This is a genomic window from Leptolyngbya sp. FACHB-321, from assembly GCF_014695975.1.
Taxonomy (GTDB): Bacteria; Cyanobacteriota; Cyanobacteriia; order Leptolyngbyales; family Leptolyngbyaceae; genus Stenomitos.
This window is the reverse complement of record NZ_JACJPI010000078.1, coordinates 1-57671: the sequence shown is the minus strand read 5'-3', so window position 1 is coordinate 57671 and position 57671 is coordinate 1. Positions and strand designations below refer to the sequence as shown.

Sequence of the window (57671 nt, the reverse complement as noted above, 5' to 3'; positions counted from 1 at the left end):
CGAGCTTCACGAACTGCGGCAAGATGTGTTGGCACGCACTCGTCGTGGTGAAGACATCCGTGCCAAAACCCTCCAGCAACGCCAGTATATTCAAGCCGTTCGCACCCATGACCTGACCTTCTGCATTGGTCCAGCAGGCACGGGTAAAACTTTTCTAGCAGCCGTGCTAGCGGTACAGGCAGTGCTAGCTAACCAGTATGAACGGCTGATCTTGACTCGTCCTGCTGTTGAAGCAGGAGAGAAGCTTGGCTTTTTGCCAGGAGACTTGCAGCAAAAGATTGATCCGTATTTGCGTCCGCTCTACGACGCGCTGTATGAGTTTATTGATCCAGAGAAAATTCCCAGCTTGATGGAGCGTGGTGTGATTGAAGTGGCACCGATCGCTTATATGCGAGGTCGTACACTCAACAATGCGTTTGTGATTCTTGACGAAGCGCAGAACACCACGCCTGCTCAAATGAAAATGATTCTGACACGCCTCGGCTTTCGCTCTCGCATGGTGGTAACGGGCGATTTAACTCAGACAGACTTGCCACAGTACCAGTCGTCGGGCTTGGCGATCGCGCAGAAAATCTTACAACCGGTAGAAGGGGTTGCGTTTTGTCACCTTTCCAAAGCCGATGTGGTGCGTCATCCTCTGGTGCAGCGCATTGTTGCTGCCTATGAGCAGCATGAGCAGCCTTAAGCATCGATGCCTGATCCGTCGCTCCGTATTGCGCTACTGACATACTCAACCAGGCTCAGGGGTAGCGTGGTGCATACCCTGGAGTTAGCAGAGGCGCTCCATGCCATGGGTCACACCGTTTGCGTCTACGCACTGGCGAAGGATGGGGTTGGGTTCGATCGCCCGCTCTCCTGCGCTTACAAACTCATTACGGCTCAGCCTGCACCGGATGGCATTGATGCCCTGATTCAGCAACGTATTCAAGAATTTGTGGCGTACTTCAGCCAGTCCAGCGATACTTACGACTGTTATCATGCTCAAGACTGCATTGGCGCAAATGCGTTGTCTCGCTTGCGTCAACTCCAGCTCATTCCCCATTTTGTCCGCACTGTTCATCATATCGAGGCGTACAACAGCATTTATCTCCAGCAGTGCCAGGAGCGATCGATTCGTGATCCCGACCTGTGTCTTTGCGTCAGCACTCGCTGGCAACGCGAATTGCAACAGCAGTATCAGATTGATGCGCCCAGAGTGAGTAATGGCGTAAATACACAACGGTTTACTGCCAGGTTGGATGGCTCGGAACAATCACTCGGTGAGCAATTAGGGCTAAACGGCTCACCCATTTACTTAACCGTTGGCGGCATTGAACCACGCAAGAATTCGCTTGTTCTTTTGCAAGCCTTTAGCCAACTCCGCGTCAGCCATCCTCACGCCCAACTGATCATTGCTGGTGGCGCAACTCTCTTCGATTATCAGGCGTACCGTGACGAGTTTTTTGCCCTGGCAGACACACTGGGCATTACCACTGGCGAAGCCTTGCTTCTACCAGGCGTGATTCCTGATGCGGTGCTGCCCGCACTCTATCGCCTAGCTGATACGTTTGTTTTTCCGTCTGTAAAAGAAGGGTGGGGTTTGGTTGTAATGGAAGCGATCGCCAGCGGCATTCCTGTTATTACTGCGAATCAACCGCCATTTACCGAGTTTCTGACCGAGAAACAGGCGCTGCTAGTTGATCCTACGTCTCCAAATGTGATCGCCCAGGCAATGCGATCAGTTTTAACTCCAGAACTTGCTCAATCTCTACGCGAAAACAGCCAGGCAATTCTGCCCTGCTACTCCTGGGAAGCCTCTGCGAAGATGCATTTGGTTCATTATGGTGATCTACTAAGACAGTGAAAGGGTCAGAAAGTGAAGGGATGGAGCGATAAAAAAGTAAAGGGGTGAGACGGTGAAGAGCAATGAGGCTAAAAATCAGGGTCGGTCATCTTATCCAAATTGTATTGACGCAGGGCTATAGCTGTTTCCAATTGGACCTTCCACACTTACACCTATCGACCCATTCATATACCTGACTCTACTTCTGTGGCGCATACTTCATCTGAATTTTGAGCGTCCTGCTGGCACCCGCTAGCAGAAACACGCAGTCACCATAGCGAGTAAGGTCTTGACGAGTCGCAGGATTGTTAGAAAAACCGTAGCCTTCAGTGGGAATACCTGTAGTGTTGCGGTTGAGCTTGCGATCGCCGTTCACATCTTGAAAGAGAGCAAGGGCATAGCTACCCGATGAAATATCCTTAAGCGTAATTTGGGGTGAGTCTTCAGTCACCTTGACGCAACGATTCATGACAGCATTCTTAGCGTTATCAGGAAACCCAAAGCTTCTGGAAAAGAGCTTGAAGCAGATGGCACCCTTTTGAGCTTTTAAGCCATCAATTTCAATAGTTAAAGTGCTTTTAAGCTCTGCTTTTACATCTGATGCTATAGCGATACTGGATAGTGCTGCAAGGGCGATCTCGCCGATTCTAACTTTTGTAAACTTAAACATTCCAATTCTCTTTATTTCAATTCGGTTGCTTCCCAACAAAGCAGGCTGAATCAATCAGCCTGCTAAAGGCTATATTTTCTATCGATAAATATTACGACGATGCCCTACTTTAATGACTACAACAATTAGCTTGTCGTCAAAAATTTCATAAACAATGCGGTAGTCGCGGAATCGAATGCGGTACGCGTTGTCGTCTCCCTCTAGTTTGACTACACCTGAAGGACGAGGATTTATTGCCAGAGTTTCAGCCAATGCGATCAGGTTGATGCGTAAGTCAGGTGAAAGTTTCTTGATTTGCCGACTAGCAGCAGCCGAAAACGTTACCTCATACTTCATGGCAACCCTAGCTCTGCTTTGAGCTGAGCAAGAGGAATGGTGCCTTCACGCTGAATCTCTTCTCTAATGCTTCGAAGATCGTCCAGGTCTTCCTGCAACTCCATCGCTTCAATATGGCGCTCTGTTAAGTATTCCAAATAATGTAGAGCTTCTTCTAGCACTGGATCTGGTGCTTGCTCGATCGCCCGCAACAGTTTTTCCTTAAGGTTAATAGTCATCATTCCGCTTGTTAGTTTGTTCGTTGTCTATTGCCGCCGTATCAATCCTGAATGGCGGCTCTTAATTCAGCAATAGCTTGAGCATTAGAGGCAATTTGTTGAGCGTTTACCTGCTGAATCTGAATGGTCTCCTGTTGAATGCGATCGGATTCTTGCTGTCGTCGTGCAATTAATAACAGGATTTCGTTGATCTGGGTGATGGCATTGCTGTGCTGAGCAACTGTTTATTCCAGTGGAGATGATTGATTACCTGCTCGATGTAGATCCATTTTGTGAGGTCTTGTCATCACTCAGTTTCATCAAGAGGCTCATCAGTGGACTTCTTGCCTGCCAGGGCGATCGCAATGGCATCTACCACTCTCGCAACAGGAAAAATCTCCATACCCAAGTCAGGCAAGACTTGCCCTTTGGGGACGATCGCCTGCTTAAAGCCGAGTTTTGCTGCTTCTTTCAGCCGTAGCTCCATCTGCGACACGGGGCGCACCTGACCGCCCAAGCCGACTTCGCCAATTAAAACCATGCGCGGATCAACCACTCGATCGCGGAAACTTGCCACCACTGCGATCGCAACGCCCAAATCAGCAGCCGGTTCTCCCACACTCAAGCCACCTGATGACGCAACGTAAGCATCTAGCTTCGAGAGAGGAATACCGACGCGCTTTTCCAGCACTGCCAGAATTTGCAGCAGTCGATTGTATTCAATGCCTGTGGTTGATCGTCGGGGTGAACTGTAGCTCGTCGGGCTAACCAACGCTTGCAGTTCAACGACAATTGGGCGCGTGCCTTCGCAGGCAACGATTGTCGCGCTCCCTGATGAAAACTCATCCCGATTGCCCAGAAACAGCTCTGAGGGATTCAGCACTTCCTGTAACCCCTCATCCACCATCTCAAACACACCAATTTCGTGCGTCGCCCCAAAGCGGTTTTTCACTGATCGCAACAAACGATGGCTGGCAAACCGATCGCCCTCAAAGTACAGCACTGTATCCACCAGATGCTCCAGCACTTTAGGACCGGCGATCGCCCCTTCCTTCGTCACATGCCCCACAATAAACAGCGTAATATTCTGCCGCTTTGCCATCTGCATTAGCACTGACGTACACTCCCGCACCTGCGCTACTGAACCGGGAGCCGATGACAACGCACTAAAGTACAGTGCCTGAATACTGTCAATTACTGCCACATGAGGCTTCAGTGACTCTAGCTCTGCCAGAACGGTGTCGAGATCGGTTTCGGGCAAGAGATAGAGGTTGGAGGGTTCGGAGAGCTGAGGACTCGAGTCTGAGGACTGCGTTTTGCCTTCTAACTTTTGCCGTTTGCCTTGCTGCTCCTCTACTACCCTCTCGTCCCCTACTCCCAACCGCTGTGCTCTTAACTTCACCTGTTGGGCTGACTCTTCGGCACAGACGTAAAGAGTACGATAGCTTTGAGACATACGGTTAGCAGTTTGTAGCAGCAGGGTCGATTTGCCGATACCAGGGTCACCGCCAATGAGTACTAGGGAGCCAGGGACAATGCCGCCGCCTAAGACGCGATCGAGTTCAACATAGCCAGACGAGAGGCGAGCTTGGGGATGGTCAGAAATTTGTGCCAGTGTAAGGGCAGCTTTGGGCTGTGCCGGTAGCTGGCGGGTTGCTGAGGCACGGCTACCGATGCGGGCGGCACCCGGACGCGCGGCAACGGTCGTAGTGGAAAGAGGCTGTTCTTCTAGTGCATTCCAGCTATTGCAGGCGGGGCATTTGCCAAAGTATTGAGAAGACTCTGCGCCACATTGGTTGCAAACGTAGTGCGATCGAAGTTTCGGCATTCTTTATGAGGAAAGGTAGAAGTACTTATAGCAGTGAGAATGCTCCCAAATAGAATATTAAGAAAGTCCGAAGTGCTTTAAGGGAGACAATTTTAGCGTTCCGAACCAAATTAAATCGGGTATTATCTTTAATGATAAAGTACAGAAATTAATGTTTCTAAAACAAGCTTAAGGAGTCTATTAACTTGGAAAATCACAAAGAAAAAATACTAGTAGTTGATGACGAAGCAAGCATTCGTCGCATTTTAGAAACACGCCTCTCAATGATTGGCTACGACGTGGTAACAGCGGCTGATGGTGAAGAGGCGCTTGACACCTTTCGTAATGCTGACCCCGATCTGGTGGTGCTGGATGTCATGATGCCAAAGCTGGATGGCTACGGTGTTTGTCAAGAATTGCGGAAAGAATCTGATGTGCCCATCATCATGCTAACGGCATTGGGCGACGTTGCCGATCGCATCACCGGATTGGAACTGGGTGCGGATGATTATGTTGTTAAACCCTTTTCGCCTAAAGAGCTAGAAGCGCGGATTCGATCGGTGCTACGGCGGGTTGAAAAAACGGGCACTACGGGCATTCCTAGCTCTGGTGTGATCCACATCAACAGCATTCGCATCGACACTAATAAGCGTCAGGTCTACAAAGGCGACGAGCGTATTCGGCTGACTGGCATGGAGTTTAGCCTGCTGGAACTGTTGGTAAGCCGCTCTGGGGAAGCGTTCTCGCGATCGGAAATCTTACAAGAGGTTTGGGGCTATACACCTGAACGCCACGTTGATACCCGCGTTGTCGATGTGCATATTTCGCGTCTCCGCGCCAAACTTGAGGACGACCCCAGCAATCCAGAGTTAATTCTGACCGCTCGTGGCACAGGGTATCTCTTTCAGCGCATTCTTGAACCTGGCGAAACGGAGTAAACCAAACTCCTGTTGCAGGCTTGTATGCTTAAAGGGAGAAGGTCTACCGCTTAGATGCTCATGCAAATTTATTTGGACTACAGCGCTACGACACCCACTCGTCCCGAGGCGATCGCGGCAATGCAAGCTGCCTTGAGTGAGCAGTGGGGCAATCCGTCCAGCCTCCACGTTTGGGGGCAACGTGCTGCCATTGTGGTCGAGCGCGCCAGGGTGCAAGTGGCACGGCTAATCAATGCGCCTGCTGAGTCGATCGTCTTTACCGCTGGTGGCACCGAAGCAGATAATCTTGCGATTATGGGTGTTGTGCGTCAGTATGCCACACCGCAGCATATGATTATTTCCAGCGTGGAACATTCAGCGATCGCCGAGCCTGTGCGCTGGTTAGAACAGCTAGGCTGGCAGGTTACACGCTTACCTGTCGATGCTCAAGGACGAGTGAATTCCCTGGATCTGCGGGCAGCACTGCAAGAAAATACGGTGCTGGTGTCAATCATTTACGGTCAGAGTGAAGTTGGCACCCTACAGCCCATTCAAGCGTTGGGGACTATCGCTCGTGCTCATGGTGCTGTGTTTCATACCGATGCCGTTCAGGTCGCCGGACGCTTGCCACTGGATATGCAGCAGTTACCCGTTGATTTACTGTCATTGTCCAGCCATAAGCTGTATGGTCCTCAAGGCGCAGGTGCGCTGTATGTACGTCCTGGTGTAACGCTGCTGCCGCTAGTCAGCGGTGGTGGTCAAGAAGCAAAGCTACGATCGGGTACTCAGGCTGTACCCGCGATCGCAGGCTTTGGCGTTGCGGCTGAGTTGGCGGTGCAGGAAATGGCGATCGAAACACCACGATTAATGCACTTGCGCGATTACCTCTTTGAGCAATTAGCTGATGTACCGGGATTGTTACCCACAGGCGTAAGCGGAGCAGCGCTCAAAACAGCCTCTGCAAGCCGCCTGCCTCATCATGCCAGTTTCTACCTGCCATCTGCCGACGGCGAAACGCTCAACGGCAAAACGCTGGTGCGTCAGATGAATCTTGCTGGCATTGGCATTAGTGCTGGCTCTGCCTGTCACAGCGGCAAATTGTCCCCTAGCCCAATTCTGCAAGCGATGGGCTACAGCGATCGTGCCGCCAAAGCGGGGATCCGCCTCACGGTAGGACGCGAAACGACCGCTGCTGACATTGATTGGACAGCAATGGTACTTAAACAAGTTTTAGCTCGGCTCACGCCAGAACCGTCTCTAGCAAGAATTTAGTCTGTGCTGTATGAGTAAGGACACTCTTCCTGAAAGTCAGTGTGTGAAAGCTTTCTCTCCTCAATTCCGTTCGCCTCGGCAGAAGGCTAATTAGTGTTAAAGAGAGCATAAAGAGAAAGCAGTGCCAGGAAGGAAAGCTCACCTTCTGACACTGCTTCTAGCCGAATGCAATTGAAAAACTACTAATGCTTGACTATATAGTAAAGTGCTGCTGAACAACAAACCATCAACAACACAAGTAACACTTAAGACTAATGCTTCAGCGTTAGAACATCTGTCAAAGCGGTTTGTAGAAGTGGTGCCTTGTCAAGCTGCTCCCAAGGCAAATCTAGATCGGTGCGTCCCATATGACCATACGCCGCGACATCTTGATAAAACCGACCATTACGATCGCCTGGTAAATGGCATAAGTTAAAGGTCTGGATAATGCCAGCCGGTCGGAGTTCAAAGTGTTCTTTGACCAATTCAAGCAGGCGATCGTCGCTGATCTTACCGGTATCAAAGGTGTCGATCATAATGCTGACCGGACGTGCTACACCGATCGCATAACTGAGCTGCACTTCGCATCGATCTGCCAGACCTGCCGCCACAATGTTCTTAGCAACATGGCGACATGCATAGGCAGCACTGCGATCAACTTTGGTAGGGTCTTTGCCTGAAAAAGCACCGCCACCGTGTCGGGAGTAACCACCGTAGGTATCAACGATAATCTTGCGTCCCGTTAGCCCAGAATCCCCTTGAGGACCACCAATCACAAACTTGCCTGTTGGATTGACCAAAAAGCGGGTATCGCGATCGGGCTTCACGTCAATGTCCATGAAGACAGGCAGCACCACCAATGTCCACAGATCTTCCTTAATCTTTGCCTGAACTGCCGCTTCGTCTGTAATCTCCCCAATGGTCGCCGTATGCTGAGTTGAGACGAGAATGGTATCAATGCCGATCGGTCGATTGTCTTCATACAGAACCGTTACCTGAGTCTTGCCATCAGGACGCAGGTAGGGTAGCTGACCCGTCTTGCGAACGGTTGCAAGACGCCGCGAAACCCGGTGTGCCAAAGAGATGGGCAGCGGCATTAACTCTGGCGTTTCGTTGCAGGCAAACCCAAACATAATGCCCTGATCACCAGCACCAATCAGATCAAGCTCTTCGTCGCTTGCCTGTTCGCGAGTTTCCTGGGCAGTATCTACACCCTGAGCAATATCAGGCGACTGAGCATCCAGAGCTACCAGCACGGCACAGCTATTTGCTGAGAAACCACAATCGGCACCGGAGTAGCCAATTTCAGCAATTTTTTGCCGAGCTAGATCAATATAGTTCACCTTAGCTTTAGAGCTAATTTCGCCTGTGATCAGAACAAGACCTGTATTGACCACCACCTCAGCAGCCACCCGACTTGCAGGATCTTGAGCCAGCAGGGCGTCTAAAATTGTGTCTGAGATTTGGTCACAGATTTTATCTGGATGACCTTCGGTCACTGATTCAGAAGTAAAGAGATAGCGGCGGGACAAGCGTCAATCCTCTCTGGCAAACGACTAAAAACAATCAATTAAGCATAATTGCTACAAGTTCAGCAGATTATAGCATTGGAGCTTGACCGGAATGATCGCCTTCTTCGATCGGAATCCCGTAAAATTCATGCTTGTACTACCCTTAATGACTAAAGCTGTAGAAGGTATGATGGGTCAGCTCAATCACAACGACTGTCCTTTACCCGCCAGTACAAGACTTGCAGGCTTTCCATGTCCACCTAACTGACAACGAGCATTAGCGTTAAGGAAGCTAACTTGATTGAATCGATTTAGAAAAGAATATAGAAGTTCTATCTGGAGAAGGCAAGTAGCTGGAGAGGACAAGTAGGCAACATTCCCTACCAAGTTTTTATCATGCATCCTGCTTCAGCGGGGCTACTCAAGAATCTGGATATCTGAAAACCGTGCGATCAAAGCATCTGCCTGCTGCAACGATGTTGATCGTGTCCAACCCCATGTCACACCAACGCAACCTGCCGCCTTTGCCGTCTTTGCCATTTGCATATCAGCAGTGGCATCGCCAATCACCAGCACTGTTTCCGGTGCAACCCCTAGTAAGGTACAAGCTTGATAAAAAACGGTTGGATCAGGCTTGCCAGGGGCATTGTCAATCCCCAAGCCAACTTGCACCCAAGCCCCCAGTTCATAACGCTCCACAAAATCTTTGACATTTGCAGTCGTGTCAGCTGACACAATGCCGACCCGTAACCCAACCGTTGTCAGGGCTTGCAAAACCTCACGTGCGCCTTCAAACAAGGGCGTATTATCTGCCTTGCGCTGAAAGACTCGCTCGGCTTCTGTAAACGCTGATCGCACTAATGTAAGTGACTCAACCCAATCGCGCCCTGTCTCTGCTACATACGCCGCTGCCGCAATTTCGTTTTCCTGACGCGTCCCTACTGCTAGCAATCCTGCTGGATTCAATTGATCTCCGTTCAGCCCAAAAGCCATTAGCAACGGCTCTTGCACGCCAGGAATTTGAGCATCAATCAAGCGCGATCGCTTTTGTCCCAAACTTCGCAAGAATGTTTGTGAATCTGCCAGGGTACCATCCTTATCAAACAGCACCGCTTGAATTGACGAAAATTGAACATGACCGCACTGAATAGTAGCCAAGGCAGAGACTCCAAATCAAAAAATTCGCGCTGGTTTGCAGAGCTTTAGCAAGTAAGTCTAGGACTAGGAACATAAGCTGAGGCAACCTACCCTTTGCTCCCATAAGCTTTTATGTGTTGCCTGGTACTCTAAAGGCAGCAGCTAGTGTTCTACTAACGATCGCTACTCCAAAAAAAAGAGGGGATACCCCCCTCTTTGGGCGACAGATGCTTATATCTGTCTGCCCTTGTCTCGGTTGAAGCCTTACAAAGCCGGCGGTTACTCCGCAGCAGAAGGAAGTTCTTCTAGCTCGACCTCTGGAATCGTTACAGCGATCGACTGCTGTTGTTGAGCAGCAAGTACCTGTTCACGGTACTTAGCCGCCATTTCCTCTGCCTTGTCGTAGACAACCTGTGGGTTCTTCACCATGTCACCGGGCTCTGGTTCCAATTGCTTGGTAGAGAGCGAAATTCGACCCCGCTCTGCATCCAGATCAATGATCATTACCTTCACCTCATCATTAACGTTAAACACGCTATGAGGGGTATCAATATGATCATGAGAAATCTCGGAGATGTGCAGTAGACCGCTGACACCTCCAATATCTATAAAAGCACCGTATGGCTTGATGCCACGAACGGTACCAATCACAACCTCGCCAACCTCCAAGCGGTTCATCTTACGCTCAACTAACGCCCGACGATGGCTCAGTACCAGACGATTCCGTTCTTCATCAACTTCAAGAAACTTCAGTGGCAGTTCTTCACCCACCAAATCTTCCTTCGGCTTCCGAGTGCTAATGTGAGAGCCAGGAATAAAGCCGCGCAGACCCTCGATCCGCACTAACGCACCACCGCGATTGGTAGCGAAAACGCTAGAGCGTACAGTCGCGTCTTCGGCTTGAAGCTGCCGTACTCTTTCCCACGCACGCATATACTCAATGCGTCGAATTGAAAGAGTGAGCTGTCCGTCTTCGTTTTCGTCAGCAAGAATGAAAAACTCGCGAGTTTCATTAGACTGCAACACCTCTTCAGGACCGTCAATCCGATTAATTGACATTTCCTGGATGGGGATATATGCAGCCGTTTTCGCGCCAATGTCAATCAGTGCGCCTCTTGGCTCAAGACTAAACACTGTTCCAGCGACCACATCACCTGGACTGAAGTGGTAGTCATACTTATCAAGTAAGGCAGCGAAATCCTCGTGGGTAAAGCCAACATCTATTTCTGTCGTTTCCTGATTGACCATGCGAATCGTTTCCTGGTAGTTATCTCCGTAAAATTTTGCCTCCTGTCGATGTATACGCACATTGCAGTTGTGCTAACTACACCTACATTTCTCTCAACTGTCGATGAGAGAGCTAAATTTGGATAAATTAGTGGCTCAGAAGAACCATGATAACCGATGTCAGGTAACTCAACACACCCTTTTACGATCAGCTTAAGATGTTTCATCACAAATTTAGCAGGGAGGCAACGCATGAAAAGCGCTTGCTCTTCGCCTAGCATAGCGAATGCTTGAACTGATGGTAGGGGCGATCGTGTGATACGAGCAGTGCCAGTATTTTAGTAGTGCTCTGCCTAATGACGAGCAGTCGGGGGCTGTGATGAAGCAAGCACTGATGTATCAGCGGCATTCTCAAGCGGGTTAAGCGGTAAATCATCTGTCGCTTGTGCCGAGTCTGAATTGCTGCGAAGGTGGTTAAGCGTATCCACAAAGTCGCGAATGCCCTGAAACTTGCGATAGACCGACGCAAAGCGAATATAAGCAACTTCACTCAGGCTTGGCAAACTTTGGAGCACCAACTCACCAATTTCGGAGCTGTTAACTTCACGGACAGCACGCTGCTGTAATTCGGCTTCAATCTCATCCACCAGGTTTTCAAGCTGCACCGAGGAAATACCTGTTTTTTCACAGGCACGCACAATGCCACGCAAAAGCTTGAAGCGATCAAAAGATTCGCGATCGCCATCTCGCTTAATTACAGTAATGGGCACAAACTCAATGCGTTCATAGGTTGTAAAGCGACGCTCACACCGCAGGCATTCCCGTCGTCGTCGCACACTTTGACCCGCTTCTGCTGAACGCGACTCAAGAACACGATTTTCAGTGTATTGGCAAAAGGGACACCGCATGACTAGGGAAAACTCCGGGCGGAAGGAACAAAGCTGAGGAAGGCGTATGCGATACCGTTATAAACGCCAATGGTTGAAATGACACAAATCAAGCGAACTAAAATTTTCCTGTTATCATCCGCTGATTGCTGTTGTCAATTATTAAGGACAGGAGTGCTGAAGCAGTAGAGATGATATCGCTCTAACCATAAGCCTCTCTTTTGCCCTTACCTTATAGGACGACTGCGGTAAAACTTAAACACTACGCTGTTCAGTAGCTGGGCGTAGTTATTTATAAGTGGCATTTCGACTTCGCTTAATGCTCTCAGTCCTATGTGTCAGCGGGTTAAGCGCAGCCGAAACCCGGTCTCTCAGTGGTGCTTAATTTAGCCCTCCTACCTACGTTAGCCCGATCATACAATTTTCATTAATTATGCCTGATTTGGCTTGTTAGTTTGTGAAGCAGTCAGTGTTAAGGGCAGGATTTAAAGCTGCAAGCTAACTGTGACAACCTGTTTCCATTCGCGCCCCTCCCTACCTCTACCCCTCTACCCCTTCCACAGGCACTATGACTCACCCCTTTGAAACTTGCTGTAAAACCGGGTCGCAGCCACCTCAACCGGAAGCAAAATTGCGATCGAGGCGTGTGAAAATCCCTCTAGAGAAACTAGGATGTGTAGAAGGGCATCTAACGTTGGATGGTGCAAGCTTGCTATGACGTTGTTATAAGAGGGTTGATGAGGGGCAATCTGGAGCAAACTTACAGAACTAAGCATAGGAAGTGCTAAAAGATCGACTGAACAACGTCGGCTTTTGGTGCGCGTTTGTTCTCTAGGGTGGCGTCCAAATATGCAGGGGCTTTGAGGTTGCTGCTGCCTTGCTTAAAGTTTGAGAGCTGCGATCGACGTGGCTTAGGATACTGCCTCTAGTAAGCGATCGTCCGGCAGAGCAAAAAACTGAGCGATCGCGGGTGAGATCCCTTTGCTTAAAACGCTTGGAGCCATTGTGATGAAGGTTGGCAAATTAGGGCGTTAGAGAAGGTGTCACCAAGGGCAACCTTAGTGAGGACTCGTTAATGGATTGTGCTGAATTGGAGTTCGAGTATCACACCGCTGATCAATTGCTTTCACATTGCCGCTGGACTCAGAACACGCTTCCGAGTGCTCAAGATCTCAATTTGTGCCGCTTTCTGCGTCTTCTTTCAACGTTGAAACTCTTACTAACTAAGATCGGCACTTCAGTTTTGGCTCCTAAAAACCAACGTGTGCGTAGCCGTAGTGGCGTGCAGCCCGCTGAACGTTGTGGAGCGATACAGGCAACAAAGAAACAACAGTCGGTGCTACAGGACGATCGGTTTACGCAGGGGTGCCCAACGCTAACGTTGAAACAAGGCTGCATATGTCAATACTGGTTCATCCGGCTACCCTCCCGGTTGGAGGGCACGGCATGAAAACGCCCCCACCCAAAAAGCCAACCTTACTGGTCGTCGACGACGAACCAGATAACTTGGATTTGCTGTACCGCACATTTCATCGTGAGTTCAAGGTTTTAAGAGCTGAGAACGGACCAACTGCCCTTGAGCTTCTGGCAAAGGAGGGCGATGTTGCCGTAATTATTTCTGATCAACGAATGCCGTTGATGAGCGGGACAGAGTTTTTGAGCTTAACCGCAACTCAGTATCCCGACATTATGCGGATTATTCTAACGGGGTATACCGATGTTGAAGATCTGGTCGATGCAATCAACTCGGGCAAGGTGTTCAAATATGTCACAAAGCCGTGGGATGACGAGGAACTGAAGGGCGTGGTACGTCAGGCGGCAGATACCCACAACGTACTAAAGACACGAACGCGAGAATTGCGGCGATCGCTGCGTCAAGAATCATTACTCAACGCCGTTACCAGTACGATTCGGAGTGATCTTAGCTATCGCCAAATTTTGCATACGATCGGTGAAACGGTTGGTCACATCCTGGAAGTAAGCAGTTGCGTTGTGCGTCCATTTCAGGATGGGTATATGGATGATGACTGGTTTGTGTATGTGAGTGCACAAGCTGCTGTCGCTGATGCGGATGGGCTAGCGAAACAGAAAGCAGCACTAGCGCAGACAGTTTGGGAAACTCACACCGTTGAAGTGATTCAGGCTATTGAGACGGACGATCGCCTCAATAGCGATCATCCAGACATTCAGGCGCGTCGGCAGGTTTACACAGAGGCAGGGATACGGTCTAGCTTGCTGGTGCCGCTAGTTTGTCAGCAAGAATTGATGGCAGTGTTGGCGTTGCATCAGTGTGGTGAACCACGTACCTGGCAGGACGACGAAGTACAATTGCTGACGATGGTGGCGGACCAGGCAGCACTGGCGCTCTTTCAGGCACGTACCTACGAGCAGGTGCGGGCGCTGGCAAAACGAGAAGCGCTGATCAACACAATTACAACTGCCATTCGGTCTAGCCTTGATCCCCAAGAAATTTTTGCGGCAATTACCCAACAGCTTGGGCAGGCACTCCATGCCGATGGATGCGCGCTGTCACTATGGACGCGGGAAGATGAGTTTGTCCAGCTCGTGGGGCTGCATGATGCGGCTCAGGCTGGTTGGTCAGCGTCGTCGGTAGCAGACGCGCCTGCTGCAATCGGTGCTAGCAGCAAAACCCACTCGGTTTTTCCTTCGTCGGCAGAAGACGCAACACCACGTCCGTTGCCTCAATCTACAGTGCCGATCGAGGGCAATCCCGTCCTCCGGCAACTCTTGCTTACCCAACAACCTGTGGTACTAAGCGATCTAGAACAAAGTATAGGCATGACGGTGACCGAACAGCCGTTTCGCAACCCAGCACGGGCGTTGCTGGTGGTACCGCTCATTCTAGATGGTCAAATTATTGGCAGCATTTCACTGCGGCAAAATCGCCAGCCCCGTCGCTGGTTGTCTTCAGAAATTGAATTGGCGCAGGCAGTCGCAGTGCAGGCAGCGATCGCGGTACATCAATCTCGCCTCTATCAAAAAACACGTCAACAGGCAGAACAGCTACTGGAACTAGACCAGCAAAAAACAGAGTTCTTCCAAAATATTTCGCACGAATTTCGCACGCCCCTGACGCTGATGATTGGTCCGCTAGAGTCGGCGATCGCCCAGCAGCAAGGCTTATCTCACGACCAGGCAACGGTTGCACTGCGAAACTCACGCCGCCTACTGCGATTGGTCAACCAACTGCTAGACCTACAACGGTTAGATGCAGGGCGAATGCAGCCCAGTTTCCGCCCCTGCGATATGGCAGATTTTGTCAGTCAAACGGTTGATTCCTTCCGCCCCTACTGCGACAAAAAGGGCATAACCCTTGCAACCAACCTCACCCCTTGCCCCCAGGTTTACTTAGACCTGGAAAAGTTTGACAAGGTGCTGTACAACCTGTTGTCCAACGCGATGAAATTTACTCCAGAGGGCGGCAAGATTACGGTTATGCTTCAGCCTGCCGGGGATCACTGCCTGCTCAAAGTAACCGATACAGGCATTGGCATTCGTACCGACCAAATTCCGCATTTGTTTGAGCGGTTTCGACAGGCAGAAGGTTCAGCAAACCGTAGCTATGAAGGCAGCGGCTTAGGACTGGCACTGGTGAAAGAACTGGTTGATTTGCACGGTGGGCAAATTTCGGTCGAGTCTGTCTATGGTGAAGGCACAACGTTTACTGTTTGGCTTCAAACAGGCATGTCGCACTTGCCGCCGCAACAGTTGATTGAGGTGCAGGCAGAAGCTCAGCCAAATCGTGCCTCGGTGGAGCTAGCAGACGTTGAGATGGAGCTACAGGAGGATAGCGTTGAGGATGTATCCACTCTACCGACCACGCTTCCTATAGCGTCTGATGCCTCACGCATTTTGATCGTGGATGACAACCCCGACTTGCGAACGTATGTTTCAACCATTTTGCGTGAAAAAGGCTATCGGGTGTGGACGGCTCGTAACGGCGCTGAGGGCTTTCAGACCGCGCAAACTCATCGTCCGCAACTGATTGTCAGCGACCTAATGATGCCGCTGGTATCAGGTCTTGATATGATTCGGATGATTCGGGAAGAGGATGAGCTGAAAGGTATTCCCATCATTCTTTTGACTGCTAAAGCAGATGAGGATACCCGGATTGAAGGTGTCGAGCGTGGAGCCGATGCGTACTTGTCAAAACCGTTCAGCGATCGCGAACTCCTGGCAGAAGTCCGTAACCTTTTGGCGCTAAAAGCTAATGAGCAGCGTGTAGCGGAACTCAACACTTACCTTACAGAATCTGTCTTAAAACGATTCTTGCCGCCATCCCTGGTACAACGTGCTGCCCGGGGCGAATTGTCGCTCGATCTGAGACCGGAGCCACGCCTAGTAACCGTGTTGTTTAGCGACATTATTGGCTTTACGCAACTGTCTAATACACTACGCTCGCGACGCGTTGCCGAGCTTTTGAACGAATATCTGGCAGAAATGACCCGCGCTGTTTTTGACAATGGTGGCACAGTGGATAAATTTATGGGCGATGCGATTCTGGCATTGTTTGGCTCTCCTGAGGAGATGACACCTAATGAGCAGGTGCGTCGCGCGATCGCCGCTGCCCGTCAGATGCAGCGATCGCTACATCTGCTGAATGAACGTTGGCTGGCACAAGGTATTAGTCAAGTGCAGTTTCGCTGTGGCATCCATCAGGGTACGGCTGTTGTGGGGATGTTTGGTGGGGCGGAGCGATCGGACTACACTGCGATCGGTCCTAGCGTCAACATCGCCTCCCGCATTCAAGAAGCCGCTGAACCTGACTGCATTCTGGTCTCTGCCGCTGTCGCTGACTATTTGGAGCAGGACGAAATCACTAAGTTCAGCCCACTACGACTAAAAGGTGTGGATGAAACCGTTCTTACCTTTGCCGTTACATCAGAACCAAGTTTGCATAGTCGCCTGCGGAATGGGGAGTAGTCGGGAGCCGGGGGCAGCAAGGGTTAGGTCAGGAAGGGAAGACGCTCAAAACCTGGAACTCAAAACCTAAGACTTTAGCCTTTGACCCCAGGCAAACTTTGCTTCTGTAGTCGCGTAAAGTCCCTTCTGCAAGCCGTTACACAAACAGCATCTAAGAAATGCGAAGCGTCTCCAACGGAGTCGTTTGATTGATCGCTGCTTAACCAGGAAGTGTAGCCTCAAAATTCCCCTCCCTCGCTTCCTCTGCTCCGCCTTTGCCCCCCTGCTCCTCTCTCCTTCCCTACCTACCGCTGCCCAGTTTTGGCTTTCTGCAACTGCTGTTCTGCTTTGGTTGCCCACGGATTGTTACCTTGTTTGGCGTAGAGATCTTTGGCATAGGTCAGCACTTTTTGCGCGTCGGTGAACTTGCTCTGGCGCATGAAGACAAGTCCAGCCGCATAGTAGGCGTTAGCGTAGTTAGAGTTGGCTTCTGCCGATCGCCGGAAAGCATTTAGCGCTCCGTCTAGATCGCCTTGGGCAAAGAGCAGTGAGCCAAGATTATAGTGAGCTTCGGCATAGTTTGGCTCAATTTTGATGGCTTGCTCAAAGGCAGCGCGGGCTTCTTTTGTTTTGCGCTGCTGCGTGTAAACCATACCCAAATGGTAGGCAGGTTCAGGAGCCGTGGGGCTGAGTTCGATCGCCTTGCGGTAGGCGTTAATTGCTGGGTCTAAGTTGCCCTGCCGCTCTAGCACCAGCCCTAAATTGTAGTGAGCCAGACCCAGTTTCGGGTTGAGTTCGACAGAGCGTTGCAAGTAATCTTTTGCTTGGGGCAGGTTGTTGCCTTCTAGGAGGGCAGCTCCCAGGTTGGCGTAGGCAAGTGCAAAGGTGGGATCTGCTTGCGTGGCTTGATAAAAGGCTGTAGCGGCGGGTTGAAGCTGCCCTTGTTGACGCAATGCGAGACCCAGATTGTAGTGAGCTGCCGACAGTTGGGGGTTAAGCTGGGCCGCACGACGAAAAGCAGCGATCGCGTCATTCAGCTTTCCCTGTTGGATGTACTGGATGCCTTCATTAACAGCACTTTCGGCAGTTTGGGTAGCCTGAGCAACCTGAACGTTTGGCAGTGTTATGCCTGGCTGCGGTAGTGCCAGCATACTACCCAAGATTACTAACCCAATCAATTCACTGAGGTGCCGTTGCCGCTGTGCTTGCATAGATTCATGCCTAATGTCTGATAGTCAAATGCCTGTTAGCCGAATGCCTGTTAGCCGAGTATTGATTCAACTGATCCTCCGGTAGCTGCTATCGCCATTCACCAGGCAAATATCACTAGGCAAACAGATGTGGAGCCAGCGAATGGTGACGCTATTTTACAGGAAGGAGCGTAAACCTAACTCTCAAGCCTGCTGAACTTTCATACGGTCAGGCGAGCGTGTTTGGAGTATACCGCTACATCTAGTGAAGGCATTACCTATAATCTTGTTACGAACGACGACAACATCCTTACAACACTTCCTTGCAACACTACTAAAACTAGATATCTAAGCCAGTGACGGTGAGCGCTGGCGAGTGTTCCACAGTGAACTGATAGGAAAGTTCCTGCTTCGCGTTCGGCTCTAATTGTAATGACCATTCTAAAAGCCCCATTTCGCCAAGCTGGGTTTGCGGGCTTGTGCGATTCAAACGGACTTTAATTTGTTCGCTGCGGCTGACTGGCAGTTGCTCAGAAACTTTCAGCATTGCTTCCTGTTCACGTAAGTTCGTTACTACTAGACGATAGGCGTAGGTGAGTCGTCGCTGTCCGCCAATCAGTTGCTTCTCGACTTTGCGTTCGATCAAAGTGCGGGTGAGTTTCAGCCCTTCGTCAATGCCCAGGTTTAATTTGAACTCTTGACCAGGGGCGACGTTCTCTAAGGGCGTAGTGCCAACAAAACGATTGTCACGAAAGATATTTGCTTGACCGGCTAGCAGCGTTACGCCATCAGCGGGATTGGTGACGATCGCCTGTAAGTAGGCAAAGCTCACCAGCTTGGGCACAGCGATGTGTTCTAGATGCGATGGGTAAGCATCATTGAAGATCGTAATTTTGTGCGATGCACCGTCACCAGGGATATTGTTACCGCCATCGATCGCAAAGGTGACAACACCACCTTCGTTTGTGATTTGTGCCGATGGGGCTTCTGCGACGATCGCTTGCTGGGTTAACTCAAAAGCATAGCTGCTTGCCATTGCTACCATCTCGTCCTCCTCATCCTTACCTCCGGGAGCGGCTGAAGCAACGGCACGGTTGCGAAACATCATAGGAGCGGAAGCGGGCGGCGGTAGGGGCTGGTATACGTCTACGTACCAGGGCGTCAGGTTGGGAGGAAGGGTTCCCAGCCCCGGCTTGGCGGTTGAAAGGGTAAGGGCAACGGCACTCCAGTTCTCGCCAGTGTTTTGAACCACTTCTGAAAGGTAAGTGAGATGAACCCGGCTATCTGTGCTGTCAACGCGTAAGTCGTAGAGGGGTTTCCAACTGGCACGATCGCACACATAGGAAACCTCCAACTCAAATTCTCCGGCTCCTGCGGGCGAAATGCCAACGGTCAAACTGTAGCTTTCTTTCGGACGCGGCGTTTGAATCTGCTGCAACTGCTGGTAGAGCACTTGTATTTGTTTTGTCAGTTGGGTCTGTTCTCGCTTGTGTTGGGCGATCGCGGCTGACAGATCACCATAGCGTTGTCCCACAAAGTTTAGTAGATTGCGAGTTTCGGCAAGACTGACCTGCTGTTGCGCCAGACTACGCGAAAAGCGATCGACTGCTTTTTCACTCAATCCCTCAATAAATTTGCGTTGGATCGCATCGGCAGCAATCCTGTCCTCAATCGTTTGCTTTTCATCAGTCAGTGCCTCAATCTGTGCCGTTAGTTGAGCGATGCGATCAACAACTGGTTCCGTTGCATAAATCCGCTCTGTCTGTACATCCCGTAGCTGCACGGCGACGTTGCCAACCCCGCTTGCTCGTACCGATTCAGGTTTGAGCGTCAGCGGTAAATGGGTCAGCGTTAAGGCTTGCTCTTGCCCAGCCAGTATTACCTTGCCTCGCCGTGTAATGAGCGCCTGATCGGTGTACACAGTTACGGCAACAATGTGGGTTTCTAAGGAAATAACGGTTGAAGGCGTTGCCGAAGTATCCACTGCCAGTTCTCTCAAAGTGCGACGCGATTGGCCATGCCAACGCTAGCACATGGTATCAGGCAGCTTTGACCGCTCGATCGTTAGGCAGTACGTAACGCAGGCGATCGCCGTTAAGTACCTTTGGTTAAACGGCTTAAAGCACTTTCAAGGCTGGGCTAAGACTTGCCGTGATCGCTGCACCAGGCACTTTTGAAGCTGGTTTTGCGTCTGCTTCGTAACACGATGACCTTTACCAAAGATTTACACAACGGTAGCTCTATGCAAACCTATAAGGGGCAACACGCATCAATGGTTTAGTTTCAGCACGATCGCTGGCTGAGTGATTGCTAGATAGTAGTCATAGGCGATCGCTGCTTAATCCATTTGTGGTGTACCGCAAGGATGCATGGCAATGTTGCGACTTAATCACGGGCACGCAGTCATCGATTCAGACTCTTTATGTTAACGACGAACGATTATCAGCTTCTACCAGAAGTTACAGGGGCATTGCAGGTGCCGACCGCAGCAAAGCCACCGTTAGGTCGTGCTGAGAAAACGGCAGGCGTGATCGCTCCGGTACACTTCTCGCTGGTAGTGCCGACGTACAACGAGAGTCGTAACATTGAGCGTATTGTGGCGCTGTTGAGCCAGCGTTTGGATGCAGTGTTGCCCGATCGCTATGAAATTGTTGTGGTGGATGACAACAGCCCGGATGGCACCTGGCAGCTAGCACAAGCGTTGCTCGTTCACTACCCCTGCTTGCGCGTGATGCGTCGTCAGGAAGAACGAGGGCTTTCAACCGCAGTGATCCGTGGCTGGCAAGCGGCTAGAGGCGACGTTCTAGGAGTCATTGATGGCGATTTACAGCACCCGCCAGAGGTTTTAGAGCAGCTTTTGTCTGCGATCGAGCAAGGTGCAGATTTGGCGCTCGCTAGCCGCAACGCTGATGGCGGTGGCGTGAGTACGTGGAGCGCAGCACGGCGGTTTCTCTCACGAGGCGCGCAACTGTTGGGTTTAGTTTTGCTGCCAGGTGTGCTGAGTCGCGTGTCTGACCCTATGAGCGGTTATTTTTTAGTGCGTCGTAGTGCCATTGCAGGACGATCGCTGCATCCACTCGGCTACAAGATTTTGTTAGAAGTGCTGGGACGGGGTGCGATCGATCGCATTACAGAAGTTGGCTATGTCTTTCAGGAGCGCGAGGCTGGCGAAAGCAAGGTGACATGGAAGCAGTACCGCGACTATATCCGTCATCTCGTGCGCTTGCGGGTGTCTTTAGGACGGCTCAGTCGGTTTCGTCAAGCGCTAGATTTTCCCATCGGACGCTTTATACGGTTTGGCTTTGTCGGTCTGAGCGGGCTAGTGGTTGATATGGGGCTGCTCTATCTGCTGCATGGGACGTTAGGTTTTGGGCTGACTCGCAGCGCGATCGTGGCGGCAGAACTGGCAATCATCAATAATTTCGTCTGGAACGATCGCTGGACTTTTAGCGATCTGACGCAGCAGCAGCAAAAACGACATCAAGTCATCAAACGCTTTATCAAATTCAACCTGATTTGCTTAATGGGTCTGATTCTCAAAGTTTTGCTCTTAAATGTGCTGTTTAATGGGCTGCATCTCAATCCTTACGTAGCAAACTTTTTGGCGATTGCGGCAGTTACACTCTGGAACTTCTGGATTAACTTGAAGCTAAGTTGGCGTGTTACCCAAGTTAAGTGAAGCCGTACCCCGACTCGACCGTACTCAGGCTTGGGAAGAAACTGCCAAAAAACACTGTCAAAAAGTACGATGCCTATAGAACGCTTGTTCTAAAAATGCTATGAATAGAAAGAACAGCGATCGTTTCGTTCATAGCATCGCTTAGAGGCTACACTGAACACTGATTTCGCCCTCTTAAGCGGCTTAGGCAAGCTGTGTACATCAAGCGTCTAGAACTCTCCAACTTTAAATCCTTTGGTGGCACAACGCCAATTCCGTTGCTGCCCGGTTTTACAGTGGTGTCTGGACCCAACGGTTCTGGAAAGTCGAATTTACTGGATGCGCTGCTGTTTTGCCTCGGCCTAGCAGGGTCAAAAGGGATGCGGGCAGAGCGTCTCCCCGATCTGGTTAACCATACGCAAAGTACACGCGGTCGATCGACGGTAGAGGCAAGCGTGACCGTTACATTTGATCTTTCGGATGAGCCAGAATTGCTGGAGGATGCGATCGAACGGCAGGTCAACAGCGACGGCTCCATGCGTCAAGACGGCTCGTCCAATATTCAGAACGGCGTCCAGAACGGTGATAAGCATTCAGAAAACGGGCATTCAAACAATGGTCATTTAGAAAGTGGGCATTCAGAAAACGGTAAGGGAGCGCGCCCCCTCCGCACCGAATGGAGTGTCACTCGCAAACTGCGCGTCACGCAGCAAGGCACCTACACCTCCAACTATTACATCAACAGCGAACCCTGCACCCTGACAGAACTCCACGAAGAGTTGAACCGTTTGCGCGTTTATCCTGAAGGCTACAACGTCGTGTTACAAGGGGACGTGACTCGTATTATTTCGATGAATGCGCGTGAACGCCGCGAGATTATTGATGAGTTAGCAGGCGTTGCCACGTTCGATCGCAAAATCAACCAGGCAAAAGAAAAGCTAGATGCCGTCAGAGATCACGAAGACCGCTACCACATTGTCGAAAAAGAGCTGATTGACCAGCGCGATCGCCTTGCCCAAGACCGCATCAAAGCCGAAAAGTACAAAAAACTGCGGCACGAACTGCAAACCAAAGAGCAGTGGGAAATTGTGATCTGCTATCAGCAGTCGTTCCAGAGTGCCCAGCGGTTACGGGAACAGCTTGCCAGCGGCGATCGCGAACACACCGACCTCAACACCCAACTGGCTGCTTTGGTGACGACTATCCAGCAAGCCACCGCTGAGTTAGACCAACTCAATGCCCGCGTCCGTGCGCTAGGCGAAGACGAACAGCTTGCGCTTCAGTCCACGTTGGCAACGCGTGAGGCAGAGCTACGCCAACTTCAGCGGCAAGAGCAAGATTTGCAGGCTGCTAGTCGAGACACAGCTGCAAAGCTGGCGCAAACGCAACGAGACCTCCAAGAACACGTGCAGGCGATCGACACCTACACTCAACAGCACGCGGCAGAGGCTCAACTCATTGCCGCTCGACAGCACGAACGAGATCAGGCGCAGCAAACCTTAGAGCAAAGCCGCGCCGCTGCCAATGCCTCAGCCGCCAGTGCTGAAGCCTGGGTGCAAGAGCAAACTGCCCTGCATCACAACATTGAGACACTGGTTGATGCCCTCGAACCCCAGCGCACCGAGCAAGCCCAGCTACAGGAGCGCACCCGCCAGCTAGAACGGCAGATCCAGGAGCAAACTCAATCTCTAGAAACCTTACAGCAACGGCTGACCGATCGCCAAACTCAAAAAGCCGACCTTGAGCTACGGCTGCTGGCGACTCAAGAACAGATCCAGGCGATTGCCCAAAGTCTTGCCGCTGCCGAACAAGAACTCCAGATCCAGCAAGAAACCCAGACGCGATTGCTGCACGAACAGCGCGAAAAGCAACGCCGACTGGACAAGCTCGAAGCCCAAACTCAGGCGATACAGGAAGCGCAAGGTACTCATGCGACTCAAGTTATTTTGCAAATGGGGCTGACAGGTGTGTGCGGGCTGGTTGCTCAATTGGGACGAGTTGATCCCCGCTATCAACTGGCGTTAGAAACGGCAGCAGGGGCACGTTTGGGAAATTTAGTTGTGGAAGATGACGCGATCGCCGCCGCTGGCATCGAAATCCTTAAACAAAAGCGGGCTGGACGTGCCACCTTTCTACCGCTGAATAAGCTCCAGTCTGGACGGACACCCTCTGGTAACGGCGTGCGATCGCTCTCTGGCTGCGTTGATTACGCCATCAATCTGGTGGAGTTTGACGATCGTTACCGCAACGTCTTCGCCTACGTCTTCGGCACCACCGTTGTCTTTGAGACCCTCAGCGCTGCTCGTCGCCACATGGGTCAGCACCGCATTGTGACGCTAGATGGGGAATTGCTGGAAGCCAGTGGTGCGATGACTGGCGGTAGCAACAGCAATCGTCAATCGATCCACTTTGGCACTGTCGAAGCTACCGAGTCCGCCGAGGTCATTGCCCTGCGCGATCGCCTGCATGAAATCGATCGCATTCTCGAACGCTGCAACCACGCCATGCAACGAGCGACCCAACTTACTAAAGAGCGCACTCAAGCATTAACAGAAGCTCGCCAGCAGCACCGCGAGGCACAACTTCAGACACAACAACTGGATGCCGAACACCAAAATCTCGCTGTGACAGTGACGCAGGTGCAAACGCAGTTGACTCAAAACATCCAAGAGTTAGCGATCGCTCAAACGCGCCTGCACACACTCGAAACCGAGCTTCCCGCTCAAGATCTCCAGCTACAGACATTGCGGCAAACCTTAGCTGACCTGGAACAATCGCAAACCCATAGCGAATGGCAGCAGATTCAAACCGCCCTCCGCGCTCAGGAAGCCGAACTCACGCAGCGAGAACTGGCTGTGCGATCGCTCGAACAACGGCTGCAAAATCTGGAGAACCAGCGCCAGCGATCGCAGGAAAAAATCCAGCAAGGGCAGGAGCGCTTACAGGAATACCGTACGCAGCAAACGACGCAGATACAGGAGCAGTCAGCAGTCAGCGATCAGCAGTCAGCTTTGAAGGCGCAAATTGGTGAAACGCAGGCAGCACTGGCAGAGTTAGAAACCCGGTTGGGTCTGGAGAAACAAACTCGTGATCGCGCCGAGCGTCAATTGCGAGAGCAGCAAACCCAGCAGCAGCAGCTAACCTGGCAACAGCAGAAACTTGAGGAAACCCAACAGGCACGCCGAGCAGAATTGAGCGAACTCACCGCGCAACTGGAAGCACAACAGCCCGATCTGCCCGATCCATTGCCAGAAATTCCCGACACAGCCACCCGCGATTTGGTAGAGCTACAGCATGAGCTGCGATCGCTCCAGAAACGCCTCCAGGCAATGGAACCCGTCAATATGCTGGCGCTGGAAGAATACGATCGCACTCAGGCACGGCTTGAAGAACTGACGGATAAACTCCATACCCTGCAAGAAGAGCGCACCGAACTCCTTCTTCGCATCGAAAACTTCACCACTCTACGGCAACGTGCGTTCAAAGAAGCCTTTGATGCGGTTAACATCAACTTCCAATCTATCTTTGCCACCCTCTCAGATGGTGACGGACACTTGCAGCTAGAAGACTCGCAAGACCCATTCAACGGCGGACTTAACCTTGTAGCTCATCCTAAGGGCAAGCCTGTCCAGCGTCTCGCTTCTATGTCCGGCGGCGAAAAATCGCTTACTGCACTCAGCTTTATCTTTGCCTTACAGCGCTACCGTCCCTCGCCCTTTTACGCCTTTGATGAAGTGGATATGTTTTTGGATGGGGCAAACGTAGAGCGATTAGCTAGAATGATCAAACAGCAGGCACAGGAAGCACAGTTTCTTGTTGTAAGTCTACGGCGACCGATGATTGAGTCAGCTGATCGCACGATCGGGGTCACTCAAGCGCGAGGAGCGTATACGCAGGTTTTAGGTATTAACCTACTGCCTCAAAGCGCCTCCGTCTAAGTTAGCTGCTGTATGATTTCACCGCTATATGATTTGATAGTGATCAGGATTTGCGAATCAGGATTCGACCCATAATGGCATTTGAAGAGATCCGCCAACGCTCAGACCTCCTTGGCACGCAGGTGATTACCCGTGATACGGGCAAAAAACTTGGTGTTGTCAGTCAACTCTGGGTAGATATCGACCAGCAAGAGGTGGTTGCCCTCAGCCTGCGTCCAAACATACTTTACGGCACCCCTCAGCCTATGCTCTTGAGCAGTATTCGGCAGATTGGGGATGTCATTCTGGTGGATAACGACGATGTCATTGAAGATATTGATGTCGAGTCTTACAGCAGCCTGATTAATTGTGAGGTCGTTACCGAAACAGGCGAGCTGCTAGGCAAAGTACGCGGCTTTAAGTTTGATATTGATAACGGTAAGGTTACGTCTTTGATCCTGGCATCGATCGGTTTACCGCTGATTCCCGACCAGGTTGTCAGTACCTACGAGTTGTCTGTCGATGAAGTGGTCAGCAGCGGACCTGATCGCCTGATTGTATTTGAAGGTTCAGAAGAACGCTTGATGCAGTTGTCTGTGGGCGTATTAGAGCGTCTTGGCATCGGCAACCCCCCTTGGGAGCGCGAAGAAGAAGACAGCTACGTGGCACCTGTGCGTGCAGACAATCAGCTTGGCACTGGGTTACGTACGCCGATCGCTACCCCTGTTCGCCAGAAAGAACCCGTTATCCAAGAAACTTGGGATGACGATAACTGGAGCGATTCGCAGCCTCGGCAGTTGCGGCAACAGCGCCGTGCTGAACCGCTTTACTACGATGATGAAGAGGAAGACAACTGGAGTGAGGCAACGCCTGCCCGCGATCGCTATGTCCCTCGCCCCGAACCACAGCAGCCCTATCCTGACGTTGATTACGAAGACGAAGACCTCGAAAGCGATGCGTGGGAAGACGAAGACCAAAAGCCTTTGCCCTACCAGCCTCCTCGCATCAACATCCCCGAAAAAACAAAAGCTCCAGAGTACGAAGAAGAGGGCTATTAGGGCTTCGTTAAAGCTTAGACTGCCTCAAGAAAACTGACCTCTAAGCTTGAGCGATCGTGCTTTTTAGAACTTTTAGAAACTGTGTTCCGTAGAATTACCTTTGAACTGCTAGAGCCAGTTGGGATAGACTTGCAATCTTTCTAGCCGTTAAACTGTTTGCGCTTCAAGCTACGGCTAAAGTCTGTTTTGAGCAAGCCTGGTTTTCAAGTTTGAGGGTTGTTTACTGCAATGATGCATCCGGATACAGAGCTTCGGTTTATTAATGACTCGATTGGCTACGGTGTTTTTGCAACCAAGCTGATCCCCAAAGGAAGCATTACCTGGATTTTGGACGACCTCGATCAGATGTTTGATGAGTCTCATCTTGCGTCGCTTGATACTGTGCAGCGTGAGCACCTTATCAAGTACAGCTATCGGGATGAGCAGGGACGCTACATTTTGTGTTGGGACATTGCACGGTATGTCAACCACAGCTTCAACTCAAGCTGCATTGCTACACCGTATAAATTTGAACTGGCAGCGCGGGATATTCATCCAGGTGACGAGTTGACTGATGATTACGGCTACTTTAATTTAGACAAACCGTTTTACTGCGTTCCCGAACCTGGTAGCACCCGCACTAAAGTCATGCCCGACGACATCTTGTACCATTATCCAGAATGGGACTGTAAAGCCGATGAGGCAATGCGCTGTTTCAATCATGTAGAGCAACCGCTCAAACACCTGATCGACCATAAATTTATGGCAAAGGTGGCAGCGATTGCGCGAGGAGACGCGAAAATGGACTCAATTCTTGCCTGCTACTACGATCGCACTACCACCTTTAAAGCGGCTAGCTAACCTCATAACAAGTCTGCTCCCCTGCACGTGATTAATCTGCACGTTACTATGCACGCTATCAAGCTGTTTTAAGCTCACGCTACCACGAGTCCCAGGAGAAACCTTATGCAGTCCAGCGCTTCGGACTCGGTGTCACCGCGCCCCAAGCGGCAAATCTCTCTCATGCGCTCTGTGGGATCACGGCTGTTTCTCTCGGTAGTGGGCGGCTCCCTCGTTGGGTTGGTTGGCACTGCCTTCTTAACCTATTGGGAACTGGCAAGACAGTCTGAAGCTGAACTACGATCGAGCCTCCAGGTCAAAGCCGAAAACCTGGATGGCGACTTCACCACATTTGAATATTCGACAAAGCTGGTTGCTGATGCCATCAAAACTTTTTACGAAGCCGGTGAACGGCGAGAGCAAGTGTATGTCAATTTGCTCGATCGCTCGTTAACAACGTCTCCCTTAGGCACTGGCTTGGGCTTTGGGCAGCCACCTGACAATCGCCTCATTCTGCCATCGCGAAAATTTGCCTACCCCTATGCTGTACGCAATCCTAAGACTGGCAAAATTGAGGCGCAAGGAGGAGAAGCGGCTCAAACCAATTTTCAAGAGAACTACTTTACGCAGCCGATCGTAGCGGGCAAACCTATCTGGTTAGAGCCAGTACCCTATCTAGAAGACACGCTCAAACCACCCCAAATTTTGGTCAGCACTGCCTACTCCATGCCGTTTTACAGCAGTAAAGGGCAACTTTTGGGTGTACTGAGTCAAGATCTTGAGCTGAGTTTCCTTAGCAAAAAACTGTCAGTTCAAGTCATGCGCGATGCAGGCTACTTCATTCTGGTCAGCGCGAAAGGGGGCTTGATTGCCTATCCGCCCGATCCGCAGGTGGTTTATTCTGGCGATGCCCAAAAAAGCACGAATCTTAAGCAGTTTCCTGGCATGAATAACTATGCTGGGCTGTGGCAACGCCTTCAAACTGCGCTTCAATCAGGCACAAACAGCGGCATCACACAGTGGCAAGATGCAACAGGAAAGCGCGAGTACTGGGCATACCAGCGCATTCCAAGTAACGACTGGGTGTTGATGGCGGCTGTCCCCGAAGCAGTCGTATTGGGTCCCGTGATTCGTTTTACAGCGATTAGTGCGCTTGGCTCAATTATTGGTGTATCGATCGTCCTGGGTCTGGTTGTGGCGATGTTTGTAAAACGCCTTAACCAACGTTTACAGCCCATTATGGACGAATGCAACCGTTTAGCAGAAACCAGCGCCAAAAGCGAAGAGCTAATGAGTCGGGAAGATGAACTGGGGCGCTTGACCATTTCGTTCTATGCCCTCTTAGGGCAAGTAACAGTGAATGAACGCAGGCTGCGAAAAGAGACTGCGAAATCAGCGCAGGCGTTTCAGGCACTGCAGCAAACTCAGGCACAGTTGATTCAAACTGAAAAAATGTCAAGTCTGGGGCAACTAGTCGCAGGTGTTGCCCACGAAATCAACAACCCCATCAACTTTATTTATGGCAATTTGCCTCATGCAACAAACTACACCAGAGATTTGCTGACGCTGATTCAAATGTACGAGCAGCGGTATGCTGACCTCGACCCAGAGATTCGTGCTTATCGAGAAGAAATTGATCTCGACTTTCTGGTCAGTGATTTGCAAAAGATGCTTGCTTCAATGAGCATTGGAGCCGATCGCATTCGTGAAATTGTACTTTCGCTGCGGAACTTTTCGCGCTTGGATGAATCCGACATGAAGCGCGTGCAGATTCATGAAGGCATTGATAGCACGCTGCTCATTCTGCAAAATCGGCTGAGACCCAACCTCGCGCAGCCTGCGATCGAAATTGTTAAGCAATACGGCGATCTTCCCCTAGTAGAATGCTACGCCGGACAGTTGAATCAGGTCTTCATGAATATTTTGAGCAACGCGATCGACGCGCTGGAAAAATATAACGAGGGGCGATCGACTGCCGAGTTGATGGCAAACCCAGCGACAATCACAATTCAGACAGAGACAATCAAGAGTGAAGGGGTAGGGGCAAGCGGTAAGGCGTTAGCCAGTCAATCCTCACCGTCTTCCGTTGTCATTCGCATTCGCGATAACGGTCCTGGCATTTCGCCTGAGCATTATGCCAAACTGTTTGACCCGTTTTTCACCACCAAGCCGATCGGCAAAGGCACCGGGCTAGGGCTATCTATCAGCTACCAAATCATTGTCGAGAAGCATCACGGCAGTTTGAAATGCGTTTCCGCACCAGGGCAGGGAGCAGAATTTTGGCTGGAGATTCCAGTACGACAGCAGACACCTGTGAAGTAAACGCTGATAGCCAGTCGCTTATAGCTACGAACTGGCAGACCGCTTCCTCGCGCTGCCAATAAAATTGTGATGAAAGCACTACCTGAGGTCAGTCCATGAAACGCTCAACCAATAACCTCATCAATTCGATCGTGCTTTCTAGTGGTCTCGTTTTGTTTGCTATGCCTGTGTTCAGCGCTCTGCCACCTACCCAAGTTGGCAAATGCGCGGATACGTTTATTCAGAACGTTGGCGCTCGGCTGAGTGATGGTTCCACTGGTGCACCGATCGAGGGCAGCGGTACGAGTGTTACTCTCACTAACGGCATTTATCTAGTCTCGTATGACGAGGTTGCACCACTCAAAAATTCTAAAGTTGGAGAAAAGGTCAAACTTTGTTTACTCTCTTCCACGTAATTGTCCGCCTGGTGATAATCGTGGTCGCTTCTATAGCCTCTTCAATTACCGCACGCGCCAAACAGTGAAGCTACCAGATTCTCAGCATATGTGCGGTGGAGCCTAGACATTTATCGGTTCTCCTCACTCAGCTATTCTGGATTAGAGACTACAATGAGAGAATCATAAATATAACGTTTTGTAACGTGAATCCAATAAACTTACAGGAAATTTCACTCCAGCTAGAGAGCCTAAGCATGAAAGACCGAATGCTGGGGCTGGTCTCTCTGCGCCACGTTTCTGCTGAAGAGGCTGTACCACTGATCAAGAAAGTGCTGAACGATGAAAGCCTTCAGGTGCGATCGATGGCAGTGTTCGCATTAGGCTTGAAGCCGACGGCTGAGTGCTATCCGCTTTTAGTAGAGCTACTGACGAGCGAGGCTGATTACGGTATTCGAGCTGATGCCGCTGGAGCTTTAGGCTATTTGGAAGACCCACGGGCACTAGAGCCTTTAGTACACGCCTTTTATGAGGATACAGATTGGCTGGTGCGGTTTAGCGCAGCAGTATCACTAGGCAACCTGAAAGATCCGCGTGCGTACAATGCGCTCATTGAGGCGCTTGACAGTGACGAGGTGGTGCTGCATCAGGCTGCGATCGCAGCGTTAGGTGAAATCAAGGCAATCGATGCAGTTGACCATATCTTACGGTTTGCTCAATCGGATGATTGGTTAGTACGGCAACGTTTAGCTGAAGCGCTGGGTAATTTGCCCTCTCCTAAGAGTGTTTCTGCGTTGAAATATTTAGAAAAAGATAGTCATCGACATGTGTCTGAAGCTGCCCGACTTGGGCTACAAAGGCTAGAAGCGTAGCCGAGCCAAACTAAATTTCCGATTTCTTTAATAAGGGATCGAAAGCGCTAAGGCTCTTGAGTTAGCCAGGCGACGATCGCCTCTCTACTTACATCTAACCCTTTATAAACTAGTGAGTTTGATGGCATAGATTGCAACGCAGAAACGAGACTAGCGTTTAGTCTGGGATCTTGCTTGATAGCGTGGCAATCTCTAAAGTAGGTGCGAATGGTAAACAAGGCGGCGTCACAGTCTGGGAAGCCCCAAACAACCTGGCGCTCAATTCTGAGATAGAGTTGCGGTTGCTGTGGATTAAAGGCTCTGCCTTGCCAGGTATCGATCGCCACCCCAGCCGGTGGGACAGGATGATGGTTTAAGCGGGTGTCAGTGCTGAGTCCCCAGGCAAAGCGAACCGAGGGCTTGCGGGTAATCATCGTTTGCACGATCGCCTTTCCCCTCTGATTCATTGCCGTCATACCTGCAACAGGCGCATGAACGGTCGCAAACTCTCTGCCGATTTTTGCCTCGGCTGACCAATGATTGGGATAGCAGAGATGAATGGCGCTTATCCAGTGGTCGTCGTTCGATCGACTGACAACGGTTATATCGTCCTGCAACTGAGACGCGAGTGCGTCTAACGTAGAAACATAGGGTGGCTCAATCGGTTCTACTGCTTGCACCTGCTGTAGCCGGTATGCGGCATTCAGGTAAAATATCTCTCCGGTAAGCTGACTATAAACGCTCAAAGTGCCGCCGGTCTGAGATGTCAGTTGAAAGTGCTGAGGATGTTCCTGCACAAGGCGATGGACAATAAAGCGGGCGATCGCGCTTGCTACTGCATCGGTATAGTTGTGAGTCTGGTAATACTTGCTTAACTGCTCTGCCCGCGCCTGACGCTTCATCTGTCGATAATGAGCAAAGCTGCTATCAAACTGAAACACTTGTCGATCGACTGCCTCATTGCCAAAATCAGTGCCAAACTTCACCAGCCCTGGTTTTACCTCGTAGCGTCCATGCACCAGAGGAAAGTAGTACGCTGAATCGTTACAGACCTCAACGGGTGGCGCTCCTTGCAGTAGTCGATCAGTAGAAAAAGCCATACCAGCTATCATGTTTTATGGATCTCTTCCAGCAGCATCGCTTAGATATCACTGAAGCTGAAGCACCGCTGGCAGCACGGTTGCGCCCCCGCATACTGGATGAGTTTGTGGGGCAGGATGCGATCGTCGGTCCTGGACGACTGCTGCGACGAGCGATTCAAGCAGACCAGCTTTCTTCACTCATCTTCTATGGACCACCAGGCACGGGAAAAACAACGCTAGCGCGGATTATTGCCAACACTACACAGGCACATTTTATTGCGATTAATGCGGTGCTGTCAGGGGTGAAGGAGATTCGAGAGGCAATCGCTGCTGCCCAGGACAAACGCGGGATGTATGGTCAGCGAACCATTTTGTTCGTAGATGAAGTGCATCGGTTTAACAAAGCACAGCAAGATGCGCTCTTACCTTGGGTAGAAAATGGCACGGTGATTCTGATTGGAGCGACAACCGAGAATCCGTATTTTGAGGTGAATAAGGCACTGGTAAGTCGATCGCGGCTCTTCCAACTCAAGCCACTGGACGAACAAGACTTGCGAAATGTGGTGCAGCAGGCATTACAGGATGACGATCGCGGTTATGGCAAGCTCGACGTGCAGTTAGAGGACGCGGCGCTCGATCATCTGGTGAATGTCGCCAATGGCGATGCCCGCGCGCTGCTGAATGCGTTGGAACTGGCAGTTGAAACCACACCACCGGATGCAGCAGGCAGCATCCATGTCACCCTAGCGGTTGCGGAAGAATCAATTCAGCGCCGTGCTGTGCTGTATGACAAAGAAGGCGATGCTCACTTTGATACCATTAGCGCGTTCATTAAAAGTGTACGTGGGTCAGACCCCGATGCAGCGCTTTACTGGTTGGCACGGATGGTTTATGCCGGGGAAGATCCGCGCTTCATTTTTCGTCGGCTGCTGATTCTAGCAGGTGAAGATGTGGGGATGGCAGACCCTAACGCGATCACGATTGTCCATGCCTGTGCCGAGACCTTCGATCGCATTGGTTTACCCGAAGGTCGCTATCCACTGGCTCATGCCACGCTCTATTTAGCAACGGCTCCCAAATCCAACAGCGTTATGGGTTTTTTCGATGCGCTCTCAGCCGTCGAGCAAGAGCGGGAAGGCGATGTCCCTAATCCGCTTAAAGATGCCAATCGAGACAAAAAAGGCTTTGGGCATGGCGCAGGCTATCTCTATCCTCATGCCTACCGCGACCACTGGGTGGCACAGCAGTATTTGCCTAGCAGTCTGCAAGGTCAGGTCTTCTACCAACCGTCCGATCGCGGCTTTGAGTCGGCAATTCAGACGCAAGTGGCGCGACGCCGTGAAGCACAACTAGCAGCTTTGCTCGAAGGGACGAGTGTGGCACTGCCCGAAGTGCTAACCTTTGGACCTGTGGATTCGGCTCAGGAGCGTTGGCTCCTGCGCACACTAGGACAGGCAGGCGATCGCTTAGGAGAGGTGCGCGATCGCCTCTTTGCCCTCGCCGCCCCTCAACGTCATCATGTTGTGCTGGATCTCAACGCTGGCAGCGGTTTGCTGACCTGGGAAGCTATACGCCAGACTCCTGAAGGCAGCGTCATTGCCTGCGTTCGCACCACGACCGATGCCAACGCGATGACCCAGCAAGCTGCCGTTTTACCAGAACTCGCCCGCCCGCTCGTGCTGCAAACGTCCCTTGCTGAATTGCCAACAGCTCTAGAGGCACAAGCAAGCGACGTGCGGTTTGACCACATTATGGGGCGAAATGCACTTATGCGAGAAGTGGGTAAAGCCGGCATTGTGCGATCGCTTGCCAACTGGTTGCAACCCAACGGCACAGTCACTTTGGCGGAATCGATTCCCCATCAGGCACAGCGGCTTTACCAACTGCTTGATCCTGGTTGGCTGAGTGACAAGCTCTATCAGAAGCTGGTGAAAGCAGAAGAGGCGATCTACACTCAGCCCGACGATTCAATGGTGAACTGGGATGCGCCAGATCTACAAGCAATGTTTGAGACAGCTGGCTTTACGGTTGTGCTTCAGGTCGAACCGTTGTCTACAGAAATGCTCATCACGGCAGCACTGGTCGATCGCTGGTTCGCGGCCAACAGCATTCAACCCTCCTATGCTACTCACCTCTCGCACCACTTATCTCAAGCAGAACTTACAAAAGTGCGATCGGCGTTCACGCGCCTGGTGAATCAAGCTGTGAAGTGGCGCAGCACGATCGCGTTTGTCCAAGCTTATCGCTAGCGTCACAGTAGGCTAAGGAGGGTATACAAAGCCCGTATTACTGTTTATTCATGTCTATCGTTTGCATCAGTAAGCAGTCTGTACTCAACAAGGCTGCGTTTTTCCCTATCGACTACCAATTATTCCTGTACAGCACTTAGCTTCATATCACTTTTGCTGTCCGCACTCTTTCCAGGAGTAAGCCCACGCCGTCCTTCCATTTGAGAGCTACATAAAAATTGTTTCAGATGCAGTAAGTGTTCGTTATCGGGCAGTTGATCGAGCTTTTCGAGCGCCTCATCCAGCGATAAGTCTGACCGATAGAGCAAACGAAAGGCAGTTCTTAAGGTCTGAATCACTTGCCCTTCCTGTTCTGCCATCAACCCGGCACGTTTAAGACCGACCCGATTCAGCGATCGCACTCGAGCAGGCTGACCTTCTACCAGCATATAGGGCGGTATGTCGCAGGTAATTTGGTGCATGAATGCGACCATCACTAAGCGACCAATGCGAACAAACGGATAAACTTCACCGATGCCGCTGATAAATGCTCGCGATTCAACATGAACGTGTTCGCCCAGAATGACTGCATTGGCGATCACAACATTGTTCTCAATGACACATCCTTGAGCAATATGGATATACGCCATCAATAGATTGCGATCGCCAATCACCGTTACTTCATCTGCTCGATTTGATCGGCTGATCGTCACATATTCTCGAATTTGGTTGTCATCCCCAATTTTGACTAAACTGTTTGCGCTAGTCGTAATGGGGTCTTGTGGTTCAACACCGATCGCCGCACCCGGAAAAATATGGTTACGTGCGCCAATTTCAGTCCAACCGTCTAGCACAACATTGGGACCAATAACGGTTTCAGGACCCACTTTCACTTTCGCCCCAATTACAGCATGGGCTCCGACTTGCACAGTTGGATGCAATTCGGCATCAGGATGAATGGTCGCCGTTGGATGCAGCAAGGTAATCAAGAAAGCGCTCCTAATAAAAAGTTAGAGAGAAATGGTTGATTTCTATGGGGCAATCGACTGAGATTTTAGCTAAACGTTCATCCACTTCATCAATCTTCATTAATCTTTAGACTTTACGTTCTTTAGACTTTACGTGGAGAGGTTTAGTTTAAAGTGCCTTAAAACAGTTTGCAGTGCGTCAACCATCTATGTCTTAGCAATTCACTTAACGAGAAGCTAATAGTTAGGATTGTGCCCTGCTGTTGCTCATAAACAACCAGACGCTCTTGCAATAATCTTCGATCTATATAAAAAGATTCTCATCTTCAAGACCAGTAGGTGATAGCATCTCAGAGTATAAATTACCATGAAAAGATATGCTTGATGGGCGATTGGATCGCTGAACGATCGTCCCACAAGCCGGTTGACAGGGTGCAACTCAAAAAAAAAATTTAGCAAGGCATTGGGATTCAGGATTTAGGATTCAGAAAGACTTTGACAATTTACAGACCTATTACCTCTTAACTAATCAAAGGTACCAAAGCTGTATATAAGCAAGCGTGCTCCGGTTGAACAGATTAGCAAACCGGCTCATATGATGATTGCGTTTACTAGAGGACGATCGCTTGCAGGAGCACTGCTCATGGGGTAGGAACCACGTCTTTACAGAAAGTTGTGCTAGGCTTACGAATAAGGATTATTTTCGGCTGTGTGATTCGTCTTAGGAGCGTTTCTCCGGATCTAACTCTCTACACTTTCAGATTCGGGAGAGTCTCCATGTCAATCTATGTTGGCAATCTATCCTATGACGTTACTCAGGATGATCTTAGCCAAGCCTTTGCCGAGTATGGCGAGGTGAAGCGCGTACAGTTGCCGACAGACCGAGAAACAGGTCGTTTGCGAGGCTTTGCTTTTGTCGAAATGAGTACAGAAGTAGAAGAAACCGCCGCGATCGAAGCATTAGATGGTGCTGAATGGATGGGTCGTGCCCTGAAGGTTAATAAAGCGCGACCGCGTGAAGAGAGAGGATCGTCCGGCGGCAACTGGTCAAACAACAATCGCTCTTCTCGCTCCTATTAGGCTTAGAGACAGAGGCTTTCACTCTAAAGTCTTGAAGGCAGACAAGGAGTCTGCCTTTTTTGCTGATAGCTTGCTTATGTACAGCAAGCATTCAACAGTATTGAATTAATCTGTGCGGAGGTTGAATGACTCAAATTGTTCCGGGTGAAAGTGAAGGCATTGACTCAGCACTACGCCGCTTTAAGCGCGCTGTTTCCAAAGCAGGCATTTTCCCAGATATGCGTAAACACCGCCACTTTGAAACACCGATCGAAAAACGTAAGCGCAAAGCACTGGCTAAACACAAACAAGGCAAGCGGAGATTTAACCAATGACCGCTGAAGCGTCTTCTGTGCCTATCGATCATGTGATTTTAGAAGCGCTGCAACATGGAGACAAAAATCGTGGTCAGCTTTTTGATTTGACTGGTAAAAGCTATTCAGCGCTGGTTCCTGCCTTGCAGCATCTTAAGGACCAGAACCACATTGAAACGTATTTTGTTCCCACTGGGGACATATCTGTACTCACCTATCGTCTGCGCTCAAGCGCTGATTAATTTGTATGTCACCTCTTACTCTCAAAAACCCCATGAACACGAAAGAACTCATGAGCCGTTATTCGGCAGGACAAAGAGATTTTAGAAGCCTAAACCTAATGGCAGCTAACCTCAGGAACCTGAATCTAAGTGGTGCAAATTTGAGTGGTGCTAACTTAACCAAAGCGAACTTAACCCGCACAAATTTAAGCCATGCTAATCTCACAGATGCCATTCTTACGGGTGCAAATCTGACGGAAACAAATCTGACTAAAGCAAATTTAACTAATACAGACTTAAGTGATACAAACGTAAGTGAGGCAAATTTAAGCCATGCCTATTTACGTGGGGCAAGGATGGCTGATGGCGTTAGCCCTAGCGCTGTGGCAAATCATCTGAATGACTGAATTTATGCTTCCTCTAGTAAATAGCATAAAGTGATGCCTTAATAAATAAACTGTGTTGCACAGTAGCAGCAAACATCAGTCTCTATCGGTAAAGATATAAAAGCGTACGATCGACTTAATCGATCGTACGCTTTTACTTTAAACAATGCATTTAGAACAGTTCAAAAGAAATGGCAGAGCTGACGCTTTTGAATTTTCTGGTTCGCTTGACTGAGATTGCTCACGATGTTGGGCGTAAATCGGGCGAGCAGTTTTAGAAATACTGCGCTTAAAAAAGAGAACCATCACATGATGTAGCCACGTTAAGCTGAGTGACAAGAAATCCCAATCCTATTTAGGTTTCTACGGCTTGCGTTGCCAGTCCAGCTAGTGCCCCTGTCGTAGTTTTGCCAATAATGTAGAGATCGAGATTGATTTGACCCAGACGATAGACTGTTAAAGCATCAAGAGACTGCTTTAAGGTTTCGACAAGCGTCTGGTAGCGTTGGACAATTACTGTGGCTTCAGCGTTGTGCCAATCTTGTGCTTGGGTAGCGATCGCAAAAAAGTCATCCACTGCTTCGGTTTCAACAAGCGTATCTGGGGGGTGATTAGTCAATTGCAGCAAGTGTTCTGGCGTGAGGATGGGTAACTCGTCCTGCCAATAGACCACAGTGAAGGGGTAATCTGACTCGCTCATCCACTGCAAGCCTGCGATCGCTTCTTCCAAAGTGTTGATCAGTTCTGCATCGTTCATCCCTTTTTCCTCTTTCAATGCTCTTCTACCAAGCTCCGCGCACTTTCCATCCACCTCTGACCGATTGTGCTTTAGAGAAACGAGGGCGATCGTCGCTAGTGAAACGCCATGCGTTAAAACATCCACTCCAAGCCGATGCCCACGCGGCTATCGCTGCGAAACCGAGAATTTTGCTTCTGTAGATCGGTGGATAGACGCAGGTTATGTGTAAGGGCATAGCCGAAGGAAAGGGTCGTTAACCCAACTTCAGCTTCACTGCCAGGGGCAACCCAACTCTGTGTAAGGGCAAGATCAGCGGCACCCGTCCGTGATGGCACTAGTAGCAAGCGCAGACCCACGTGAACGCCATCAGTCGTGTAACGAGTGGTTGCCAAATGGCGATAGCCAATCACCGGAGCCACATTAATGATGCTACCTAAAGGACGAACGTAGTAACGCAAATCGGCTCCCCATGCTTCGCGGGTGCCATTAAATGCAGTCTGATAATCAGCACTGAGCGTCAAACCCGATCGCCCGACAAAGATATCCTCAATGCCAAGATGAACGCCTCCTGCCTGCCGAGTCGATGGAAACTGGGAATAGCCCAAACGCAAGCGCGTCCTAAAGCTAGGATCACGCCTGATGTCGGTCAGAACGTTGGGCACTTGCTTCAGCCAGCGTTGCAAAACGGGACTGCTTTCGGTTAGTGCTGGGTCAAGGTCAATCGGAATGGTAGCGGCAGGGTTTGGGGTCTGAGGGTTAGGGGTTGGGGCCGGTTGGGGCAGTGGGGTAGACTGTGATGTCGTAAGGTCAGAATGCTGTGGTCCTTCGACAGGTTGGGCAGTCGAAGGTTGAGTATTTAGCCTTGTAGTTGTTGAGTCTGTCCCTTGGTTCGCCATCAGTGATGCGACTAAACGGGTTGGCTGAGGCTCTTTACCAACTTCTGTGACCGCTGCTTCCTTCGATCGCTCTTTTGTTTCTACAGGTTCGAGCATCAACGGTGCAGCTTCAGGGTACTGACACCAGGCGGGAGCAGCGAAAAAAGCAAGACTCACTGCTAGTGAAAGTGTTTGAAGGTAGCAATGTGAGGTTAGTGAGTGCGATCGCAACAGGTTATCTCGGTTCATGAACACGTTGATACTGGCATACTTCAAAGCATTTCCACAAAAAAACGGCTTTGCACCTGTAAGTTGCAGGTTAGCAAAGCCGCTAAAACCAAGGACGAAAAAGCAATCTAACGAGCCGTTCCCTGTAAGGGGGCAGCGTCGATCGGCTTCATCAAATAAAGCCGGATGAGGTGCCACGCATTAGATGCATAGTAAGGTAGCTTTTGGAAGAACTGCACAACCTTTGGTGTACCAGCGCTGACGATCGCCGTTAGCTTGGCATTGTTCTGCACACACTGATCAAGACGCTGATAGAACTCAGGATTTTCTACATCCAGAACAACCGGAAAGACCTTTGCGGTGCTTTCGTTAGTTTTGTTAATCACGTGAATGTCATATTCGCGTGCATCCAAACCAAGCGCTTTGTAAAAGCCCGATCGCTGAATGTCGTTCAGGTACATCGTGGCAAAGACAGACAACAGAAAGAAGCGGCACCATAGCCTTGCCTTCCAGTCATTCAAGATCTGGGGCTGCGAGCGCATCATCGCATCAAAGAAATCACCGTGCCGATTTTCATCCTGGCACCAGTTTTCAAAGAAGCGGAAGATCGGATAAATTCGGTCTTCTGGATGTGCTTCGAGGTGACGATAAATTGTAATGTAGCGCCAGTAGCCAATCTTTTCAGACAGATAGGTGGCGTAAAAGATAAACTTTGGCTGAAAGAAGGTATAGCTGCGGCTCTTAGTCAAAAAGCCTAAATCCAGCTGGAGGTTAAAATCTGACATTGCCTTATTGAGGAAGCCTGCGTGTCGTGCTTCATCACGCGACATCAACGCAAAGCACTCTGCCAGCACGGGGTTCTTGCCTTTCAGCTTGCGCGCCAGTTCTTTGTAAAGCAAAAAGCCAGAAAACTCAGCCGTGCAAGAGCGTTCTAAGAACTCAACAAACAGTTGGCGCGTTTCCCCATCAATATGCTCCCAGGACTGGTCAAACTCAGTCGTACGGACAAAATGATGCCGATTGTAATCGACGCGGAACTCTTCCAGAATCGCCAGCAGTTCATCTTCATTGGGCGAAATATCCATCGCCGCCACTGCATCAAAATCGGTTGTATAAAACCGGGGCGTTAGAATCGTTTCCTTCGCAGGAACTTTTACTCCGGGGCGTATTTCTTCAAAGCCAGGCTTTTTAAGGGAATCTACCATGAGTCGTTTCGTTCTTTTTTCAGATTCTACATCGCAGGGATGGTGTGCTGAACCGCCGCAGTGCCTCACTCTTAAGACGAAAGCCAGTAACTGGCGCAACCGAGCTAAGAAGGAATTTGCTGAAGCCCAGCAGCGTACGAAACCACTACGATGATTACGTGGTCTAGTCTATCAAGGTAAACGGTGACAAAACGCGGCGATCGCGTTAAGACTTGCAACACACCATCAACTTTTGTAACCACTGAGTCATATCACACCGCTTACTGTGCCTGCTTCAGAGCAAAGTCTTTATGATCTAGAAGTGGGAACTTCCAAGCCTTGTAAACGTGAAGCACTGTGAGAACTGAAGCACTGTGAAAACGAACGCATCCCAACTAGGTATGAACAAAGCTGGTACGGCTTACATCCTTTGGCTCGGCTGCTTGCTCCAACTGCATGGTCTGCACCGTCTTTACAATGGCAAGATTTTGACCGGACTGTTGTGGATGTTCAGTTTTGGTCTCTTTGGCTTTGGGCAAGTCATTGATCTTCTGCTCATTCCCAATATGGTTGATGAACACAATACCAAACTCAGAGCGCGCCAGGGTTGGCTGCCCGACGGCTCTTTACCAACCCAACCTGTGATTCAGCGAGTCGTTACAGTTGATGCAAAGCCGGTGCCACCTCAGCCCATGCCAAATTCCTTGGTCGTTAAACTGCTAAAAGCAGCAGAAGCGAGAGGTGGTAATCTCTCTGTGACTCAAGGCGTGATGGAAACAGGGGCTAGCTTTGCTGAGGTTGAATCCACCTTGCTACAAATGGTGAGAACGGGCTACGTTGAAATCACTAATGATCCCAAAACTGGGGTTGTCACTTATGAATTCAAAGAGCTTTAAGAAAGACTTCTAAATGTGAGACTACAGAAGTCCAGCTCTATGTAGCCGTTCGTTTAGAACCTTTAATTTCTCACCAGCCATTTTTGAGCATTTAGCCGTTGCAGCGTCCAGAAAACCAGCAAGCCTAGATCAACCTTGCGCTCATCAATCCGAAAGGATTCCAGGGTGCTGGCTTTGCCACCGCTTTCTGCACAGGAAAAGCCCTTTTGTCCGTTAATCTTTTCGTCAAAGAAGTAAATGTTGAACTCTCGGGTTTGTCGATCGCCGTTGTACCATTGACCAATGACCTGCCAGCATTCTGGTGCCTGGGCAAAGCCGATAACGTTGATTTTGCGCTTTTCAAACGTGAGATCGACATTGGGAATCTCTTGTTTTGCCAAGCCTGCTTTTAGGGCGGGCAAATAATCCTGCTGAACAAAGTCAGCAAAAGGCTTATCTTCTAACGCAGGCGGCTTTTCTTTCTTTGCCTTTGCAGCAGGTTTAGCACCCTCTTCTCCTTCAGCCTCTGCTTTAGAGGGGCGTTTGGCGGCTGGTTTTTTGGTGGCTGTATCTGCCTCAGGGTGATCAGAAATAGCATCTGGTTTAGCGGCTTCTGGTTCCGGGGCATTTGCCGTTGGCATATCGGTTGTTTTAGCTTCAGCATTAGTCAGAGCTTGACCTTCGCTTTGGTTCGGCTCGGTTTGTTTTGGAGTTTCTTCTGCCATGCTTCAGGTCAATCCTTATTTCAAAGTTGCAGCGATCGCCGCGCGGTGTGAGGACAGTAGCTTAGAAATCTGGAGGTGTCGTAACAGAGAATATGAATTCTTTTCTGTAAGCTCCTTAAAGAAGGGGCAGCGCACTGTCGGCGTTTGATCACTTCCTGCGTTTTATCTTAGTGGAATGCAGAGTTAGGGGCTAGAGGAAATGTAAACCGTTAGCATAGAGTTTGTGGACAGTAAGCTGTGATCGATTTACCCGTGCCGCCATTACCTTCTCAGGCAGTTAGCCTTCATACGTTAGTGCAAGGGCAGGGTTTTCCCATTCTCTGTCTCCATGGTCATCCGGGTTCGGGGCAGAGCCTGTCCGTTTTTACAAAGCCGTTGTCTGCACGGTTCAAGACGATCGCGCCTGATTTGCGTGGCTATGGCAACAGTCACACTCAGACAGATTTTGTGATGACTGACCATTTGAGCGATTTAGAAGCGTTGCTCGATCGCCATCAAATTGATCGTTGTTTGGTCTTAGGTTGGTCGTTGGGTGGTATTTTAGCGCTTGAGTTGGCGTTGCGATCGCCCGAGCGAGTGAGCGGCTTGATTTTAGTTGCAACGGCAGCGCGTCCAAAAGGCAACCATCCAGCAATTACGTGGCAGGATAATGCTTATACAGGTATTGCATCGATCGTGAATTGGTTCCATCCTGGCTGGCAGTGGAATATTGACACCTTTGGACGGCGATCGCTGTATCGCTATTTGATTCAGCAACATACGCCTGCTGCCTATCACTATCTCGCTAAGGATGCTCTGCCTGCCTATCTGCAAACCTCCAAGCGGGCAACGCAAGCGCTTTTTACGGCTCTCCAGCGGGGTTACAATCGCCTTACTGATCTGTCTGCCATTCAGTGTCCTTGCCTGGTGCTTGCAGGTGCTGAAGACCGTCACATCACTGCTGCTTCCAGCCTGGAAACTGCCCAAGCCCTGCCTGATGCCGAGTACCATTGTTACCCTAACGCCGCGCACTTGTTCCCGTGGGAAATCCCTGACCTTGTGCAGGCAGACATTGATCGTTGGTTAGCGCAATACCCAACCGCGGTTACGCCTCGCGCAGGGTATGACGCTGCCTCTACCGCTTAACTAAGCTGTAAGGTGTTGTCAATGTGAACGAGCGATAAAGTGCTTCCGCACGATCTTGTTAGTTCAGCAAATGTTGTGGTTGTAGCGGTTTTAACTTGTCCTCATCAGACACAATACTTGAGGCATTTGCAAGCGATCGAAACTCTATCTCTTCTCATGGGGTGCTTCATAGCAATGCAAGAACCGTCGATCGCGCCATTACTCAAAGATTTGCAAAGTCCAGACGAATCAATTCGCGATCGCGCTACTCAAGCGCTTTGGCGCATCTGGTTCGAGCAGAAAGGGGTGCTTGGTTTCGAGACAATTCAACGCGCTCAGACCTTACTACAAGAAGGCAATAGTGCTGAAGCAGAGGCGACCCTGACAGCACTGGTGGAAGATCAACCTGATTTTGCCGAAGCCTGGAATCGTCGCGCCGTACTCTACTATACTCAGGGTCAATACCAGCAGGCGATCGCAGACTGCGAGACTGTCCTTCGCCTGAACCCGGTTCACTTTGGTGCTCTACATGGTTTGGGGTTATGCCACGCTGTTTTGGGTAACTATCCAGCGGCGATCGAGTCATTTCGCAAAGCAACAGCCATTCAGCCGTATGCCTTGGCAAATCAGCGATTGCTCCTGGAATGCACTATGCGTCTTGGGTAAGCGTTCAGCACTCCTAGCATAATGCTGTGTTAGAGGCAGTACTTTCTTGCGGTCAAGTGTATTGCTTACCGTTCAGAAGCGTGATGAATAATTGGCTTTTAGCGCAGCTTACTTAGCACACTGCTGCCGACAAAATACTTGCCAATACCAGCACAACGTTCAGTGCGAAACGGTTAGCTTTTTATGCTGCCAGATTATCACTCAGATTAGTCAAGTGATCTCAATCACCCCCGTAGCGGGGTTGGATCACTTGCTTCATCAAGCAAGCATTAGAGAATTTAGACAGAGTTCCTGCCACTCACTATGAAAAGAACAGCCATGATCCGGCACTTGGTCGAAAAAGCACTTTATTTCAAACGGTTGACTCCTGACATTGAAAATGAGATCAACTATGAACTCACTCGTTTAGGTTACATTTCAGATGTTGATTTTGAAGCACTTGAACTGCTGATGTCTGAGATGGATGCTGGACGAATTAAGCTCGTCCCCAGCACTTAAACGATCGCCGTCTGGAGCGGTGTTTTTGGTTGCTCATTTCGATGTCAGTTTTCCTACTGACTGGCACATTTTCTAGTCTGCCTAGCTAATGGTGTTGGTTCTGCCAAAGCCAACTTGAAGTTCGATCGCCCGTGTGATGCAGAGTAAAAGGCACCAAGCGGAACATATGCTTACGAGCACCGTAACAAACAACTTAATAGTGTCGCTTCAACAGTTGATCGATACGGCTTAAAATTAATGGTACCCTTCACTACAGCTTGAACGATCGTCAGCCCAGAGCTATTTCGATTTACGCTGCTTTAGGTATATTAACGACAAATCTATAGAAAAGCTCTTAAGTTCTGGCTAAAGGACACGCCTTAACCCGATTCCGTATAAGATGCTGACACCTGCTGACGCTAATCGCTTGCTGACAGTATGCTTATAAATCAATCAACTCGAACCCACCGCTTACCTGCTTTTGTCTCTAGCGATCGTGCTGCTTTAGCGCTCAGATTCATCATCAGTTGTTTCGGTATGGCAACCGTCTTTATCAGCCACTCAGCGAGTGCCGAAACGTTGCCTGGGAAATCCGCACCACAGCTTACAAAAACGCCTGTCACAATGCCTGTGGCTACGATCCCAGTTGCCAAGAAGCTTTTGGGGCAATGGTTGACAAAGGAGCCACTGGAGGGTGATACAGTGATGTTTGTCTTTGCGCCAGAGGGTAAGCTGTACATTCTTTCGGGCACGTCTGCGTCAGGAAATGCGATCGCCAACCAAGTACAATATCGCCTCGACGACAAACCTCAACCCATGCATCTGGATGTCATTTTGGCAGCAGAGACAACGGTTGAAACCCTGTTTGAGTTTACAGCCGATGGCGATTTGCGTGTACAGATGTTGGACACCCGACCTGGCAAGCTGCGTCCTAAGGAGCTGAACGACAACGCCACGCTTTTTCAGAAAATTTCTGACGATACGACCCCGCCCCCTGGCAGCGAGTTGAAGAAATCTTCAGCAAAATGAGACTGCTACATGAGTTTAGAGCCAGTGACCAATCACGTTACGCCTACACCTAGCCTTGTCGCTCCTGAAGTGGCAAGCAATTCGCTTCAGAATGCCTCACTGTTAAAATTGGGTGTGATGGCATCGGGAAGTGGCAGTAACTTTGAGGCGATCGCCCAAGCCATTGCCGATCAGCAGCTTCACGCGCAGGTAAACGTACTGCTTTACAACAATCCTGGTGCAAAGGCGGCGGCTAGAGCCGATCGTTGGGGTATTCCTGCTGTGCTGCTCAATCATCGCGAGTTTGAGAGCCGAGAAGCACTGGATGAAGCGATCGTCGAAACGCTTCGACAGCACGATGTAGAATGGGTCATCATGGCAGGCTGGATGCGGATTGTTACGCCTGTTTTGATCAACGCCTTTCCCAGACGCATTTTGAACATTCATCCCAGTCTACTCCCCAGCTTTAAGGGCAACCGCGCTGTGGAGCAAGCGCTGGCAGCAGGGGTGAAAATCACAGGTTGCACAGTGCATCTAGTCGTGCCCGAAGTGGACAGCGGCGACATTATTATGCAGGCAGCGGTGCCTATACTCCCCAATGACACGCTCGAAACGCTGCACGATCGTATTCATACGCAGGAATATCGTATTTTCCCCAAAGCGATCGCCCTGGCAGCCCAGGTTCAACCGCCTTCAAACGCTTAATGTAGCGATTACCTTAAATGCAGGGTTGACCGCTCATTTTTGGGCTACCTGTCGCCACTCTTCAACCACAAATGGCGGCACGGGTAGTTCGATCGGCTGTCCCTGCACGGGCACTGTCAACCGCAGTGGTGTGGTTGAGTTTAACTCACGCATCACCTCAAGTAGGTCATACTCTGCAACATTTGAGGTGTCCGTAACAGGCGGAGTTTCTGGTGCTAACCAGATGCGTTCTGTTCCAGTGGTAATTTTTAATGGATGAGGATGCTCTAACGCTGCCCTGCCTGGAAAGCCTACTAGCCGTAGATGCAAACTTTGCGTTAATCCACCTTGCACCCGCTTGTAAAGCACCACCTGCCACGTCTGATTCGTGCGATCGCGCAATGTTTGCAGCGATCGATACATTACGCTGTCACTGCTTTCTGGGTACGTATGCACAGATGCTAAGCCGTCCGATGCTCCAACGACCAGAAAGAGCATGAGAAGCGCGCCAATTAACCAGATCTTTTTCAATGGCGTGTTGTTGCTAAATGAATCGATCGTTTAGCGAATCGTGACTTGCAGCCTGTAACTGGCATTTCCCCGCGTTGAACCTACCACAATTTGGTAGTCTCCTGTTTCCGGTAGGGTGTTAGTCCAGCTAAAGGCTTCTTGCTTCAACGTCCGTTGCTGCCCCGCTTGATTGACGGGGGCGACTACATCAAAAACGGCATTGTCCTCTAGCGACACGATTCTAATGCTCATTTTTTGCCCTTTGCGGGCACTGAGGAGATAGCGATCACGGGTTCCACTCACAACGCTGTCTTTGATCGTGGCAGAACTTGCACCCGGTGCAAACCGCACTCGTCGGAGGCGCGATTGTTGAGCCACCAGCTTTGGCGCTTGAGATGTGTTCTGTAACGTTACAGGAGTCGTGTGTAAGTTAGCGGCTGTCACGGTCGTCAGTGGAAGAACAGCAGCACTCACGGCAACTAACGGCAGTGCTAACCGGAAAAACCATCGTTGAGAGTGGATTGACATGGGTGGACGGTACTCAAGATAAACGCTATGGAACCATTTCGGGTTGCTTCGGTGGTGCTGCTTCGGGCTGCTTCGGTAGTGCTTCCTCAGCAGGCAAACCCAAGACATCTCGATAGAGCTTGACGTATTCGATCGCGGATTTGTCCCAGCTAAAGTTCGCTGCCATCCCACGCTGTTGCAGCTTGCGCCATGCGTCTTTGAAGCGGAAGCCTTCCCATGCCCGTACCATGCCTGTATAAAGGTCTAGCGGCTCATAGCGATCGAACGCGTAGCCTGTCCCTTTGTCGTTAGCAGGATCATGCGGCTCTACAGTATCGACTAAGCCACCAGTGCGACGGACGATCGGCACACAGCCATACCGCAACGACAGCATTTGACTGATGCCGCACGGCTCAAACCGAGATGGCATGAGAAACGCATCACTGCCTGCATAAATGCGTCTTGACAATGCTTCGTTGAACAGCAGGTAAACGGACATTCGCCCTGGATAGCGAGAGGCTAGCTGCCACATTTGGGTCTCGTAGTAGCGATCGCCCGTGCCCAACAGCACAAATTGCGAATCGGTATACGCCATGAAGCGATCCAGTACTTGCAGCACCAGATCTAACCCTTTTTGCTCCACAAGCCGCGTCACCATACCGATCAGAAAGGCACCCGAATTCACCTCCAGCCCTACTTCCTCTTGCAGTGCGATCTTGTTGGCTTTGCGTTGATCAAGTGTGTCGGCTGTGAAGGTCTGTGTCAGGCTTTTGTCGATCGCCGGATCGTACGCTTCTGTATCAATCCCGTTGACAATGCCAGATAGCTTGCCGCTAATAAACGACAGCAGCCCTTCCAGCGATTCGCCGTAGGCAGCCGTCTGAATCTGTGCTGCGTAGGTGGGTGACACCGTATTAACGCGATTCGCAAACTGCACGGCGGCTGCCATTGTGTTGTGCCCCTGCATATACCACGGGCACCAGGTCATCTGCTCCAGCTTCCAGCGCCAGGGTCCCTGATACGCCAGATTGTGAATCGTAAACACGGTCGAAATATCGGGCGACTGGTGCATCCATACAGGAATCATGCCTGTATGCCAATCGTGGCAGTGTATGATTTCAGGCTTCCAATAATTCCAGGCAAACTCAGCCGCTCCGTTGGCAAATAGTGTGAACCGCCACTCTTCCATGTCGCCAGCATAGATGTGTCGTGGCAAGAATGAGGGATGCCCAAACAGGTATAGCGGTACATCTGTCCCTGGCAGCACCGCTTCGTACACATCAAAGCTCTGAAACATTGCGTTTCCTGACCAGACTGGCTCTTTGGGCACCGTCATTTTGTCAGGTAGAAAGCCGTAGTAAGGCAAAAAGATACGGACATCGTGTCCCATCTGACGCAGCACTTTAGGGAGTGCCCCAACTACGTCTCCCATGCCACCGACTTTTGCGATCGGAGCCGCTTCGGCAGCAACAAACAAAATTCGCATAGTAAGCCTCAGTTCCCTTCAATGTCTGCATCAGGTCTTGCTCAAACGCTACCAGCTTTCTGCTCCTAACGGGTAACTTGATTTGATTTGCAACCGTTAATCCTTCGTTAGCTTCTGACTTTAGACTCCATGCTGTCGCCTGACGGCTTCACAGAGTTTAAGAACTTATTAAAAGATCGGAGTAATGCAAATTCTCTAGGTAGCTTGATAGTCAAGATACCTCCTAACTGCGTCTCTAGCCCTATTCGGTTTGCCAGCTTTGGTGAATCAGTGGGGCTTTTATTTCGCTGACTCCTTCAGCGCGAGCGCGTGATCTCGATCGTGATTGCGCCACCAAAATCTGGAATCGGCGCGGCAGGTTTATGCAAACGCACCCGCACTTGCTGGATGAGGGCAGCCTGACTGGACGTTGCTGGATGCAGAATGGCATCGGCGATCGCAGTTGCTAACCGCTCTAACAATGCAAATTTTGCCGTTTTCACAAGCGTCTGCACTGTGGCAATAACCGTGCGGTAGTCCAGTGTGTCATCCAGGCGATCGCTCTGCCCAGCCGTCGTCAGATCTAACCACAGCGTCAGCTCCACCTCAAACCACTGTCCCAAAATTTGCTCTTCTGGCAGCGCCCCTGTGTAGCCATAACAGCGAATGCCGCTTAGTTGAATGCTATCCATGCATTTAATATCGTCAAATTTAACTTGTTGCTGGCGGCTTAGAGCTGAACGAACTTCTTCCAGCTATCGTACGCGATCGAGCATTTAATCACTCTGCCTCTACTTCCTTAGGTTTGTCAGCAGCCTGACCTCTCTAAGCTACAAGTCCCAAGCTACAAGCCTTTAGTGAAAACCTCTAAGAAAAATCTCCTAAGTAGTTGACAGATCCGTTTTCTTTTGAGATATTAAAGATCGTCTGATTTCGCGGGTGTGGCTCAGTGGTAGAGCGTCACCTTGCCAAGGTGAATGTCGCGCGTTCGAATCGCGTCACCCGCTTAAGTTACGGTTATTAGTGGATTCTTGCAGGAGAGTCCATTAGTAAACTCTCTTATTGATGTTGCTTGTGCGCTTTTAGTCTGGTTTTACCAGTGTTTGAAGCTAATCTTGATGAAATTGCTCTACCCATAATTTCTAGACCAAGTTAGGTAGATGAGTTGAAACGTAAGCGATCGTCATGGCTAGCAACCTCTTTCCTGGCTTACTAAGCAAGACGTTGATGCGTGTCTGAAGGCGGATTCAGATTAGGGGCAAGAATGGTAATATTTGCGTTAAGCAGTTAATGCCGCTCATACCGTTTGGTGATGACAGTAGGAATGAACTGAATCTGGGTGCTTTATCAGCGGGCACAAGTACAGCCCGAAGAGTTCGTACTGTTGTAGCTTGGACACTTACCTAATCTTTGCCAGAAGTTTTTTTGCTGCCTGTGCAACCTCAAAAAGCTCAAAAGATAGATCTAGCTCAAAGCTACCCCTGTCCGTGTCGTCGTCGGGGGCAACTCACTCAGATTGCTTTGACCGAAGCGTTTGGGTGTAACCGCTGTCAGCAAATTTTTGTTGTCGATGAAGGTGGTTATGTCCTGGAAGAGCTTTCGACTAGCTATCGCTACAAGCGCACATGGCGTTGGAACGGACATCAATGGCAGGGTGCGTCGTCTGGCTTTGGCGACAGCTACTTGTCGATCGCGCTTGGTATTGTGCTAACGATGTTGATCATCGGGTTGCTGCTGGCGCTTGGTTCTCCAGGCAATTCTGGACCAATGTTTTGGGTGATAGTGCTGCTACTGTTGGCGTTACTCCCTGCACTGATGGTTTTGCTAGCTTATAGACGTTAGCTCAATGACAACTGACTCTTTTAGCCCCTCTCCTGATCCCGTTACTGCTGTCCACCGTGCCCATCGAGCGTCTGTGGACATGGCGACGACAAAAGGGGCAGTGCGAAGCTACGCTGTGCAGGCAATGGCTCAGGCGCTGAAGCAGCAGCAGGATGATATTCTCGATGCCAATACGCTAGATCTAGAAGCTAGCCGTGAGATGGCAGTACCGGATTTGATTTTAGAATGGCTTAAACTAACGCCAGAGCGGCTTCAAGCAGCGATACAGATTTTACAGCGCTTAAGTGAGTTACCCGATCCGATTGGTCGTGTGATGAATGCAACCTACCAGGTTGCTCACTGCCAAACTTACTCGCAGTTGATGCCGCTCGGCGTGATTGTGCTGATCTACGAAGCGTTTCCAGAGCTTGCTGCGATCGCTGCCGGACTTTGTGCCAAAACAGGCAATAGTTTGATTCTTAAGGGTGGTAGCGAAGCCAGCAATTCTAATCTGGTGATTGCCCAGGCGCTACATGGGGCGATCGAACGGGCTGGCTTACCAGATGGCTGTTTTCAAGCATTGCCCTCTGACCAGGGCACATCAGTGCGTGAGCTGATTGCTCAAGACCAATACATCAATTTGGTCATTCCCTATGGGCGACCTAATTTAGTGCAGCAAATTGTACGCCAAGCGGCTGCGCCTGTGCTGAAGTCGGCAATGGGCAATTGCTACCTTTACTGGTCGCCATCTGGGAGCCTGGATGCCGTACGTTGGATGATTCTCGACAGCCATCAAAGCGAGCCAGATCCAGTTAATGCGATCGAAAAAGTCTTGATTCACCGCAATCAAAACCCCTCTTCTCTCATCATGTTATGGAACAGCCTGAGAGAAAAGGGGTTTGAAGTGAGAGGCGATGCTGAGCTAAGCGAGGAGTTTCCTGAACTCCGGTTTAGCGAAGAAACCGAATGGCGACAAGCCTACCTAGCAAAAGTCGTTGCCTTCAAAGTTGTAGACAACATAGAAGCCGCGATCGCCTGGATTAACCTTTACAGCAGCGGTCATGCCGACTGTTTAGTAACGGAGTCTTATCAAGAAAGTCGACAATTTGCGCTGGGGGTGAACAGTGCCTCGACCTACATTAACGCCTCGCCCAGGTTCTCCCGCAACCCCAACCGAGGTGACTCGATTTTTCTGGGGATGTCTAACCAGAAAGGTCAGCGACGCGGGTTAATTAGCTTAGAGACACTGACAACCATTAAACATATTGTGCAAGGCACAGGGCAATTCTAAACAGAAAGTATAAAGGCTAAAAGGTTGTTCCCTTTAGCCTCTGCTTTGATCTTTCCTTACTCTTTCCCTGCCAGTTTTACCTTTGTCGCTAACCCCAAAGTTTGTAGAAGCTGAATTGTCATCCAAGTGATGTCAATTTCCCACCACTGCAAGCCATGACGGGCAGAGTGTTGAAACGCATGATGATTGTTGTGCCAGCCTTCACCATAGGTCAGCAAGGCAACCCACCAGCAGTTAGTTGAGCGATCGCCCGACTCATAGGTACGGTAGCCGAACTGATGCGTGGCGCTGTTAACCAGCCAGGTGCAATGGAAGACGGCAACCAGGCGCACAAAAACGCCCCAAACCACAAATGGCCAGCCACCTAGAAAGTAAAGACCCAGACCTAACAGTACCTGCAAGGGAATAAATTGCTTGTTTAAAAATTGGTAAAATGGGTCATCATGCAGATCTTTGGTAAAGCGATCGACTTGAGAACGGCAAGGAATTTCGCGCAACATCCAGCCCATATGGCTCCACCAAAAACCACGATTAGAGTCATGGGGATCAGCGGTTTGATCAGAATGCAAGTGATGGAGCCGGTGCATTCCTACCCAATCAATTACTCCCCCCTCACAGGCTAACGTGCCGCAGAAGGCAAGAAAATACTCTAGCCATTTAGGTGCTTGAAAGCTGCGGTGGGTGAGCAAGCGATGAAAGCCTAAAGTAATGCCTAATCCGCCCGTTACCCAATGCAAAAATACTGCAACACCAAGCGCCGCCCAGCTAAAGTTTGCTGGTATGAGGGCAAAAAGTGCGCCTCCATGCACGATCACCATGAAGAGAATCACGGGCAAGTCAAAGGTCGATTTTTTAGAAGTTGCAACAGTCATTCATTCATCTCAATGTAGATTATGGTGCCAATCTGTACGGCAATCGGTTTCGCTCATCTTTAGAGGGGTGAACTCAAGCTGAGACTACGTAATTTACGTCGATGCTTCAGAAAACACCTAGCGTATTCTAGAAAATAATGAGACATCTATGAGCAGCTTTCATCTTTCAAGCGAAGGAGACCAAGCACTATCCCTGATTTTTTCTGGAATTGACACGCAGGTCAAGGAAAATTTACGGCGGGTGCTGGCTGCCTTTCGCAATCACCGAGTGGGCACGCATCACTTTAGTAGTGTGTCAGGGTATGGTCATGATGACTTGGGACGACAGGTACTCGATCAGGTGTTTGCCGAAATCGTCGGTGCAGAAGCGGCAGCAGTGCGCGTGCAGTTTGTCTCAGGCACCCATGCGATCGCCTGTGCTCTGTATGGCACCCTTCGTCCTGGTGACGAACTATTAGCTGTCGCAGGTTCCCCTTACGACACGCTGGAAGAAGTGATTGGTGTACGGGGGGAGAATCAAGGTTCCCTTGCAGAGTTTGGCATTCGCTATCGAGAACTGGCGCTGACTGAATTAGGCACAATCGATTGGCATGCATTAGAGTCTGCTATCAAGCCAGAGACACGGATGGTCTTAATCCAACGCTCCTGTGGCTACTCGTGGCGCTCTAGCTTGGCGATCGCTGACATTGAAAAAATTATCCAAATTGTTAAGCGGCAAAACCCTAACACTGTTTGCTTTGTCGATAACTGCTACGGTGAATTCGTTACTGATCGAGAGCCAACCGCAGTTGGAGCCGATTTGATGGCAGGCTCGTTGATTAAAAATCCTGGCGGTACGATCGTGACCGCTGGTGGCTATGTAGCAGGACGCGCTGATCTCGTTGAAGCAGCAACCTGTCGTCTGACCGCTCCCGGTATTGGCAGTGCTGGAGGCGCGACCTTCGACCAAAATCGACTGCTGTTTCAGGGGCTATTTCTTGCGCCGCAAATGGTGGGCGAAGCCATGAAGGGCAATCATCTGACTGCTACTGTTTTCGATCGCTTAGGCTATCCAGTTAACCCTCTCCCGCAAGCCCCTCGCCGAGACGTAATCCAGGCAGTCCAGCTTGGGTCGCCAGAAAAACTCATTGCTTTCTGCCGTGCTATTCAGCAACACTCTCCGATCGGCTCTTATCTTGACCCTGTACCTGCTGCAATGCCGGGTTACGAGAGCCAACTAGTTATGGCAGGGGGCACTTTTATTGACGGTAGCACTTCAGAGTTTTCTGCTGATGGTCCTTTACGAGAACCGTATACGGTCTTTTGCCAGGGCGGTACTCATTGGACGCATGTTTCAATTGCGCTAGAAGCGGCGATCGAGGCGATCGGACACGCTTAAGTGAGTTGTCAGTAGCTGCATTAATACCAGTACATTTAACTTGTAACTTGAAGTTGATGCTAGACGAGCTGTCTATAAGCGCTTTCAAGTACGTGGATAGAATTAAACTGAGCAGACTGAACGCTGAAAGTTAACGGCTCATACTAATGGCTACAGATTTCCCGACAACAGCTTTTAGAGATTATTCGTTTGATGAGGTCTTCTACTTAGATCGATTCTGGCTAGTATCGCAGTCATCGTTTTCATTGACTAGAACTAGACAGGCTCATTGCAGGATAAAGAATGAGCGGAAAAAGATTTGTTGTCCTCCAAGCTAAATGAATTGACCTAACTAAGAGGCTGTATTGAAGAGATGGATAGCATCACAATGATTCCACTTCTCCTGAAAAAGCGAAGGTGCCGTTAGCATAGTTTTTCTTGAAAGAGTTAAAAAAACTGTAAATTGTTCTTGAGAACCTTCATCCACTCGTTGATTCCGATTGAATCTTTGTCCGAAAATTAAGGATGAACGAACAAAATTAGGAACTTTCAGCGAACGCAAGAATGGATGATGCAGCGGTCAATTATCCAGGATTTGGGTGCTATAGCGTCCAAAATCAAGTTAGAATCACAGACTAATTCGTACTGGTAGCACACGCTAACCGTTACTAAAGCTGAAACATAGCCACAAGCAATTTCGTCCTAAGTTCCCCTGATTAAAGCACTCATTCGTTAGTCACTGCCATGTTAGCAACTCCTCGTTCGGCTCACGCTCTTGCTCCGGGTCTGCTGCGAAGGGTGCATCATATTGCCTTCAACGTGAGCGAGATGCAGGCATCTCGCCACTTTTATGGCGCGTTTTTGGGGCTGCATGAATTGACAGGTGACGAAGTACCCAGCACGCTCAAAGCGTTAGTAGCTGAAGGTAAGGTTGCTAACTTTGTCACCCCTGATGGGACAGTCATCGATTTGTTTTGGGAACCAGCTTTAGCACCGCCGAGCGCAGACCCGCAGCAACAGTTTACCCGTGCCAGCCATCTCGCGTTTGATGTCGCGCCAGAGGCGTTTGATCAGGTAGTGGACACGCTGCAACAGAGTCAGGTGCTCATTGAGCATGGTCCTGTCACACGTCCAACGGGGCGCGGAATCTACTTTTATGATCCAGATGGATTTTTGCTAGAGATTCGCTGCAATCCCTAGCACGTATGCCTAGAGGCGCGGTGCTTCAGTGGAGCCACTTCGTGAACGCACAAATTTATCCAGTCGCTCCATGCCCCGATTGATGGTATCCATATCAGTGGCATAGGATAGCCGAATACAGTCATCTGCACCGAAGGCAATGCCAGGAATCAAAGCGACCTGCTGTTCTTCCAAGAGCGCGTCGCAAAATTCTAGAGAGGTCATACCAGTCTTTGCAATGCTTGGAAACAGATAAAAGGCACCATCAGGTTTAGCACAGCTTAAGCCCGGAATCGCGTTGATGCGATCGAACATCGCTTGACGGCGTTCAGCGAAGGCAACTCGCATGGTCTCAACACAGGCTTGAGAACTTTCTAAAGCTGCAATTGCCCCCCATTGGGCAAACGTACAAACATTAGACGTACTGTGCCCTTGAATCCGCGTTGCAGCTCGAATAATCTCTACAGGACCCGCTAGCCAACCCACACGCCAGCCCGTCATTGAGTAAGCTTTGGCAAAGCCACTGCTAACCAAAGTCCGCTCATAGATTTCTGGACTGCAGGTACCGATACTGACGTGCTGGGTACCGTCGTAGACAAGTTTTTCGTAAATTTCGTCCGAGACAACAAGGAGATCGTTGTTAACGATTACCTCAGCCAAAGCTGCTAACTCTGCTGACGTATAAACCATCCCGGTTGGGTTAGAGGGCGAATTAATGATAAAAAGCTTTGTCTTGGGTGTGATCGCCTGCTGAAGTTGGGCTGGCGTAATCTTAAACTGGCTTTTCTCGTCGGTCGGCACAATGACAGGAGTGCCGCCAGCCAGTTTTACCATTTCGGGATAGCTCACCCAATAGGGTGCTGGAATAATCACCTCGTCGCCAGCATCAATAATCGTCAGCATCAGATTAAACAGAGAATGCTTGCCGCCATTCGTGACAATCACATTCTCAGCACCGTAGCAAAGCCCGTTATCGTTCTGTAGCTTCTGAGCGATCGCTTCTCTTAGTTTTGGTTCACCTGCCGCTGCGCCATAACGAGTTTTACCAGCATCGAGCGCTTGCTTTGCTGCTTCTACAATGTGGGCAGGTGTGGCAAAGTCGGGTTCTCCAGCACTGAAACTACAAATATCAACCCCATCTGCCTTCAGTGCCTTCGCTTTAGCATCGATCGCCAGAGTTAATGAAGGAGTAACCTGCTCAACTCGCTTTGCCAGTTTCATGCTACTTTCAGAGCCTTTGTTGCCGTATGTTTCTACTGTAATTACGTTCAGAATACCCTAGTTGTTAAAGACTGCGCATGGTTTTTAGCTGTTTGTCAGTCAACCACCATCAAACTAAAAGGCTCCTGCGGTGAAGCAGAAGCCTTATTAGTGACCGATTTATGCAACCGAAGCTTGAGCTTGAGTACTAATCAAGGTCAGGCATTGCCAATACCGGTTCAGACTCGCGATCGATCCCCTTCTCAAAGCCAGCCACTGCTGCACGAGCGCGACCTGCGTGCCAGAGATGACCCACCAGGAAGAAGAAGCCCATGACGAAGTGGAAACAAGCCAACCACGAACGAGGAGAAACATAGTTAAACGAGTTAATCTCCGTCGCCACACCACCCACTGAGTTCAATGAACCAAGGGGCGCGTGAGTCATGTACTCAGCTGCCCGACGTGCTTGCCAGGGCTGAATGTCGTACTTGATCTTGTTCAAATCAAGCCCGTTAGGACCACGCAGAGGCTCCAACCAGGGACCTTGGAAATCCCAGAAGCGCATCGTCTCACCACCGAAAATAATTTCGCCAGTCGGAGAGCGCATCAAGTACTTACCCAGACCCGTAGGACCTTGCGCCGATGCCACATTTGCACCCAGACGTTGGTCACGAATCAAGAACGTAAGCGCCTGAGCCTGCGATGCCTCTGGGCCTGTAGGACCATAGAACTCGCTAGGATACGCCGTGTTGTTAAACCACACGAAGCAAGCAGCAATAAAGCCCATGAAAGACAATGCACCAAGGCTGTAGGAGAGGTAAGCTTCACCCGACCAGATCAGCGCACGACGCGCCCAGCCAAAGGGCTTGGTCACAATGTGCCAAATGCCGCCTGAAATCAGAAGAAGACCTAGCCAGATATGACCACCAACAATGTCTTCCAGGTTGTTGACACTCACAATCCAGCCATCGCCACCAAACGGCGACTTCAGCAGATAGCCAAAGATGATTGCTGGGTTAAGCGTCGGGTTTGTAACCACGCGCACATCACCACCACCGGGTGCCCAAGTGTCATACAGACCACCGAAGAACATTGCTTTTGCCACCAACAGGAACGCACCAAGTCCAAGGAGGATCAGGTGAATACCGATGATCGTGGTCATTTTGTTCTTATCTTTCCAGTCGTAGCCGAAGAAAGAAGAGTAACCTTCCAGCACTTCAGGACCACGAACCGCGTGATAAATACCACCAAAACCAAGTACAGCAGAAGAGATTAAGTGGAGAACACCAACAACGAAGTAAGGAAAGATATCAATTACTTCGCCACCAGGACCCACACCCCAACCTTGGCTAGCCAGGTGAGGCAGCAAGATCAAACCTTGCTCGTACATAGGCTTTTCTGGAATGAAATGAGCCACTTCAAACAGGGTCATAGCACCTGCCCAGAAAACAATCAAACCTTGGTGAGCAACGTGAGCGCCCAACAGCTTACCGGACAAATTAATCAGGCGAGCATTACCCGACCACCAGGCAAATCCAGAAGATTCCTGGTCGCGGTTGCTGCCACCAACAAAGTTATTAGAGAGCGTTACCACGTGGGAGTACCTCTTCGGGGAAGCTAAAGTTTTCATGAGGCTGGTCTTGAGGTGCCATCCACGCACGGATGCCCTCATTCAGCAGAATGTTCTTGGTGTAAAACGTCTCAAACTCCGGGTCTTCCGCTGCACGCAACTCTTGCGACACAAAGTCATACGCCCGCAGGTTCAACGCTAA

Annotated in this window: 53 protein-coding genes and 1 tRNA gene (1 of these 54 running past the window's edge); 30 read left to right on the top strand and 24 right to left on the bottom strand. The window is 50.2% G+C overall.

Going from position 1 to position 57671, the window contains the following annotated elements:
* Both H6F76_RS22970 and H6F76_RS22965 read left to right on the top strand, forming a co-directional pair.
* Nucleotides 1-685, top strand: partial view of a PhoH family protein gene (locus H6F76_RS22970; protein WP_190511781.1) — the 3' portion only. The gene continues 272 nt to the left of window position 1, outside the view; only the last 685 of its 957 coding nucleotides appear in the window; the start codon falls outside the window, past its left edge; it ends in the stop codon at nt 683-685.
* 6 nt (nt 686-691) lie between these two features.
* A complete protein-coding gene (locus H6F76_RS22965; protein ID WP_190511780.1) occupies nt 692-1843 on the top strand; it encodes an MSMEG_0565 family glycosyltransferase in 1152 nt (383 codons plus the stop codon).
* A gap of 178 nt (nt 1844-2021) precedes the next feature.
* Here H6F76_RS22965 and H6F76_RS22960 read toward each other — a convergent pair whose 3' ends face one another.
* The 4 genes from H6F76_RS22960 to radA all read right to left on the bottom strand — a co-directional run bounded on the left by H6F76_RS22960 (nt 2022) and on the right by radA (nt 4853).
* The gene (locus H6F76_RS22960) at nt 2022-2492 is read right to left on the bottom strand and encodes a DUF2141 domain-containing protein (RefSeq protein WP_190511779.1); all 471 of its coding nucleotides are present in this window, start codon (nt 2490-2492) and stop codon (nt 2022-2024) included.
* 78 nt (nt 2493-2570) lie between these two features.
* Nucleotides 2571-2828 carry a type II toxin-antitoxin system RelE/ParE family toxin gene (locus H6F76_RS22955; protein WP_190511778.1) on the bottom strand — a complete coding sequence of 86 codons (258 nt, stop codon included), beginning with the start codon at nt 2826-2828 and terminating at the stop codon, nt 2571-2573.
* The gene (locus H6F76_RS22950) at nt 2825-3049 is read right to left on the bottom strand and encodes a hypothetical protein (protein ID WP_190511777.1); all 225 of its coding nucleotides are present in this window, start codon (nt 3047-3049) and stop codon (nt 2825-2827) included. The genes H6F76_RS22955 and H6F76_RS22950 overlap by 4 nt, the downstream gene beginning before the upstream one ends.
* Before the next feature lie 283 nt (nt 3050-3332).
* The gene (gene radA, locus H6F76_RS22945; RefSeq protein ID WP_190511775.1) at nt 3333-4853 is read right to left on the bottom strand and encodes a DNA repair protein RadA; all 1521 of its coding nucleotides are present in this window, start codon (nt 4851-4853) and stop codon (nt 3333-3335) included.
* A gap of 185 nt (nt 4854-5038) precedes the next feature.
* Between radA and rpaB the strand changes: the two genes are divergently transcribed.
* A complete protein-coding gene (gene rpaB, locus H6F76_RS22940) occupies nt 5039-5770 on the top strand; it encodes a response regulator transcription factor RpaB (protein ID WP_190448719.1) in 732 nt (243 codons plus the stop codon).
* 60 nt (nt 5771-5830) lie between these two features.
* Nucleotides 5831-7021 (top strand): cysteine desulfurase family protein, encoded by a 1191-nt coding sequence (locus H6F76_RS22935; RefSeq protein ID WP_190511773.1) that lies wholly within the window; start codon nt 5831-5833, stop codon nt 7019-7021.
* A gap of 251 nt (nt 7022-7272) precedes the next feature.
* Here H6F76_RS22935 and metK read toward each other — a convergent pair whose 3' ends face one another.
* The 4 genes from metK to nrdR form a co-directional block, all read right to left on the bottom strand.
* The gene (gene metK, locus H6F76_RS22930; protein ID WP_190511772.1) at nt 7273-8532 is read right to left on the bottom strand and encodes a methionine adenosyltransferase; all 1260 of its coding nucleotides are present in this window, start codon (nt 8530-8532) and stop codon (nt 7273-7275) included.
* A gap of 396 nt (nt 8533-8928) precedes the next feature.
* Entirely contained in the window at nt 8929-9669 is a 741-nt protein-coding gene (locus H6F76_RS22925) for an HAD family hydrolase (protein WP_190511770.1), read from the bottom strand.
* A 258-nt stretch (nt 9670-9927) separates the two neighbouring features.
* Nucleotides 9928-10896: a 30S ribosomal protein S1 gene (locus H6F76_RS22920; protein ID WP_190448824.1), complete on the bottom strand. Its 969-nt coding sequence runs from the start codon at nt 10894-10896 to the stop codon at nt 9928-9930.
* A gap of 332 nt (nt 10897-11228) precedes the next feature.
* A complete protein-coding gene (gene nrdR, locus H6F76_RS22915; protein WP_190448714.1) occupies nt 11229-11783 on the bottom strand; it encodes a transcriptional regulator NrdR in 555 nt (184 codons plus the stop codon).
* 1054 nt (nt 11784-12837) lie between these two features.
* Between nrdR and H6F76_RS22910 the strand changes: the two genes are divergently transcribed.
* On the top strand, nt 12838-13212 hold the full coding sequence (locus H6F76_RS22910; protein WP_190511768.1) for a hypothetical protein: 375 nt from the start codon (nt 12838-12840) through the stop codon (nt 13210-13212).
* Entirely contained in the window at nt 13209-16706 is a 3498-nt protein-coding gene (locus tag H6F76_RS22905) for a response regulator (RefSeq protein WP_190511766.1), read from the top strand. Before H6F76_RS22910 ends, H6F76_RS22905 begins: the two co-directional genes overlap by 4 nt.
* Before the next feature lie 284 nt (nt 16707-16990).
* Here the strand turns inward: H6F76_RS22905 and H6F76_RS22900 are convergent, their stop codons facing one another.
* Both H6F76_RS22900 and H6F76_RS22895 read right to left on the bottom strand, forming a co-directional pair.
* Nucleotides 16991-17896 (bottom strand): tetratricopeptide repeat protein, encoded by a 906-nt coding sequence (locus H6F76_RS22900; protein ID WP_190511764.1) that lies wholly within the window; start codon nt 17894-17896, stop codon nt 16991-16993.
* Nucleotides 17897-18215: 319 nt separating this feature from the next.
* The gene (locus H6F76_RS22895; protein WP_190511762.1) at nt 18216-19859 is read right to left on the bottom strand and encodes a mucoidy inhibitor MuiA family protein; all 1644 of its coding nucleotides are present in this window, start codon (nt 19857-19859) and stop codon (nt 18216-18218) included.
* Between the two features lie 438 nt (nt 19860-20297).
* Here H6F76_RS22895 and H6F76_RS22890 point away from each other — a divergent pair, with 438 nt between their 5' ends.
* From H6F76_RS22890 to H6F76_RS22860, 7 genes are all read left to right on the top strand, one after another.
* The gene (locus H6F76_RS22890; protein WP_190511759.1) at nt 20298-21554 is read left to right on the top strand and encodes a glycosyltransferase; all 1257 of its coding nucleotides are present in this window, start codon (nt 20298-20300) and stop codon (nt 21552-21554) included.
* 194 nt (nt 21555-21748) lie between these two features.
* Nucleotides 21749-25471, top strand: coding sequence for a chromosome segregation protein SMC (gene smc, locus H6F76_RS22885; protein WP_190511758.1), 3723 nt, complete (start codon nt 21749-21751; stop codon nt 25469-25471).
* A gap of 74 nt (nt 25472-25545) precedes the next feature.
* Nucleotides 25546-26508, top strand: a complete 963-nt coding sequence (locus H6F76_RS22880; protein ID WP_190448707.1) for a PRC-barrel domain-containing protein — start codon at nt 25546-25548, stop codon at nt 26506-26508.
* Nucleotides 26509-26736: 228 nt separating this feature from the next.
* Nucleotides 26737-27348: an SET domain-containing protein gene (locus H6F76_RS22875; RefSeq protein ID WP_190511756.1), complete on the top strand. Its 612-nt coding sequence runs from the start codon at nt 26737-26739 to the stop codon at nt 27346-27348.
* Between the two features lie 105 nt (nt 27349-27453).
* Entirely contained in the window at nt 27454-29649 is a 2196-nt protein-coding gene (locus H6F76_RS22870; protein ID WP_190511754.1) for an ATP-binding protein, read from the top strand.
* A 95-nt stretch (nt 29650-29744) separates the two neighbouring features.
* Complete coding sequence (locus H6F76_RS22865; protein ID WP_199322316.1) at nt 29745-30044, top strand: hypothetical protein; 300 nt, start codon at nt 29745-29747, stop codon at nt 30042-30044.
* 185 nt (nt 30045-30229) lie between these two features.
* Nucleotides 30230-30895, top strand: a complete 666-nt coding sequence (locus H6F76_RS22860; RefSeq protein WP_190448703.1) for a HEAT repeat domain-containing protein — start codon at nt 30230-30232, stop codon at nt 30893-30895.
* A gap of 47 nt (nt 30896-30942) precedes the next feature.
* Here the strand turns inward: H6F76_RS22860 and H6F76_RS22855 are convergent, their stop codons facing one another.
* Nucleotides 30943-31974 (bottom strand): DUF3445 domain-containing protein, encoded by a 1032-nt coding sequence (locus tag H6F76_RS22855; RefSeq protein ID WP_190511752.1) that lies wholly within the window; start codon nt 31972-31974, stop codon nt 30943-30945.
* A gap of 17 nt (nt 31975-31991) precedes the next feature.
* On the opposite strand from H6F76_RS22855, the gene H6F76_RS22850 reads away from it, so the two are divergent.
* Nucleotides 31992-34205 (top strand): AAA family ATPase, encoded by a 2214-nt coding sequence (locus tag H6F76_RS22850; protein ID WP_190511750.1) that lies wholly within the window; start codon nt 31992-31994, stop codon nt 34203-34205.
* A gap of 119 nt (nt 34206-34324) precedes the next feature.
* On the opposite strand, the gene lpxA is transcribed toward H6F76_RS22850, so the two are convergent.
* Nucleotides 34325-35173, bottom strand: coding sequence for an acyl-ACP--UDP-N-acetylglucosamine O-acyltransferase (gene lpxA / locus H6F76_RS22845; RefSeq protein WP_190511748.1), 849 nt, complete (start codon nt 35171-35173; stop codon nt 34325-34327).
* A 756-nt stretch (nt 35174-35929) separates the two neighbouring features.
* Between lpxA and H6F76_RS22840 the strand changes: the two genes are divergently transcribed.
* From H6F76_RS22840 to H6F76_RS22825, 4 genes are all read left to right on the top strand, one after another.
* Nucleotides 35930-36232 carry an RNA-binding protein gene (locus tag H6F76_RS22840; RefSeq protein WP_190448700.1) on the top strand — a complete coding sequence of 101 codons (303 nt, stop codon included), beginning with the start codon at nt 35930-35932 and terminating at the stop codon, nt 36230-36232.
* 125 nt (nt 36233-36357) lie between these two features.
* On the top strand, nt 36358-36546 hold the full coding sequence (gene rpsU, locus H6F76_RS22835; protein ID WP_190448699.1) for a 30S ribosomal protein S21: 189 nt from the start codon (nt 36358-36360) through the stop codon (nt 36544-36546).
* A complete protein-coding gene (locus H6F76_RS22830) occupies nt 36543-36767 on the top strand; it encodes a hypothetical protein (protein ID WP_190511746.1) in 225 nt (74 codons plus the stop codon). Before rpsU ends, H6F76_RS22830 begins: the two co-directional genes overlap by 4 nt.
* Nucleotides 36768-36799: 32 nt before the next feature.
* Nucleotides 36800-37153, top strand: a complete 354-nt coding sequence (locus H6F76_RS22825; protein WP_190448697.1) for a pentapeptide repeat-containing protein — start codon at nt 36800-36802, stop codon at nt 37151-37153.
* Nucleotides 37154-37487: 334 nt separating this feature from the next.
* Here the strand turns inward: H6F76_RS22825 and H6F76_RS22820 are convergent, their stop codons facing one another.
* The 3 genes from H6F76_RS22820 to acsF form a co-directional block, all read right to left on the bottom strand.
* A complete protein-coding gene (locus tag H6F76_RS22820) occupies nt 37488-38015 on the bottom strand; it encodes a nuclease A inhibitor family protein (protein WP_199322314.1) in 528 nt (175 codons plus the stop codon).
* Complete coding sequence (locus tag H6F76_RS22815) at nt 38003-38653, bottom strand: hypothetical protein (RefSeq protein ID WP_190511853.1); 651 nt, start codon at nt 38651-38653, stop codon at nt 38003-38005. Before H6F76_RS22815 ends, H6F76_RS22820 begins: the two co-directional genes overlap by 13 nt.
* A 449-nt stretch (nt 38654-39102) precedes the next feature.
* Nucleotides 39103-40179, bottom strand: a complete 1077-nt coding sequence (acsF, locus tag H6F76_RS22810; protein WP_190511744.1) for a magnesium-protoporphyrin IX monomethyl ester (oxidative) cyclase — start codon at nt 40177-40179, stop codon at nt 39103-39105.
* Between acsF and H6F76_RS22805 the strand changes: the two genes are divergently transcribed.
* On the top strand, nt 40178-40333 hold the full coding sequence (locus H6F76_RS22805) for a hypothetical protein (protein WP_190511742.1): 156 nt from the start codon (nt 40178-40180) through the stop codon (nt 40331-40333). The genes acsF and H6F76_RS22805 overlap by 2 nt on opposite strands.
* Before the next feature lie 226 nt (nt 40334-40559).
* Nucleotides 40560-41054 carry an NINE protein gene (locus H6F76_RS22800; protein ID WP_190511851.1) on the top strand — a complete coding sequence of 165 codons (495 nt, stop codon included), beginning with the start codon at nt 40560-40562 and terminating at the stop codon, nt 41052-41054.
* Nucleotides 41055-41116: 62 nt separating this feature from the next.
* On the opposite strand, the gene H6F76_RS22795 is transcribed toward H6F76_RS22800, so the two are convergent.
* Nucleotides 41117-41758, bottom strand: coding sequence for a DUF2996 domain-containing protein (locus H6F76_RS22795; protein WP_190511741.1), 642 nt, complete (start codon nt 41756-41758; stop codon nt 41117-41119).
* 237 nt (nt 41759-41995) lie between these two features.
* Between H6F76_RS22795 and H6F76_RS22790 the strand changes: the two genes are divergently transcribed.
* The 5 genes from H6F76_RS22790 to purN all read left to right on the top strand — a co-directional run bounded on the left by H6F76_RS22790 (nt 41996) and on the right by purN (nt 45718).
* Nucleotides 41996-42883 (top strand): alpha/beta hydrolase, encoded by an 888-nt coding sequence (locus H6F76_RS22790; protein WP_347276095.1) that lies wholly within the window; start codon nt 41996-41998, stop codon nt 42881-42883.
* A gap of 174 nt (nt 42884-43057) precedes the next feature.
* Nucleotides 43058-43528 carry a tetratricopeptide repeat protein gene (locus H6F76_RS22785; protein ID WP_190511847.1) on the top strand — a complete coding sequence of 157 codons (471 nt, stop codon included), beginning with the start codon at nt 43058-43060 and terminating at the stop codon, nt 43526-43528.
* Between the two features lie 303 nt (nt 43529-43831).
* Entirely contained in the window at nt 43832-44026 is a 195-nt protein-coding gene (locus H6F76_RS22780; RefSeq protein WP_190511738.1) for a hypothetical protein, read from the top strand.
* Between the two features lie 417 nt (nt 44027-44443).
* Entirely contained in the window at nt 44444-45034 is a 591-nt protein-coding gene (locus H6F76_RS22775) for a hypothetical protein (protein WP_190511736.1), read from the top strand.
* A gap of 9 nt (nt 45035-45043) precedes the next feature.
* Complete coding sequence (gene purN, locus H6F76_RS22770) at nt 45044-45718, top strand: phosphoribosylglycinamide formyltransferase (protein ID WP_190511734.1); 675 nt, start codon at nt 45044-45046, stop codon at nt 45716-45718.
* Nucleotides 45719-45751: 33 nt separating this feature from the next.
* Here the strand turns inward: purN and H6F76_RS22765 are convergent, their stop codons facing one another.
* The 4 genes from H6F76_RS22765 to folB all read right to left on the bottom strand — a co-directional run bounded on the left by H6F76_RS22765 (nt 45752) and on the right by folB (nt 48871).
* On the bottom strand, nt 45752-46195 hold the full coding sequence (locus H6F76_RS22765) for a DUF3122 domain-containing protein (protein WP_190511732.1): 444 nt from the start codon (nt 46193-46195) through the stop codon (nt 45752-45754).
* Between the two features lie 63 nt (nt 46196-46258).
* A complete protein-coding gene (locus tag H6F76_RS22760; protein WP_190511730.1) occupies nt 46259-46735 on the bottom strand; it encodes a hypothetical protein in 477 nt (158 codons plus the stop codon).
* Nucleotides 46736-46760: 25 nt separating this feature from the next.
* Complete coding sequence (glgA, locus tag H6F76_RS22755; RefSeq protein ID WP_190511728.1) at nt 46761-48200, bottom strand: glycogen synthase GlgA; 1440 nt, start codon at nt 48198-48200, stop codon at nt 46761-46763.
* Nucleotides 48201-48496: 296 nt separating this feature from the next.
* Nucleotides 48497-48871, bottom strand: coding sequence for a dihydroneopterin aldolase (folB, locus tag H6F76_RS22750; protein WP_190448687.1), 375 nt, complete (start codon nt 48869-48871; stop codon nt 48497-48499).
* Nucleotides 48872-49114: 243 nt separating this feature from the next.
* On the opposite strand from folB, the gene H6F76_RS22745 reads away from it, so the two are divergent.
* From H6F76_RS22745 to H6F76_RS22735, 3 genes are all read left to right on the top strand, one after another.
* Nucleotides 49115-49186 (top strand) — tRNA-Gly (locus H6F76_RS22745).
* A 427-nt stretch (nt 49187-49613) separates the two neighbouring features.
* Nucleotides 49614-50021, top strand: coding sequence for a hypothetical protein (locus tag H6F76_RS22740; protein WP_190448686.1), 408 nt, complete (start codon nt 49614-49616; stop codon nt 50019-50021).
* A 4-nt stretch (nt 50022-50025) separates the two neighbouring features.
* Entirely contained in the window at nt 50026-51291 is a 1266-nt protein-coding gene (locus H6F76_RS22735; protein WP_190448685.1) for a glutamate-5-semialdehyde dehydrogenase, read from the top strand.
* Nucleotides 51292-51347: 56 nt separating this feature from the next.
* Here the strand turns inward: H6F76_RS22735 and H6F76_RS22730 are convergent, their stop codons facing one another.
* On the bottom strand, nt 51348-52163 hold the full coding sequence (locus H6F76_RS22730) for a fatty acid desaturase (protein ID WP_190448684.1): 816 nt from the start codon (nt 52161-52163) through the stop codon (nt 51348-51350).
* Nucleotides 52164-52311: 148 nt separating this feature from the next.
* On the opposite strand from H6F76_RS22730, the gene H6F76_RS22725 reads away from it, so the two are divergent.
* Together H6F76_RS22725 and H6F76_RS22720 are read left to right on the top strand one after the other, a co-directional pair.
* Entirely contained in the window at nt 52312-53541 is a 1230-nt protein-coding gene (locus H6F76_RS22725; RefSeq protein ID WP_190511726.1) for a methionine gamma-lyase family protein, read from the top strand.
* 723 nt (nt 53542-54264) lie between these two features.
* Nucleotides 54265-54720, top strand: a complete 456-nt coding sequence (locus H6F76_RS22720; RefSeq protein ID WP_190511723.1) for a VOC family protein — start codon at nt 54265-54267, stop codon at nt 54718-54720.
* Between the two features lie 9 nt (nt 54721-54729).
* Here the strand turns inward: H6F76_RS22720 and H6F76_RS22715 are convergent, their stop codons facing one another.
* The 3 genes from H6F76_RS22715 to H6F76_RS22705 all read right to left on the bottom strand — a co-directional run.
* On the bottom strand, nt 54730-55920 hold the full coding sequence (locus tag H6F76_RS22715) for a pyridoxal phosphate-dependent aminotransferase (RefSeq protein ID WP_190511721.1): 1191 nt from the start codon (nt 55918-55920) through the stop codon (nt 54730-54732).
* A gap of 187 nt (nt 55921-56107) precedes the next feature.
* Complete coding sequence (gene psbC / locus H6F76_RS22710; protein ID WP_190511719.1) at nt 56108-57493, bottom strand: photosystem II reaction center protein CP43; 1386 nt, start codon at nt 57491-57493, stop codon at nt 56108-56110.
* Nucleotides 57477-57671: photosystem II protein D2 (locus H6F76_RS22705; protein WP_190507582.1), on the bottom strand; the 195-nt coding region annotated here is incomplete at its 5' end. The genes H6F76_RS22705 and psbC, both read right to left, overlap by 17 nt.

Excerpts from the sequence above, each read along its gene's own strand:
- H6F76_RS22965 (WP_190511780.1), top strand. The coding sequence starts at position 692 with ATGCCTGATCCGTCGCTCCGTATTGCGCTACTGACATACTCAACCAGG.
- H6F76_RS22960 (WP_190511779.1), bottom strand. The coding sequence starts at position 2,492 with ATGTTTAAGTTTACAAAAGTTAGAATCGGCGAGATCGCCCTTGCAGCA.
- H6F76_RS22955 (WP_190511778.1), bottom strand. The coding sequence starts at position 2,828 with ATGAAGTATGAGGTAACGTTTTCGGCTGCTGCTAGTCGGCAAATCAAG.
- H6F76_RS22950 (WP_190511777.1), bottom strand. The coding sequence starts at position 3,049 with ATGATGACTATTAACCTTAAGGAAAAACTGTTGCGGGCGATCGAGCAA.
- radA (WP_190511775.1), bottom strand. The coding sequence starts at position 4,853 with ATGCCGAAACTTCGATCGCACTACGTTTGCAACCAATGTGGCGCAGAG.
- H6F76_RS22935 (WP_190511773.1), top strand. The coding sequence starts at position 5,831 with ATGCAAATTTATTTGGACTACAGCGCTACGACACCCACTCGTCCCGAG.
- H6F76_RS22920 (WP_190448824.1), bottom strand. The coding sequence starts at position 10,896 with ATGGTCAATCAGGAAACGACAGAAATAGATGTTGGCTTTACCCACGAG.
- nrdR (WP_190448714.1), bottom strand. The coding sequence starts at position 11,783 with ATGCGGTGTCCCTTTTGCCAATACACTGAAAATCGTGTTCTTGAGTCG.
- H6F76_RS22910 (WP_190511768.1), top strand. The coding sequence starts at position 12,838 with ATGGATTGTGCTGAATTGGAGTTCGAGTATCACACCGCTGATCAATTG.
- H6F76_RS22905 (WP_190511766.1), top strand. The coding sequence starts at position 13,209 with ATGAAAACGCCCCCACCCAAAAAGCCAACCTTACTGGTCGTCGACGAC.
- H6F76_RS22900 (WP_190511764.1), bottom strand. The coding sequence starts at position 17,896 with ATGCAAGCACAGCGGCAACGGCACCTCAGTGAATTGATTGGGTTAGTA.
- H6F76_RS22890 (WP_190511759.1), top strand. The coding sequence starts at position 20,298 with ATGTTAACGACGAACGATTATCAGCTTCTACCAGAAGTTACAGGGGCA.
- H6F76_RS22880 (WP_190448707.1), top strand. The coding sequence starts at position 25,546 with ATGGCATTTGAAGAGATCCGCCAACGCTCAGACCTCCTTGGCACGCAG.
- H6F76_RS22875 (WP_190511756.1), top strand. The coding sequence starts at position 26,737 with ATGATGCATCCGGATACAGAGCTTCGGTTTATTAATGACTCGATTGGC.
- H6F76_RS22870 (WP_190511754.1), top strand. The coding sequence starts at position 27,454 with ATGCAGTCCAGCGCTTCGGACTCGGTGTCACCGCGCCCCAAGCGGCAA.
- H6F76_RS22865 (WP_199322316.1), top strand. The coding sequence starts at position 29,745 with ATGAAACGCTCAACCAATAACCTCATCAATTCGATCGTGCTTTCTAGT.
- H6F76_RS22855 (WP_190511752.1), bottom strand. The coding sequence starts at position 31,974 with ATGGCTTTTTCTACTGATCGACTACTGCAAGGAGCGCCACCCGTTGAG.
- H6F76_RS22850 (WP_190511750.1), top strand. The coding sequence starts at position 31,992 with ATGGATCTCTTCCAGCAGCATCGCTTAGATATCACTGAAGCTGAAGCA.
- H6F76_RS22840 (WP_190448700.1), top strand. The coding sequence starts at position 35,930 with ATGTCAATCTATGTTGGCAATCTATCCTATGACGTTACTCAGGATGAT.
- rpsU (WP_190448699.1), top strand. The coding sequence starts at position 36,358 with ATGACTCAAATTGTTCCGGGTGAAAGTGAAGGCATTGACTCAGCACTA.
- H6F76_RS22830 (WP_190511746.1), top strand. The coding sequence starts at position 36,543 with ATGACCGCTGAAGCGTCTTCTGTGCCTATCGATCATGTGATTTTAGAA.
- H6F76_RS22825 (WP_190448697.1), top strand. The coding sequence starts at position 36,800 with ATGAACACGAAAGAACTCATGAGCCGTTATTCGGCAGGACAAAGAGAT.
- H6F76_RS22805 (WP_190511742.1), top strand. The coding sequence starts at position 40,178 with ATGAGTCGTTTCGTTCTTTTTTCAGATTCTACATCGCAGGGATGGTGT.
- acsF (WP_190511744.1), bottom strand. The coding sequence starts at position 40,179 with ATGGTAGATTCCCTTAAAAAGCCTGGCTTTGAAGAAATACGCCCCGGA.
- H6F76_RS22800 (WP_190511851.1), top strand. The coding sequence starts at position 40,560 with ATGAACAAAGCTGGTACGGCTTACATCCTTTGGCTCGGCTGCTTGCTC.
- H6F76_RS22795 (WP_190511741.1), bottom strand. The coding sequence starts at position 41,758 with ATGGCAGAAGAAACTCCAAAACAAACCGAGCCGAACCAAAGCGAAGGT.
- H6F76_RS22785 (WP_190511847.1), top strand. The coding sequence starts at position 43,058 with ATGCAAGAACCGTCGATCGCGCCATTACTCAAAGATTTGCAAAGTCCA.
- H6F76_RS22780 (WP_190511738.1), top strand. The coding sequence starts at position 43,832 with ATGAAAAGAACAGCCATGATCCGGCACTTGGTCGAAAAAGCACTTTAT.
- H6F76_RS22775 (WP_190511736.1), top strand. The coding sequence starts at position 44,444 with ATGCTTATAAATCAATCAACTCGAACCCACCGCTTACCTGCTTTTGTC.
- purN (WP_190511734.1), top strand. The coding sequence starts at position 45,044 with ATGAGTTTAGAGCCAGTGACCAATCACGTTACGCCTACACCTAGCCTT.
- H6F76_RS22765 (WP_190511732.1), bottom strand. The coding sequence starts at position 46,195 with ATGCTCTTTCTGGTCGTTGGAGCATCGGACGGCTTAGCATCTGTGCAT.
- H6F76_RS22760 (WP_190511730.1), bottom strand. The coding sequence starts at position 46,735 with ATGTCAATCCACTCTCAACGATGGTTTTTCCGGTTAGCACTGCCGTTA.
- glgA (WP_190511728.1), bottom strand. The coding sequence starts at position 48,200 with ATGCGAATTTTGTTTGTTGCTGCCGAAGCGGCTCCGATCGCAAAAGTC.
- folB (WP_190448687.1), bottom strand. The coding sequence starts at position 48,871 with ATGGATAGCATTCAACTAAGCGGCATTCGCTGTTATGGCTACACAGGG.
- H6F76_RS22735 (WP_190448685.1), top strand. The coding sequence starts at position 50,026 with ATGACAACTGACTCTTTTAGCCCCTCTCCTGATCCCGTTACTGCTGTC.
- H6F76_RS22730 (WP_190448684.1), bottom strand. The coding sequence starts at position 52,163 with ATGACTGTTGCAACTTCTAAAAAATCGACCTTTGACTTGCCCGTGATT.
- H6F76_RS22725 (WP_190511726.1), top strand. The coding sequence starts at position 52,312 with ATGAGCAGCTTTCATCTTTCAAGCGAAGGAGACCAAGCACTATCCCTG.
- H6F76_RS22720 (WP_190511723.1), top strand. The coding sequence starts at position 54,265 with ATGTTAGCAACTCCTCGTTCGGCTCACGCTCTTGCTCCGGGTCTGCTG.
- H6F76_RS22715 (WP_190511721.1), bottom strand. The coding sequence starts at position 55,920 with ATGAAACTGGCAAAGCGAGTTGAGCAGGTTACTCCTTCATTAACTCTG.